The sequence below is a fragment of the Micromonospora sp. NPDC005194 genome (assembly GCF_040608335.1).
Taxonomy (GTDB): Bacteria; Actinomycetota; Actinomycetes; order Mycobacteriales; family Micromonosporaceae; genus Micromonospora.
Genome location: NZ_JBEXIA010000002.1, coordinates 54,826 through 112,077, shown reverse-complemented (window position 1 = coordinate 112,077; position 57,252 = coordinate 54,826). Strand labels below are relative to the sequence as shown.

Annotated in this window: 49 protein-coding genes, 2 tRNA genes and 1 pseudogene (2 of these 52 cut by a window edge); 32 read left to right on the top strand and 20 right to left on the bottom strand. The window is 71.1% G+C overall.

The window, feature by feature from the left end; all coding sequences use genetic code 11:
• From gyrB to ABZU53_RS02080, 7 genes are all read left to right on the top strand, one after another.
• On the top strand, positions 1-179 hold the 3' portion of the coding sequence (gene gyrB / locus ABZU53_RS02110; protein ID WP_354854851.1) for a DNA topoisomerase (ATP-hydrolyzing) subunit B. The gene continues 1,768 nt to the left of window position 1, outside the view; only the last 179 of its 1,947 coding nucleotides appear in the window; the start codon falls outside the window, past its left edge; the stop codon is at positions 177-179.
• A gap of 193 nt (positions 180-372) precedes the next feature.
• The gene (gene gyrA, locus ABZU53_RS02105; protein ID WP_355063525.1) at positions 373-4,092 is read left to right on the top strand and encodes an intein-containing DNA gyrase subunit A; all 3,720 of its coding nucleotides are present in this window, start codon (positions 373-375) and stop codon (positions 4,090-4,092) included.
• Positions 4,093-4,096: 4 nt separating this feature from the next.
• Entirely contained in the window at positions 4,097-5,002 is a 906-nt protein-coding gene (locus ABZU53_RS02100) for a DUF3566 domain-containing protein (protein ID WP_355063342.1), read from the top strand.
• Positions 5,003-5,154: 152 nt separating this feature from the next.
• Positions 5,155-5,228 (top strand) — tRNA-Ile (locus tag ABZU53_RS02095).
• A 42-nt stretch (positions 5,229-5,270) separates the two neighbouring features.
• Positions 5,271-5,399 carry a DLW-39 family protein gene (locus ABZU53_RS02090; RefSeq protein ID WP_007453934.1) on the top strand — a complete coding sequence of 43 codons (129 nt, stop codon included), beginning with the start codon at positions 5,271-5,273 and terminating at the stop codon, positions 5,397-5,399.
• 45 nt (positions 5,400-5,444) lie between these two features.
• A tRNA-Ala gene (locus tag ABZU53_RS02085) sits at positions 5,445-5,520 on the top strand.
• A 469-nt stretch (positions 5,521-5,989) separates the two neighbouring features.
• The gene (locus ABZU53_RS02080) at positions 5,990-6,232 is read left to right on the top strand and encodes a DUF2188 domain-containing protein (protein WP_355063340.1); all 243 of its coding nucleotides are present in this window, start codon (positions 5,990-5,992) and stop codon (positions 6,230-6,232) included.
• A gap of 56 nt (positions 6,233-6,288) precedes the next feature.
• Here ABZU53_RS02080 and ABZU53_RS02075 read toward each other — a convergent pair whose 3' ends face one another.
• The 4 genes and pseudogenes from ABZU53_RS02075 to ABZU53_RS02060 all read right to left on the bottom strand — a co-directional run bounded on the left by ABZU53_RS02075 (position 6,289) and on the right by ABZU53_RS02060 (position 10,322).
• Positions 6,289-7,434, bottom strand: coding sequence for a tyrosine-type recombinase/integrase (locus ABZU53_RS02075; protein ID WP_355063338.1), 1,146 nt, complete (start codon positions 7,432-7,434; stop codon positions 6,289-6,291).
• Positions 7,431-7,628: a helix-turn-helix domain-containing protein gene (locus tag ABZU53_RS02070; RefSeq protein ID WP_355063336.1), complete on the bottom strand. Its 198-nt coding sequence runs from the start codon at positions 7,626-7,628 to the stop codon at positions 7,431-7,433. Before ABZU53_RS02070 ends, ABZU53_RS02075 begins: the two co-directional genes overlap by 4 nt.
• A pseudogene (locus tag ABZU53_RS02065) lies at positions 7,628-8,962 on the bottom strand (replication initiator); the annotation flags it as partial. The gene ABZU53_RS02070 and the pseudogene ABZU53_RS02065, both read right to left, overlap by 1 nt.
• A gap of 577 nt (positions 8,963-9,539) precedes the next feature.
• Entirely contained in the window at positions 9,540-10,322 is a 783-nt protein-coding gene (locus tag ABZU53_RS02060) for an HAD family hydrolase (protein ID WP_355063523.1), read from the bottom strand.
• A gap of 927 nt (positions 10,323-11,249) precedes the next feature.
• Here ABZU53_RS02060 and ABZU53_RS02055 point away from each other — a divergent pair.
• From ABZU53_RS02055 to ABZU53_RS02045, 3 genes are all read left to right on the top strand, one after another.
• Entirely contained in the window at positions 11,250-12,773 is a 1,524-nt protein-coding gene (locus ABZU53_RS02055; RefSeq protein WP_355063335.1) for an AAA family ATPase, read from the top strand.
• 253 nt (positions 12,774-13,026) lie between these two features.
• Positions 13,027-13,575: a hypothetical protein gene (locus ABZU53_RS02050; RefSeq protein ID WP_355063333.1), complete on the top strand. Its 549-nt coding sequence runs from the start codon at positions 13,027-13,029 to the stop codon at positions 13,573-13,575.
• Between the two features lie 171 nt (positions 13,576-13,746).
• Positions 13,747-13,941, top strand: coding sequence for a hypothetical protein (locus ABZU53_RS02045; RefSeq protein WP_355063331.1), 195 nt, complete (start codon positions 13,747-13,749; stop codon positions 13,939-13,941).
• Positions 13,942-14,220: 279 nt separating this feature from the next.
• Here ABZU53_RS02045 and ABZU53_RS02040 read toward each other — a convergent pair whose 3' ends face one another.
• Entirely contained in the window at positions 14,221-14,949 is a 729-nt protein-coding gene (locus ABZU53_RS02040) for an LPXTG cell wall anchor domain-containing protein (protein WP_355063329.1), read from the bottom strand.
• Positions 14,950-15,090: 141 nt separating this feature from the next.
• Between ABZU53_RS02040 and ABZU53_RS02035 the strand changes: the two genes are divergently transcribed.
• Positions 15,091-15,399 carry a hypothetical protein gene (locus ABZU53_RS02035; protein WP_355063327.1) on the top strand — a complete coding sequence of 103 codons (309 nt, stop codon included), beginning with the start codon at positions 15,091-15,093 and terminating at the stop codon, positions 15,397-15,399.
• 9 nt (positions 15,400-15,408) lie between these two features.
• Here the strand turns inward: ABZU53_RS02035 and ABZU53_RS02030 are convergent, their stop codons facing one another.
• Complete coding sequence (locus tag ABZU53_RS02030; RefSeq protein WP_355063325.1) at positions 15,409-15,867, bottom strand: hypothetical protein; 459 nt, start codon at positions 15,865-15,867, stop codon at positions 15,409-15,411.
• A 183-nt stretch (positions 15,868-16,050) separates the two neighbouring features.
• Complete coding sequence (locus ABZU53_RS02025; protein ID WP_355063323.1) at positions 16,051-20,520, bottom strand: HAD-IC family P-type ATPase; 4,470 nt, start codon at positions 20,518-20,520, stop codon at positions 16,051-16,053.
• A gap of 215 nt (positions 20,521-20,735) precedes the next feature.
• Between ABZU53_RS02025 and ABZU53_RS02020 the strand changes: the two genes are divergently transcribed.
• The 6 genes from ABZU53_RS02020 (at position 20,736) to ABZU53_RS01995 (ending at position 24,875) form a co-directional block, all read left to right on the top strand.
• Positions 20,736-20,996, top strand: coding sequence for a hypothetical protein (locus ABZU53_RS02020; protein WP_354854862.1), 261 nt, complete (start codon positions 20,736-20,738; stop codon positions 20,994-20,996).
• A gap of 58 nt (positions 20,997-21,054) precedes the next feature.
• Positions 21,055-22,452 carry an MFS transporter gene (locus tag ABZU53_RS02015; RefSeq protein WP_355063321.1) on the top strand — a complete coding sequence of 466 codons (1,398 nt, stop codon included), beginning with the start codon at positions 21,055-21,057 and terminating at the stop codon, positions 22,450-22,452.
• A 44-nt stretch (positions 22,453-22,496) separates the two neighbouring features.
• Complete coding sequence (locus tag ABZU53_RS02010; RefSeq protein WP_355063319.1) at positions 22,497-23,150, top strand: GAP family protein; 654 nt, start codon at positions 22,497-22,499, stop codon at positions 23,148-23,150.
• A gap of 81 nt (positions 23,151-23,231) precedes the next feature.
• Positions 23,232-24,011 carry an NAD(P)H-binding protein gene (locus ABZU53_RS02005; protein ID WP_354854868.1) on the top strand — a complete coding sequence of 260 codons (780 nt, stop codon included), beginning with the start codon at positions 23,232-23,234 and terminating at the stop codon, positions 24,009-24,011.
• Positions 24,012-24,048: 37 nt separating this feature from the next.
• Positions 24,049-24,243 (top strand): hypothetical protein, encoded by a 195-nt coding sequence (locus ABZU53_RS02000; RefSeq protein ID WP_354854870.1) that lies wholly within the window; start codon positions 24,049-24,051, stop codon positions 24,241-24,243.
• Between the two features lie 83 nt (positions 24,244-24,326).
• Positions 24,327-24,875 (top strand): YbaK/EbsC family protein, encoded by a 549-nt coding sequence (locus ABZU53_RS01995; protein ID WP_354855012.1) that lies wholly within the window; start codon positions 24,327-24,329, stop codon positions 24,873-24,875.
• 52 nt (positions 24,876-24,927) lie between these two features.
• Here ABZU53_RS01995 and ABZU53_RS01990 read toward each other — a convergent pair whose 3' ends face one another.
• Genes ABZU53_RS01990 through ABZU53_RS01965 form a run of 6 tightly spaced genes read right to left on the bottom strand, consistent with a single transcriptional unit; the run spans position 24,928 to position 30,478 of the window.
• Positions 24,928-25,563 carry a DsbA family oxidoreductase gene (locus ABZU53_RS01990; RefSeq protein ID WP_355063317.1) on the bottom strand — a complete coding sequence of 212 codons (636 nt, stop codon included), beginning with the start codon at positions 25,561-25,563 and terminating at the stop codon, positions 24,928-24,930.
• Between the two features lie 20 nt (positions 25,564-25,583).
• The gene (locus tag ABZU53_RS01985; RefSeq protein WP_234584468.1) at positions 25,584-26,012 is read right to left on the bottom strand and encodes a SufE family protein; all 429 of its coding nucleotides are present in this window, start codon (positions 26,010-26,012) and stop codon (positions 25,584-25,586) included.
• Positions 26,013-26,041: 29 nt separating this feature from the next.
• Positions 26,042-26,467: a CBS domain-containing protein gene (locus ABZU53_RS01980; RefSeq protein WP_354854874.1), complete on the bottom strand. Its 426-nt coding sequence runs from the start codon at positions 26,465-26,467 to the stop codon at positions 26,042-26,044.
• A gap of 56 nt (positions 26,468-26,523) precedes the next feature.
• Positions 26,524-28,290: a proline--tRNA ligase gene (locus ABZU53_RS01975; protein ID WP_355063315.1), complete on the bottom strand. Its 1,767-nt coding sequence runs from the start codon at positions 28,288-28,290 to the stop codon at positions 26,524-26,526.
• Between the two features lie 53 nt (positions 28,291-28,343).
• A complete protein-coding gene (locus ABZU53_RS01970) occupies positions 28,344-29,543 on the bottom strand; it encodes a hypothetical protein (RefSeq protein WP_354854878.1) in 1,200 nt (399 codons plus the stop codon).
• Positions 29,429-30,478, bottom strand: coding sequence for a transporter substrate-binding domain-containing protein (locus tag ABZU53_RS01965; protein ID WP_355063313.1), 1,050 nt, complete (start codon positions 30,476-30,478; stop codon positions 29,429-29,431). Before ABZU53_RS01965 ends, ABZU53_RS01970 begins: the two co-directional genes overlap by 115 nt.
• Positions 30,479-31,058: 580 nt before the next feature.
• Here ABZU53_RS01965 and ABZU53_RS01960 point away from each other — a divergent pair.
• From ABZU53_RS01960 to ABZU53_RS01945, 4 genes are all read left to right on the top strand, one after another.
• Positions 31,059-31,289 carry a winged helix-turn-helix domain-containing protein gene (locus ABZU53_RS01960; protein ID WP_355063311.1) on the top strand — a complete coding sequence of 77 codons (231 nt, stop codon included), beginning with the start codon at positions 31,059-31,061 and terminating at the stop codon, positions 31,287-31,289.
• 249 nt (positions 31,290-31,538) lie between these two features.
• Positions 31,539-32,306: an SGNH/GDSL hydrolase family protein gene (locus ABZU53_RS01955; protein WP_354854882.1), complete on the top strand. Its 768-nt coding sequence runs from the start codon at positions 31,539-31,541 to the stop codon at positions 32,304-32,306.
• Between the two features lie 2 nt (positions 32,307-32,308).
• Positions 32,309-32,755 (top strand): hypothetical protein, encoded by a 447-nt coding sequence (locus ABZU53_RS01950; protein WP_354854884.1) that lies wholly within the window; start codon positions 32,309-32,311, stop codon positions 32,753-32,755.
• A gap of 72 nt (positions 32,756-32,827) precedes the next feature.
• Entirely contained in the window at positions 32,828-33,730 is a 903-nt protein-coding gene (locus tag ABZU53_RS01945) for a sulfurtransferase (protein ID WP_355063310.1), read from the top strand.
• 40 nt (positions 33,731-33,770) lie between these two features.
• Here ABZU53_RS01945 and ABZU53_RS01940 read toward each other — a convergent pair whose 3' ends face one another.
• The 3 genes from ABZU53_RS01940 to ABZU53_RS01930 all read right to left on the bottom strand — a co-directional run bounded on the left by ABZU53_RS01940 (position 33,771) and on the right by ABZU53_RS01930 (position 36,156).
• Complete coding sequence (locus ABZU53_RS01940) at positions 33,771-34,952, bottom strand: hypothetical protein (RefSeq protein ID WP_354854886.1); 1,182 nt, start codon at positions 34,950-34,952, stop codon at positions 33,771-33,773.
• Positions 34,949-35,506: a SigE family RNA polymerase sigma factor gene (locus ABZU53_RS01935; RefSeq protein ID WP_355063308.1), complete on the bottom strand. Its 558-nt coding sequence runs from the start codon at positions 35,504-35,506 to the stop codon at positions 34,949-34,951. Before ABZU53_RS01935 ends, ABZU53_RS01940 begins: the two co-directional genes overlap by 4 nt.
• 68 nt (positions 35,507-35,574) lie before the next feature.
• Entirely contained in the window at positions 35,575-36,156 is a 582-nt protein-coding gene (locus tag ABZU53_RS01930) for a TetR family transcriptional regulator (protein WP_354854890.1), read from the bottom strand.
• Between the two features lie 107 nt (positions 36,157-36,263).
• Here ABZU53_RS01930 and ABZU53_RS01925 point away from each other — a divergent pair, with 107 nt between their 5' ends.
• Positions 36,264-37,421 carry an FAD-dependent oxidoreductase gene (locus tag ABZU53_RS01925; protein WP_355063306.1) on the top strand — a complete coding sequence of 386 codons (1,158 nt, stop codon included), beginning with the start codon at positions 36,264-36,266 and terminating at the stop codon, positions 37,419-37,421.
• Positions 37,422-37,438: 17 nt separating this feature from the next.
• On the opposite strand, the gene ABZU53_RS01920 is transcribed toward ABZU53_RS01925, so the two are convergent.
• Positions 37,439-38,695, bottom strand: coding sequence for an MFS transporter (locus ABZU53_RS01920; protein ID WP_355063304.1), 1,257 nt, complete (start codon positions 38,693-38,695; stop codon positions 37,439-37,441).
• 121 nt (positions 38,696-38,816) lie between these two features.
• On the opposite strand from ABZU53_RS01920, the gene ABZU53_RS01915 reads away from it, so the two are divergent.
• From ABZU53_RS01915 to ABZU53_RS01895, 5 genes are all read left to right on the top strand, one after another.
• Positions 38,817-40,604: an HSP90 family protein gene (locus ABZU53_RS01915; protein ID WP_355063302.1), complete on the top strand. Its 1,788-nt coding sequence runs from the start codon at positions 38,817-38,819 to the stop codon at positions 40,602-40,604.
• Between the two features lie 2 nt (positions 40,605-40,606).
• Positions 40,607-43,477, top strand: a complete 2,871-nt coding sequence (locus tag ABZU53_RS01910) for a hypothetical protein (protein ID WP_355063300.1) — start codon at positions 40,607-40,609, stop codon at positions 43,475-43,477.
• A gap of 117 nt (positions 43,478-43,594) precedes the next feature.
• A complete protein-coding gene (locus ABZU53_RS01905) occupies positions 43,595-44,194 on the top strand; it encodes a TetR/AcrR family transcriptional regulator (RefSeq protein WP_355063298.1) in 600 nt (199 codons plus the stop codon).
• Positions 44,195-44,291: 97 nt separating this feature from the next.
• Positions 44,292-45,629, top strand: coding sequence for a biotin carboxylase N-terminal domain-containing protein (locus ABZU53_RS01900; RefSeq protein WP_355063296.1), 1,338 nt, complete (start codon positions 44,292-44,294; stop codon positions 45,627-45,629).
• A gap of 132 nt (positions 45,630-45,761) precedes the next feature.
• Positions 45,762-46,682, top strand: a complete 921-nt coding sequence (locus tag ABZU53_RS01895; protein ID WP_355063294.1) for a hydroxymethylglutaryl-CoA lyase — start codon at positions 45,762-45,764, stop codon at positions 46,680-46,682.
• A gap of 55 nt (positions 46,683-46,737) precedes the next feature.
• Here ABZU53_RS01895 and ABZU53_RS01890 read toward each other — a convergent pair whose 3' ends face one another.
• Entirely contained in the window at positions 46,738-47,310 is a 573-nt protein-coding gene (locus ABZU53_RS01890) for a snapalysin family zinc-dependent metalloprotease (RefSeq protein WP_355063292.1), read from the bottom strand.
• Positions 47,311-47,472: 162 nt separating this feature from the next.
• Here ABZU53_RS01890 and ABZU53_RS01885 point away from each other — a divergent pair, with 162 nt between their 5' ends.
• From ABZU53_RS01885 to ABZU53_RS01875, 3 genes are all read left to right on the top strand, one after another.
• Complete coding sequence (locus ABZU53_RS01885) at positions 47,473-49,005, top strand: acyl-CoA carboxylase subunit beta (RefSeq protein WP_355063290.1); 1,533 nt, start codon at positions 47,473-47,475, stop codon at positions 49,003-49,005.
• Between the two features lie 75 nt (positions 49,006-49,080).
• Positions 49,081-50,229, top strand: coding sequence for an acyl-CoA dehydrogenase family protein (locus ABZU53_RS01880; RefSeq protein WP_355063288.1), 1,149 nt, complete (start codon positions 49,081-49,083; stop codon positions 50,227-50,229).
• A gap of 228 nt (positions 50,230-50,457) precedes the next feature.
• Positions 50,458-53,151 carry a helix-turn-helix domain-containing protein gene (locus ABZU53_RS01875; protein WP_355063286.1) on the top strand — a complete coding sequence of 898 codons (2,694 nt, stop codon included), beginning with the start codon at positions 50,458-50,460 and terminating at the stop codon, positions 53,149-53,151.
• A gap of 339 nt (positions 53,152-53,490) precedes the next feature.
• Here ABZU53_RS01875 and ABZU53_RS01870 read toward each other — a convergent pair whose 3' ends face one another.
• Entirely contained in the window at positions 53,491-53,991 is a 501-nt protein-coding gene (locus tag ABZU53_RS01870) for a MarR family transcriptional regulator (RefSeq protein WP_354854913.1), read from the bottom strand.
• 99 nt (positions 53,992-54,090) lie between these two features.
• Between ABZU53_RS01870 and ABZU53_RS01865 the strand changes: the two genes are divergently transcribed.
• The gene (locus tag ABZU53_RS01865; RefSeq protein ID WP_354854915.1) at positions 54,091-54,672 is read left to right on the top strand and encodes a YceI family protein; all 582 of its coding nucleotides are present in this window, start codon (positions 54,091-54,093) and stop codon (positions 54,670-54,672) included.
• A 285-nt stretch (positions 54,673-54,957) separates the two neighbouring features.
• Complete coding sequence (locus ABZU53_RS01860) at positions 54,958-56,436, top strand: glutamate--cysteine ligase (RefSeq protein WP_354854917.1); 1,479 nt, start codon at positions 54,958-54,960, stop codon at positions 56,434-56,436.
• 31 nt (positions 56,437-56,467) lie between these two features.
• Here ABZU53_RS01860 and ABZU53_RS01855 read toward each other — a convergent pair whose 3' ends face one another.
• Positions 56,468-57,252, bottom strand: the 3' portion of a protein-coding gene (locus ABZU53_RS01855) for a hypothetical protein (protein ID WP_354854919.1). Its footprint extends 685 nt past the window's final position; 785 of the gene's 1,470 nt are visible here — the last part of the coding sequence; its start codon lies beyond the right edge, outside the window; the stop codon is at positions 56,468-56,470.

Below are 57,252 nucleotides of genomic sequence, written 5' to 3'. Positions count from 1 at the left end.
ACTATCCCGAGCTGTGGGAAACCACGATGAATCCGGCGACGCGTACCCTGCGTCAGGTCACGCTCGACGACGCCGCAACCGCGGACGAGTTGTTCAGCGTCCTGATGGGTGAGGACGTCGAGGCGCGCCGGTCGTTCATCCAGCGCAACGCCAAGGACGTGCGGTTCCTGGATATCTGACGGACCTCGGCGGGCCGGTCGGGCACCAACCGGCCGGTTCGCCGGTCCACAGAGTTATCCACAGCTTGGTCGGTATCCACAGCCGTTATCCACAGCACGAAAACGACTCTGAGTCTGATAAGGGTATACAGTGACCGATTCCCCCGAGTCCACACCGAACGAGCCCGAGGTTCCCGCCGAGGCACTCGCCGCCGTGGTCGCGCACGACCGGATCGAGCCGGTCGGCCTCGAGGTGGAGATGCAGCGCTCCTACCTCGACTACGCGATGAGCGTGATCGTCGGGCGCGCGCTGCCGGACGTCCGGGACGGGCTCAAGCCGGTCCACCGCAAGATCCTCTACGCGATGTTCGACTCCGGCTACCGGCCGGACCGCGGCTACGTGAAGTGCTCCCGGGTCGTCGGCGACGTGATGGGTCAGTTCCACCCGCACGGCGACTCGGCGATCTACGACGCGCTGGTCCGGATGGCGCAGCCCTGGTCGCTGCGCTACCCCCTGGTCGACGGCAACGGCAACTTCGGCTCGCCGGGTAATGATCCGGCTGCGGCGATGCGTTACTGTATTTCGGGAAATGTCCGTATTCGTACTGCCGATGGTAGCGTGCGGATCGCGGACATGGTGGCGGACGCCGCGCCGTCCAGCGAGACCGACATCGACCTGAAGGTCCGCGACCGCAACGGCGACCTGGTCCGCGCCTCGAAGTTCTTCCACTCCGGCGAGCACCCCACCCTGCGGCTGCGGACCCGCGAGGGGTACGAGCTGACTGGCACCCACAACCACCCGGTGCTCTGCCTGGTGGACGTCGCCGGCGTGCCGACCCTGCTGTGGAAGCTGCTCGCCGAGATCGCTCCCGGCGACCGGGTCGTCCTCCAGCGCAGCGTGCCGGACGAGATCGGCTACCCGATGCTGGAGCACGTCGAGGCTGCTGTCCTCGCCGGTGCTTTCGTCAGCGAGGGCTGGGTCTCCCCGAACCGGGCCGGGTTCAACAACGTCGACCGGGAGTTCTTCGTCCGGGTTCTCGCGGCCTACGACCTTGCGGTGGGCGGTCCGCGTTACGCCAGCGAGCGGGTCATCGCCTCCGGCAGCACTCTGCACGAACTCGACGTGCAGGACCTCAGCGCGCTGCGGACGAGCCTTCTCGGCGACCTTGTGGGCGCTCGTAGCGCCGCGAAGTTCGTTCCCGAGTTCGTCTGGCAGGGGCCGGCCGCGGTCAAGCGGGCGTTCCTCCAGGCGCTGTTCGAGGGTGACGGCTCGTCGTCGCTGCTGCCGCGCAACACCATGCAGATCTCGTACTCGACCCGCAGCGAGCGCCTGGCGGCCGAGGTCCAGCAGCTGCTGCTGGAGTTCGGTGTGATCAGCCGGCAGACCCGCTACGACAATGGCGAGATCAAGGTCGTGGTGACCAACCGTCGCGACGCCCGAATCTTCGCCGCGCACGTCGGGTTCCTCGGTCGGAAGCAGGCCAAGTTGGAGGCCGAGCTGGCCCAGGTGCCGGCGAGCAGCACGGCGCTCTCCAGCGACCACGTGCCGTTGGTCGCCGACTTCATCCGTGAGCACGGCGCGCAGCGCTGGACGGAGCGGGACTGGCTGCGCCGGCACAACGTGGACCGGGTCGAGCGGTGGGAACGCGACCGCGACGAGATCGCGGCCCGGATCACCAACTCCGAGGTGCTCGACGTGGTCGAGCCGTTGGTCGACGGGCGGTTCTACTACGCCGAGGTGGCGCAGATCACGGACGCCGGCGTGCAGCCGGTCTACAGCGTCCGGGTGGACACCGACGACCACTCGTTCGTCTCGGACGGGTTCGTCAGCCACAACACCGAGTGCAAGCTCGACCCCCTCGCGATGGAGATGCTGCGGGACATCGACGAGGACACCGTCGACCTGCAGGACAACTACGACGGCCGGGCCAAGGAGCCCACGATCCTGCCGTCGCGGATCCCCAACCTGCTGGTGAACGGCTCCGAGGGCATCGCGGTCGGCATGGCCACCAAGATCCCGCCGCACAACCTGCGGGAGATCGGCGCGGCGGTGCAGTGGTGCCTGGAGCACCCTGAGGAGGACGAGGAGACCACCCTCGAAGCCCTGCTCGGCATCGTCAAGGGCCCGGACTTCCCGACCCACGGCCTGATCGTCGGCACTACCGCCATCCAGGACGCGTACCGCACGGGTCGTGGTTCGATCCGGATGCGGGCCGTGGTGGAGGTCGAGGAGGACAAGCGGGGTCGGCCCTGCCTGGTCGTCAGCGAGCTGCCCTACCAGGTCAACCCGGACAACCTGGCCGAGCGGATCGCTGAGCTGATCAAGGAGGGCAAGCTCGCCGGCATCGCCGACATCCGCGACGAGTCCTCCGGGCGTACGGGCATGCGGATCGTGCTGGTGCTCAAGCGCGACGCGGTCGCCAAGGTGGTGCTGAACAACCTCTACAAGCACACCCAGCTCCAGGAGACCTTCGGCGCCAACATGCTGGCGCTGGTCGACGGGGTGCCGCGCACGCTCAACCTGGCCCAGTTCATCCGCTACTACGTCGAGCACCAGATCGACGTGATCCGCCGGCGGACCGCGTTCCGGCTGCGCAAGGCCGAGGAGCGGGCGCACATCCTGCGCGGTCTGGGCAAGGCGCTGGACGCGCTGGACGAGGTGATCGCCCTGATCCGGCGCTCGCCGACCGTGGACGACGCCCGGCAGGGCCTGATCCGGCTGCTGGAGATCGACGAGATCCAGGCGACCGCGATCCTGGACATGCAGCTGCGCCGCCTCGCCGCCCTGGAGCGGCAGCGGATCGTCGACGACCTGGCCAAGCTCGAAATCGAGATCGCCGACCTCAAGGACATCCTCGCCAAGCCGGAGCGGCAGCGCCGGATCGTCTCGGAGGAGCTGGGCGAGATCGTCGCCAAGTGGGGCGACGAGCGGCGTACGCAGATCATTCCGTTCGACGGCGAGGTCTCGATGGAGGACCTCATCGCCCGGGAGGACGTGGTCGTCACGATCACCCGGACGGGGTACGCCAAGCGGACCAAGGTCGATCTGTACCGCTCGCAGCGGCGCGGCGGCAAGGGCGTCAGTGGCGCCACGCTGCGGCAGGACGACATAGTGAGCCACTTCTTCGTATGCTCGACGCACGACTGGATCCTGTTCTTCACGAACAAGGGTCGGGTGTACCGGGCCAAGGCGTACGAGTTGCCGGAGGCCAGTAGGGTAGCCAAGGGCCAACACGTGGCCAATCTGCTCGCCTTCCTACCTGACGAGCAGATCGCGCAGATCATCGAAATCCCGAACTACCAGGTAGCCCCCTATCTGGTACTGGCCACGAAGAACGGCCTGGTGAAGAAGACGCGGCTCGAGGAGTTCGACTCCAACCGTTCCGGCGGAATCATCGCGATCAACCTGCGCGATGAGGACGAGCTGGTCGGTGCTGCGCTGGTGGCGCCGGAGAACGACCTGCTGCTGGTCTCCAAGAAGGCGCAGGCGATCCGGTTCAACGCCTCCGACGAGGCGCTGCGGCCGATGGGCCGGGCCACCTCGGGCGTGATCGGCATGCGCTTCACGGACGACGACGTCCTGCTCGCCATGGAGGTCGTTCGGGACGGTCTGGACGTCCTGGTGGCCACGAACGGGGGATACGCGAAACGTACCCCGATCGAGGAATACCCGGTGCAGGGCCGGGGAGGTAAGGGCGTGCTGACTGCGAAGATCACCGAACGGCGCGGTGGTCTGGTCGGTGCCGTGGTGATCGACCCAGACGACGAGTTGTTCGCGATCACCAGCAACGGTGGTGTCATCCGGACTCCGGTGAAGCCTGTACGCCGTACGCGTGACCGGAACACAATGGGGGTCAAGCTGATGGACCTCCCGGACGGCGTGACTATCGTGGCGATTGCTCGCAATGCCGACGAGCCTGACGAACAGGACTAGTTGAATGACGGAGACACAGGCGAAGTCGGGGAACACGGGGACCTCGGCCAACCCGGTCGACGAGGAGGCCGCCAAGGGCGGCACACCAGCGACCGGCCGCGCGGCCGTGGGCCGGGCCACGGTTCCCGCCGACGCGCCTGCCCCGAAATTCACCCGGGCTCCCGGCATGACACCTCCGCCGGAGCAGCCCGGCGAGGACGGGGGATCGGGCGACGCCAAGGCCGAGACGTCGGCTGTCGAGGCACCGACGTCCGCCGGGGTGGCCCCCGCGGCGGCCGCCCCGACCCCGGCTCGGCCGACGACCACCCAGCCGATCAACACCCGGCCCGGTCAGGCGGCATCGACCGGGGCCACCGGCACCCAGCCGCGGATCACGCCGGGCATGACCCAGCCCGACTCGGGGCGTACGGCCGCTGGCGGTCGCCCCGCGAGCGGTGGTGGCCTGCCGCCGGGGATCGGCAACGCATCGGCCGTCGGGGCCGCTCGCGTGGGTGAGGCGGTACGCGCCGCGCGTACCTCGGTCAGCTCGGCGGCGTCCCGCGGACCGCGCCGGGCCCGGCTGAACCTCAAGCGGATCGACCCCTGGTCCGTGATGAAGTTCGCGTTCGCCGTCTCGGTGGTGCTGTTCATCGTCGTGGTGGTCGCCACGTCGGTGCTCTACCTGGCGCTGGACGCGATGGGCGTGTTCCAGAGCGTCAACGACAGCCTCAGCGACCTGGTCAACGCGGGCGGTGGGCAGAGCACCAACGGGTTCCAGATCACCGCCAAGGGCGTGATCCTCAGCTCGGCGCTGATCGGCCTGGTCAACGTGGTGCTGTTCACCGCGCTGGCCACGCTGGGAGCATTCGTCTACAACGTCTGCGCCGACCTGGTCGGCGGGATCGAGCTGACGCTCGCCGAGCGCGACTGAGTGTGACCGGGGCGCCGGGGCACCGCGGAATGCGGTCGCTCCGGCGCCCCGTACTCGGTTAGGTTTTGCAGACGGCGACGGCCCGGCTCGCAGGTTCGGACCCCGATTTGGGGCCGGCAGAGCGGATGGGTTAATCTTGCTCGTCGCAACGCGGGGCTATAGCTCAGTCGGTTAGAGCGCAGAGCTGATAACTCTGAGGTCGATGGTTCGATTCCATCTAGCCCCACCGCACATCGTCCGACGCTAGTCGAGCGCGAGGGGTCGCCCCATGTTCAAGAAGCTGCTGATCCTGGCCGGCGTCGTCGGCGTGGCTGCCGTCGTCTTCAACAAGGTCAAGGCCGCCAACGACGAGCGTGCCCTGTGGCACGAGGCGACCACCGCGCCCGACCTGCGCTGACGTCCGGCCGGCGGCGAGCGACGCACCGCCGCCGCAGCCGCTCACGGGGCCCTAGCTCAACTGGCAGAGCACTGCCTTTGCAAGGCAGGGGTTAGGGGTTCGAGTCCCCTGGGCTCCACCAGCACAAACACCGGTTGATCTCAGTCCCGAGTACAGCCAACCGTACAGCCAACCCGGGCATTCGCGCGTCACCCGGCTCCTTCGTGGGGGCCGGGCCTCCATGCATTGGGCGCCGTGAGTCGAACCCGGATCGGCAACGCGAGTGATCGTCACCTTCAGTGCTCATGGCGCGGGATGTGGTTCGCTCTTGTGGACGAACCTGTGTACGAACAACCCCAACCTGTGGGGTTCCAGTGGACGACACACCACAACCTGTGGATAAACTACATGGCTGGAGTTTGTCGTACGGCACCGCTACGCTATGCAGCGAGCACGAAAGACCCCGGTTGAAGTTGACCGAGGTCGACACTTCAGCCGGGGTCCGTTGCGTTGGTCGCGCAGACCGGAACCCTACACTCTCCCGATCCTCGGAGCGAGTGCCCACTTGTCGGGGCTGGAAGTGTCCAGCTCATGACAGGAGGTGACAGCAGGTGACTCGTAACGAGCGACACGTCCAGCAAAACCCGGACGGCGGATGGGACATCACCAAGCCGGGTGCCGCGCGACGGAGCGGACACGAAGGTACTCAGGCAGAGGCGATCGACCGTGCTCGCCAGATCGTCGGCAATTCCGGTGGCGGCGAGGTGGTGATCCATGGCCGCGACGGACGGATCCGCGACTCGGACACGGTGTACCCGGGCAACGATCCGAACCCGCCGCGCGACCGCCGCTAATGTAGTGGTGTAAGCGAGAGACCGGCTTGCCTTCGTCAGATGGCAAGCCGGTCTTCTCATTTCTGTTCCATGCCCAAGATCCGATCAATGGCCGAGGCAGCCTGACGCGCCCGCGCCGGCAGAACGTGCCCGTAGGTGTCGGCCGTCATCCGGATCGTGGAGTGCCCGAGAAGCTCCATCACCGTGCGCAGCTCCTCGCCCTGGTCGAGCAGGAACGTGGCGAATGCGTGCCGCAGGTCGTGCAGGTGCAGCCAGTCCAAGCCGGCCACGGCCCGGAGCTGCTCGAAGCGGCGATTGACATTCCGCGGCTCCATCGGGGTGCCGATCGTGCTGGCGAAGACCAGCCCGAAGTCTGACCACAGCTCCCCCGCCGCGAGCCGTTCCCTGGCCTGCCGGACCCGTTGAGACTCCAACGCCCGGACCGCCAGGGCGGACAGCGGCAGGGGCCGGCGCGACCGATGCGTTTTCGGCGGCACGAACTCCAACCCGCGGTCTGTGCGCTGGACCGTCTGGCGTACGAACAGCGCCTTACCTGGCAGGTCGACGTCCGACCAGCGCAGGCCCAGCAGTTCCGCCCGGCGAAGCCCGGTGGCCAGCGCCAGCACGAACAGGGACTCCAACCGGTCCCCAGTGAGCACCGACAGCAGCTCCTTGGCCTCTTCGGGACTCAGTGCCCGCCGTTCGATCCGACCGAGGGCCGGTGGCTTGGCCGCCTTGGCGACGTTGCGTGCGACGAGGTCCATCCGCTCAGCGTCGGCCAGGGCGACGCGCAGCACGGCGTGCACCTTGATGATGCTGGCCGGTGCCAGCTTGCCGCGGAGCCCGGTGAGGAACCGCTGTACCTCCCGAGGCGTCAGCCGGTCGAGCTTCACCCGGCCCAGCCCCGGCACCAGGTGCTTGGTCACGGCCAGGCGGTAGCGGACGAGCGTCGACGGGCGGGTGCCGTCGTGGGCCTTCACGTCTCGCAGCCACTCGGTTAGCCACGCTTCCACGGTCCGCGGCTGCGCGGTGAGGTCGACACCGAGCTGGAGTTGCCGCCGCAGTTCGTCGCGCTTCCGGACCGCATCCGCCTCGGTCTTGGCGTAGACGTACTTCCGCTTGCGCTTCCCATCGATCCACCCGAGGTCGATCACCGCCGCCCACACGCCCGGCCGCTGCTCGTACACCGAGCCTTCCCCGTGAGCCCGACGACGGCCGGTCATGCCGCAAACTCCTCATCAGCCGACAGGAACTCATCGATGGCCGACAGCGGAATCAGCCGAGCCCGGCCAGCCTTGATCGATCGGAGCCGACCTGAGCGCATCAACACGTAGACGGTGTCCCGGCAGACGCCCAGGAGGGCGGCAGCTTCGGCGGGGCGGACGCTCTTGGGAGCCACCGCGCGGGGCTGGATCATCACGCACGTCCTTCCGGGGAGTCGAGGTCGGGTCGGCTCGGCACCGAGGCACCCTGCGCGGCCTTGTCTCTCGCCGCGAGGAGTGCTGCCTTCCACTGGGCACGTTGGGACAGGGCTTTGAGGAGTCGGTGTTGCAGGGGTGGTAGGTCGGGGTCGTCTGGTCGGGCGAGTTCCCAGGCGTACGCGGGTGGGTCGTCCTGCTCGACGGACCCGGCGTCGGTGGCGCCGACGGTGACGCCGAGGAGGTTGCGGACCCAGGCGCGGGCGTCGGCGCGGTGGTCGGCGAGGGTCTTTCCGGACCAGTCGCGGGAGACGAGGATGCGTCGGCCGCCGATGCCGAGGGTGGCCCGCTGGTGGACCTTGCCTTTGCAGCGGCCGGCTTGCAGGCGTCCGTGTGCCTTCTTGGGTTGGATGCCGTAGAGCAGCCAGTTGGCGCACCGCTCGTTGCATGGGGTCATCCGCAGTTCATGCCAGAGCCGGTCGAGGTGGTCCCGCTGCCGCTCGGTGTCGGGCTTGTGGCAGTCGGCCGCGGACTTGGTGATGTACTTCGTGATGTAGCCGATCGTGCGGTTGGCGTGCACGGTGCCCGGGGTGACGCCTTCGGCGTGGACCTGCGGACCGAACCGCACTACGTGCGCGGGTTCGGCGTCAGGGTCGGAGTCGATGAGGTCCAGGGCTTCAGCCCACGCGGTCAGCGGCTCGCGGGTGTCGGGGTCGATCCACTCGGCGCGGTCGGCGTCCCAGACAGGTGGCCGGTCGAGGGTGTAGACCGGTTCGTCGGCGGCGGGCCACCAGACTTGGTGGTAGGTGGCGGCGGCGACCTGCCGCAGCACGGTGCGCGGGATGGTGCCCCGGATGGCGAAGTGGGCGTGGGGCGCGAGGCGTCGTTGGGGCTCGACGCAGCCGGCGTACTGGACGTTCCAGCCGGCGCAGCGGCGCAGGTTCTGCCAGAACCGGTCGAGGAGTCGGGCGAAGTGCACCGCGTCCCACGCCGCCCGGCGGTAGTCGTAGGTGCCTGGGTCGACCGGGGTGCCGTCGGGTAGGACCCGGCCGTAGGTGTCGAGGGTGAGTGACAGCCACATGGACGGGCGGTGTTCGGTGCCGTCGGGGGCGGTGTAGACCTTCCCGACCGTGCGCGGCTCCACCTTCTTGCGAGGCAGGTCCGGCGCATCCTGCCGGCGGCGGGTGGAGCGCTTCCGGCGACCGTGGTTGTCGTCGTCGTCCTGATCGTGGGAGGGGGCGACGGCGCCGCGGAGACCTTCGGCGGCGATGGCTTCCTCTACCTCGCCGATCGCGTCGTCGATGTCGGGGAGCTGGTCGAACTGGGCGGCGCGTCGAGTTCGCCTTTGCAGGAGCAGGCCAAGGAGCTGGTGAAGGGAATCCTCGCGGACGAGGGCCAGTGATGCGGGGCGTGATTCTCTACGGTCCGCCAGCGGCGGGCAAGGACACGATCACTACCGCTCTGCGCGACCTCGACGAGAGATACCAGCTCTACTCGCGGTTGAAGGTCGGACCGGGACGGACGAGCGGCTACCGGATGTCCGACGAGTCGACCCTTGAAGGGCTACGCCGCAGTGGCGATGTGGTGTGGGAAAACCAGCGGTACGGCGCCCGGTACGTAGTCGACCGCCCGTCGCTGTTGACGACTCTGTCGGCGGGTATACCCGTCGTGCATCTGGGTCAGCGGCCGGCCGTTGCCGCTGTCACTGCGGCTGTCGCCGGTGCTCGATGGTGCATGGTCTACCTCTGGTGCCCACGAGAGGTAGCGGAGCAGCGGATCATTGCCCGACGGACCGGAGACACCGAGGCGCGCCTGCGGGCGTGGGATGCGACCGAGCCGCTACCCGAGGCGGACCTGATTCTGAACACGGCCGAGTTGTCTCCCCACGAGGCCGCCGAGCGGATACACCGTCACGTCCTGGCCGATGATGCTGCGGAAGCTCCCCAGGTCCGGCGTAGCAGTGCAAGCAACTCGTAGCCGTCCTCAACCCGGGCGTCCGGTCTCAGGTCATCGTGCGATGGCTCCCGGTCCGTGCGGGGTGAGCGCATGAGGATCGCTGCCTGGGCGCCGGCACGCCGAGCGCAGGCAACGTCGCGGCCGAGAGTGTCACCGATGAACCAGCAGGCGCCGATCGGTACGCCGATCGCGTCGGCCGCGAGGAGCGCGAGTTGCGGGTTCGGCTTACGAGGGCCGGCTTCATCGCTGTAGAACTCGGCGGCGAAGAGAGCCGAGAATCCGACGCTGGCGAGGAAGTCACGGTGTGCCGCGCCGCAGAGAGTGTTGCTGACGACGGCGAGAGGTAGGCCAGCGTCGGAGGCTTCCTGTAGCGCTTCCGGGATTCCGGGTCTCACTTCCCATTCGGCGCGCCATGTCCACGCGTACGCCAGAGGGGTGGCTTCCCGCTCGACGGCGTCACGGGCCGGCTGAGGCCAGGTGCGGGTGACAAAGTCGGCCCACACCCGAGAGTGCGGCAGCTCGACCGGATCCCCTGTTCTGCCGATGTCATCACGCCACCGCGCGTACGCCCGAGCGCCCTCGCGGAGATCAGTGGCGATCTGCTGGCCGGGCACCGTACCCGCGACAAGGTAGGAGAGCCGGTCGACCAAGTCCGGCGGCGCCAGATGTTGTGGGGACGGGGCGTCAACCAGGACGCCACCGAAGTCCAGCAGGAGCGCACCCGGCGACCGAAGCATGTTGACCATCCTCCATGACGTGGGAGGTGGCGTGGGTGAAGAGGCCAGGCAGAGGGGCCGAGAGGGAACCGTGGAGCCGATGATGAGGAGGAGGAAAGGCGACCACGAGCGGAGCGGGTAGAGGCAGCCGGCGTCACGCGAGGATGAGCCCCACGCTTCCCGAGGCCGCACAGGATGACGGCGGCCGGGTGGTGTTGTAGTCGGCCTGACTGAGGTCGACTCGGCGCGCTGTCCGTGATCTGTTGCCGAATTGGCCTGTACTAGATCAAGCGCGTTCCGCGCGGCGCGGGCCGGGGCGCGGCAAACGGCTCCTGCGGAGCCGCCGCCCCGGCGCAAGGGCGCCGGGGCGGAAAATCAGCCGGCCCGAACCCCACGCCCCGCCCCGCGCGTCACCACTGGGTCAGCGAGGTGACCCGGTGACGAGTCCCGAAGGACGACCAGGGCCAGGCGGGACACAATTCCACCCGATGCCGACGATCCCGAAGCAGCACGAGATCCGGCAGGCCAACCGCGGCGGACGAAGTTGCCGAACGGTTCCACACAGTCGCTCAGGCCCAGGGTGGGGAAGGGGTAGAGGTGGTGTTGGGGTGGAGTGGTGAGGGAGAGGGCGAGGTTAGAGCTGTGCCTCCGGCGGGGGCCAGACGACTCCGAGATGGAGTTGCCGAACGGTTCCGGTCGGAGAGTGGTTGAGGTGGGATGCCATCCCGCCAGCCACCGACCCAGGCAAGCCGAGCAGACCAGGGCCAGGGTGACAAGGTCGTACGTCCGGTAGGGCGCTCCACCTTGTCACCCTGGCCCTGGCCCGCTCCACGGTGTGTGGGTCGGCGGCAGACGGGATGGCAGATGAGGGCTTAAGCTGCGTCGATGCGACGAGATCCTTGGTTAACGGTCGCAGGCTGAGTTAGGAGAGAAGTGCACTATACCTCGGTGTCGATTAAGAATTTCCGTTCAATCGTAGATTCCGGCGAGATTCCCCTTGGCCCCGTTACCTTGCTTGTTGGTCGAAATAACTCAGGAAAGTCGACCATCGTCCGCGCCCTGTATCTTTCTCAAGAAGGGGCGCCGCAGGAGGATAGTGACGTCCGCGTTGGGGCTGAGGAATTTGAGATTGATTTAAAGCTCGGCGAATGGAGCAGGCTTGCGCGGTTAGTGGGGGGTGAAGCCCCGATCGACCCTGGATCTACTGTCCGCCTGTTAGGGTACGGCGGGTCACAAGTCCGAGCTCGACTCCTTGACGGAGACAAATTCCAGCATGCGCGGCTAGCGGGGAATGTTGAACCCAACAATGCCATCTATCCCGTGCTAGCGACGCGCCGTCAACCGCGCTACGAAGAGCAGGTTCGGCGCGACTCTGCAATAACTGTCAGTCCGACAGACTCGAACCTTGTTTCGAGGGTGATGGCCCTCGCCACCTCGGAGATACCTGAGGCGCGGGCGTTCCGTACGGCATGTCGAGATGTTCTCGGCGTCAATCTGAATATCTTGACGAACGAGCACGGACAGCAGCGACTTGGTGTGCAGATTGATCGGTTTACCGAGATTCCACTGAGCGCGATGGGTGCGGGCATTACCTCGGCGCTCAACCTGCTTCTTAGTCTGAGTTCTAGTCAGAACAAGCTTTTCTTAATTGAGGAACCGGAGAATGACCTTCATCCGCAGGCGTTGAAAGCGCTTTTAGACCTGGTTGTTAGCGCTGCACGCACCAATCAGTTCGTAATATCGACGCATAGCAGCATTGTTATGGCCAAGCTCGGCTCTGTCCCTGGTGCTGTGGTTGTCCACAGCAAGAGCGACGGCAAGGTTCCACCAGTCAGTACCTACGATGTAGTTAGCTCGCCAGCGGACCGGCTATCGGTGATGCAGGACCTTGGTTACGAGTTGGCGGATCTCGACCTTGGAGAAGGGTGGCTGATCTTCGAGGAGTCCAGCGCCGAACGCTTGGCGAGGGAATTCCTCATTCCGTGGTTCGCTCCGCGACTGCTTCGTCTAAGGACGCTAGCGGCCAGTGGCACCTCACGCCTTGAGCCCATCATGCAAGATTACTTGGAACTTTTCTTGTTTGCTCACCTTGAACCGATGTATAGAGGTCGAGCCTGGGTGATTGCAGATGGCGATGAGTCCGGCGTCTCCGTTATCGAAAATCTGAAGCTTAAATTCTCTGGGTGGCCAGCGGATCGCTTTATTAATTTTGACCGTGCCGACTTCGAGCTTTACTATCCACCCTTATTCAAGGAGGAGGCTGAACGTGCACTTTCAGGGACGGACAAGAGAATGCGCCGGGAAGCGAAGCGCCTGCTCCTTAATAAGGTTCTAGGCTGGATCGCTGAAGATGAAGTTGCGGCAAGAGAGGCGTTTTCTCAATCCGCGGCTGAAGTGATCGATAAGCTTCAAGCAATCGAAGAAGATCTGCTCGCTCTTGGTCGCGTGTCCGGTGGTGTGGCTAACCCTTAACTCGTTAGGAAGGGGGCATCACGGGACGACTTCCGCTGAGCTAAAGTTGTGCGCGGGCAACTCCTGTTCAGGGTATTCCCCTCGAAGTTGCTCTTATCGTATGCTCCCTCGACGATGACGGCGAGGAGGAGCGGTGAGCGGCAATAGGAGAGGGATACCCGCGTCAGTGGAGGCCGCCCTTTGGGCTATTAGCAACGGCCGATGCTATGGCCCGGGTTGCCCTATGCCAGTTATGTTCGAGGTGCGTCCAGGCGTGTACCGCAAGAATGTGCAGATTGCCCATATCTACGGCGTGCGACCGAGTGCGCCTAGGTACATGTCGGGGATGCCTGACTCGGAACGCGATGCCTTCAGGCACCTATTGCTGCTCTGCCTACCCCATCACGCGGAAGTCGATGACAGGAGGACCGGGGAGAGGCTATATCCGGCGGAGGTCTTGCTTGAGTGGAAGCGGAAGCACGAGGGTGACAATAACGCTGAACTGAGCCGCATAGGCCCAGTCGATGAAGATGCATTTATGGAGTACGTTGCCGAGATTTTTGAACCCCCGTTGAAGCGGTTGGAGTCGATAGCGGACCGGCTGGAACAGACCGGAACTCTTAACGCGAGCACGGCAGTAGAGCTTCGCGGAATCGTTTCTGCATTGGCGGACAATCCAGTTGGCTTAGATGCACGATCGGTTCGAATTCTTGCAGATGCGGTGGACCGGCTCGGCGGTACGAGCTTCTCGCGAACGGTGGCTCATTTCTCCGAGGCGGCAGCCGTGATGGCGAGGGCGGTGCGACGGTTGCCCGAGCGATGACCGGAGCACGTGGGGCTGCCTCCGGTGCGAGGTGAGATGACCCGGCTGACGACGTGAGGTCCGGTTACGGCTAGGAGGGGTAGGCCAAGGCGAACCTGTAGCCTCGCCAGCAGGAAATCAGCAAGAGGCGCGACGTGGTCCGCCATTGGACGATTGCCGACAGTGGCCGGGGTGATCGAGACGACATTGGACATTATCGACCAGTCCGCGACCGTAGGCGAGATCATCGTTCACACCGAAGAGGTCGGCGGCTGTACAGCCATCCGTACAGCCAAGCCGGCCGACATACCCGACCGGAGACCGACCACAGTCGACAAGGCAAGCAGGTCAGCAGCAGTCACCGACGGCAGCCGACAGCAGGCTTGATCTTTGCAAGGCAGGGGTTAGGGGTTCGAGTCCCCTGGGCTCCACCATCACTTCCCCCTCGGCCCCGCGCCCCGAGTCTCGTGGTCGTGGACCGAGCGGTGCTGATCGTTGACGCATGAGCGGCATGACACGCCGAGCGTCGAGCTGCTGCGCTGTCAACGATCTGAGCCGGCGACTCCCGCGTCACCGCGGAACGGACTCCTGACCAACCAGCATGACGTCGTTGAACGCCAACGCGCCCGGCCCGACGAAGTGTCGGACCGGGCGCGTCAGATCGAGCTACGCCACGAAGCGGGAGCGGCGTCGCCGTGCGAGCACGAAGCTCGCGCCACCGACGAGCAGGAGCGCACCGCCGATGCCGGCCACGGTCGCGGTGTCGGCACCGGTCAGCGGCAGTCCGCCGCCCTCGCCGCCGGCAGCGACCGGGCTCGTGGAGGTGGCCGCGGTCGGAGCGACGGTCGTCGTGGCGCTCGGAGTCGGAGTGGGCTGCGACGAGGCCGTCGTCGTCGGCGTCGGGGTGGGCTGCGACGCGCAGTCGAGCGCACGCGCGGCGTACAGGCCCTCGTTCAGGTAGGCCAGGTAGCCATCGGTGGTCGCGTCGTCGAGCGTCGTCTGCGCGGCCTTCTTCACCTTGGGGCCGGCGCCGGTCAACGTCTGGTCCACCTTGACCCGCAGATTCACCGACCAGACGGTCTGCACGTCCTTCTTGAGGAATGCGCGGAGATCGTCCGAGCTGCCATCGAGTTTCTTCTGAATGACGTCAGGCAGGGTGGGCAGGGACTCGGTGTTCGCGGCGTACAGGATCTGGGCCGTCAGCACCCGGAGCTGGGTGGTGGTGGCGGTGTCCAGGTCGATGGTGAAGAGCTCGCGGATGTCCTTGTACGTCTTGCGCTCGACCGTCTGGCAGGTTTCGTTGAGCCCGGGCGACCCGGTCTGCGCCACCGCCGGTGCCGCCGGAACCATAAAGGCCAGCGCTATTGCCACGCCGGCCGGGATCTTCCATCGCATGTGGATCTTCCTCCCCGTTGTAGATCAAAGACTGGGGATATTACCGTCGTCTGGGGATTGGCGAGGCCCCGGAAGGCTCGCTCACTGACCGCTTCGGTAATTGCCTGTCGGGTCGGGCAGCGCACTTGTCATGATCCGCGGATGGATGAGCAACCAACCCCCGTCACCGTGCACATCTACTGTCGGGTCGAGGTCGTCGTGACCGACCCCGCAGCGGTCACCGGCCACGCGATCGCCGACCTGCGTGCGGCCGACATCGACTGGTCCGAAGAGGCGGACGATCTCGAGACGGCCGTCGAGGAACTACGGTCGGACGTCGCCACCTCCCTGGCGGCTGTGGTGGACATCAGCCAGCTCGGTGACGGCATTCCGGGCGTGGAGTTTCGCGGTGGTCTGTGTTGGGCCGAACAGGGTCCGGCCCGGGACCCGTTCCGTGCCGAAGAGCGGTGACGGAAGGCGTCAGAAGCGGGAGCGCCGCCGGCGGTCCAAGCGCTGAAAGCGCGGACCGGCCCAGAGCCAGAAGAGCGACGCCGTCAATCCAGTGGCCCCCATGGCGACGATCACGCCTCGGGGCAGCTCGGTGTTGACCGGCATCGGCATGCAGCTGGCCGGGGTGTAGTCGACTGTCAGTCGCTGGTACAGCGGGGGTAGCCGCCGCTCGGGGAACGACCGCTCGTAGATGCCGCAGGTGGTCGGCCCGTCGGCCGTGTCGACGCGTACCAGCACGTAGGGGCCTTGGGCGGTCTGGGCCGGTTCCACCGCGACCACCGTCGCCGGCATCAGCACGCCGACCGGTGGGGGCGGCTCGCGGTCGTCGGTGACACCGATCAGTACCAGCAGGCTGCACGGCACCAGCAGCGCCAGCGGTAGGGCCGGCCAGGCCTTCGGACGAGTTCCATTGGCCAAGAACGACGGCATGGCGTCAGGCTAGTCAGCGAGATCAATGATGTTGCCCGGCCCACTGCCAATCCGCCGCTCATCCGCAGCGCCGGGTCCGTGCGTCGGCGCGACTACAGACCCTTTCCGAGGTACGCCCGCTGGCCGCGGTGCAGGAAGTTCACCTCTCCCGGCTCCGGTACCCCAGCCGGTCCCGCTCAAGCGTCAGCCGTCCGTGGCCGTCCCCTCGGTCCCGGGAGTGGGCTGCGCGAGGTCGGGTCGTGCCGACGGAAGGTGCTCCACCAGTTTGGTGAGCGCGCCGTTGGCGAAGGTGGCACCGAGCGCCGATCCGGCGCCGATGGTCCAGCCCACCGGGCCGAGCGGCGTGCACCCGAAGAACTGGCTCACCCCCGGCGTCTGCACCACCACGACCAGCACTCCCAGCGACGCCGCCGTGGACGCCAGCACGGCCGGGCTGGTGCCGCCGGCCAGGATGGTCTGGCCGAGCTGGGTGCCGACGAGCGAGACGAGGGCGACCGTTCCGGCCCGCCGCTGGCGGCCGGTGTACCGGGCCAACGTCCAGCCGACGGTCGCGCCCAGCGTGGTGGACGCCGCACGGAGCCCGATCTCCCTGCTGAGGGTCTCACCGAGCGACGCGTCGGGGCCCTCCCGGAGCAGACTGTCGGTGCGGTCCGAGGCGGGTGGGCGGACCGCGATGGCCAGCGCCGGCGCCAGGTCGGTGAGCAGGTTGACCAGCAGCAGTTGCCGCCCGGTGAGGGCGGAACGGCCGGTCACCGCGGCGGTGAGCACGCTGAACGCGATCTCGCCGAGGTTGCCGCCGACGAGGATGCTCAGCGCGTGGCGGACCGACGACCACATCGCGCGACCCTCGACCAGGGTGGCGATGATGGTCTCCAACCGGTCGTCGGTGACCACCAGGTCGGCGGCGGCGCGGGCCGCCGGCGTGCCGCGTTGGCCGAGGGCGATGCCGACGTCGGCCAGCCGGATCGCCGGGGCGTCGTTGGCGCCGTCGCCGGTCATCGCCACGGTCCGCCCGCACTTCTGCAACGCCTGGATGATGCGCACCTTGTGCGCCGGGGTGCAGCGGGCCACCACGTCGGTGTTGGCCAGCCGCTCGGCGAGCGCGTCGTCGTCCAACTGGTCGAGTTCGGTGGCGGTGACCACCCGCTGCTCGTCGTGCTCGCTGATGGTGGCGGCGATCGCCTCGGCGGTGGCCGGGTGGTCGCCGGTGATCATGATGGTGTGCACCCCGGCCTGCCGGATCCGGCGTACCGCCGGGGCTGCGCTCTCCCGGACCCCGTCCGCGAGGGCCAGGAACCCCACGAAGGTCAGACCTCGGACGTCGGCGTCGGTGATGTGCGCGGCGTCCACCTCGCACTCCGCGACGGCCAGGATCCGGTGCCCCGCCCCGGCCCGGTCGGCCAGCAGACGGTGCAGTTCCGCGCGGCCGGCGTCGTCCAGCGGCTCCTGCCGGCCGTCGGCACGCCGCGTCGCGCAGCGTGGCAACACCGTCTCCGGGGCGCCCTTGACGCTCAGCAGCAGGCGGCCCTCGGTCTCGCCGATGCTCGCGTGGTAGCCGCGGGACGGTTCGAACGGCAGCCCGCCGGCCGCCCGCCAGCCGGCGGCGCCGGTCTGCTCCACCACCTGAGCCGTGGCGGCGCCCCGCCAGACCGCCCGGTCGGTCTGCAACGCCAACTCCTCCGGCTTGGCCGCGGCGGGGGTGGCCCGCAGCGCCGTGGCGAGGGTCAGTCGGAGTCGGTCGTCGAGCCGGTCCACCGCGGCGTACCGGTCGCCGACGCCGTCGCCGACCCCGGCGAGCAGCAACTGGCCCTCGGTGAGGGTGCCGGTCTTGTCGAAGCAGAGCACGTCCACCCGGCCCAACGCCTCGATCGTGCGGGGGTTGCGGACCAACGCGCCGTGCTCGGCCAGCCGCCGGGCGGCGGCCAGCTGCGCGGCGCTGACCAGGAACGGCAGCCCCTCCGGCACCGACGCGACGGCGAGGTTCGCGGCGGTCGCCGCCGTTTCGGCAAGCGGTACGCCCCGGAGCAGCCCCGCCCCGGCCACGGCGATCGCCGAACCCGCGGCCAACGGAATGGCGGCGCTGGTCAACGAGCCGAGCCGGGCCTCCACCCCGCTGGTCGGGGGCGCCTGCCGGACCAGCGCCAGGCTGCGTCCGGACTCGGTGTCGACGCCGGTCGCCACCACCACGGCGGTTCCTTGGCCGGCGGCGACGGTGGTGCCCTCGTACAGCATCGAGTGCCGGTCGGCGATGGCCGCGGCGACGACCGCCCGGTTGCTCTTGGCGACCGGCAGCGACTCGCCGGTCAGCGACGACTCGTCCGCCTCCAGCCCCACCGATTCGAGCACCCGGCAGTCGGCCGGCACCGAGTCTCCCGATTCGAGGGTGATGACGTCTCCGCGGACGAGGTCCTCGGCCGCGACGATTCGCTCGACGCCGTCCCGGCGGACCCGGGCCGTCACCGCCGAACGCGACAGCAGCTCCGCCAGCGACCGTTCGGTGTTGCGTTCGTGCACCGCCCCGATCAGGGCCGACCCACCGACGACGCTGCCCACCAGCGCGGCGTCGACAAGCGAGCCGAACGACGCGGAGAGCACCGCCCCGGCGGCCAGTACGGGGGTGAGCGGGTTGGACAGCTCGTCCAGGAACGCCCGCAGCAGGCCACCACCGGCGGGTGTGTCGCCGCCGCCCGCCCCCTGGCCATCGTGTCGGCGCTGTGCCTCCGCGGTGGCCAGCCCTTCCGGCGTGGTGCCCAGCTGGTCGAGCACGGTCCGGACCGGCATCAGGTGCCAGGCGGTCGCCACCGGCACCGGCGTGTCCGACCGGTCGGGCAACCGGCTGGCCCGCCAGACCCCGTTCGCGAAGGCGAGGCCGGCCGCGCCGTTGACCGCGACGAGCGACTTGTGGGGCAGCTGGGTCGGTGGGGCGGTGAACGCGCCCAGCGCCCCGAGGCCGGTGCCCGCCATGGCGAGCCGGATGTTCTGCCGCGTCATCCGCCGGGCCGCCCCGGTCGCCTCGATGACCAGGGCCACCACTCGCAGGTCGGTGCCGACCAGCAGGTGCGCTCCCCACGGCGGCAGCTCGTCCGGAGCGGACATCCCGAGGCCGCAGTCGGACGCGCCGAGCGCCGCCCGGTCCCCGGAGACCAGCATCACGACCGCCCCGTCGCGCTGCAACGCACGTACCGTGTCGGCCAGGTGGTCCCCGCCGGGCAGCAGCGCGTCGGCGAAGCCGTACCGCTGCTCGTCGCCGCCGGCCACGATCAGCTTCAGGCCGGCGTGGCGGGCAGCGGCCGGCAGGCCGTCGACACCCGGCGCGGGTTCGGGTTCGACCCGCAGCAGCGCCGTGAGCCGACCCGAGTGGGTGAGCCCGAGCAGTTGCCCGCCGGCCGCGCGCAGCCGCTCGCCGTCCGGCACGTCGCCGGGATCGCCCGCCGGGAATTGGTCCAGGGGTGCCAGCCGCCAGCCGTCCAGCTCCGGTGAACCGGTCGGGTCGCTCGGGTCGAACAGCGCGAACGCCCGCTCCGCCACCTCGTCGACGTCCACCTCGGCTGCCGGAGCCAGGTCGGCGAGTACGCCCCGCTCCGATCCGAGCACCGCCGCGTCCAGCACCAGCGTGTCGATCCGGTCCAGCTCCCGCAGCACGCCACGGTCCATCGCGATCACCCCGCGCCGGGCGAGGATCCGGCCGAGCTGTGCCGCGTACCCCTCTCGTCCGCTGCCCGGGGCCTTGGGCAGCGCGGACAGGCCCAGTGCGGCGGCTCGCTTGCGCCCGGCGATCGGTGTCGCCGCCGCGGCGGCTGCCACGCCGGCGGTCAACATCCGGTTGATGTAGTGCTCGACCGGGCCGTCCGGTTTCGGGCGGGGACGGTCGACCGCAGGCCACCGCGCGGTGGCGCGCTCGGGGTCGCCGGTCAGCCGCGGCTCGGCCTTCTCCCACGCGGCGAGTTGGGCCCGCGCCTCCCCCCACTGCACCATCCGTTGGGCGCCGTCGAGCACTATCCCCGTCCACCGGCCGGTCAGACCCTGCACCACCGCCTCGGCCAGCGGAAAGATGACGTCGGCGCGCGGGTCGGAGCGCAGCCGCCTGCCGACGAAGGCGTGCAGCTTCGGTTGCAGGTCCGCAGCGGCCAGCAGGCCGGCGACCTCGCCGGGCAGCGGCGCGAACGGCAGGAGCCGGGTGGCCGCCGTGATGGTCAGGCCCAGTGCGTCCGAGGCGAGGGCGCCCAGGGTGCGCGGCGTACGCGGCCCCTCCTCCGGCGGATGCGGGGGCGGGATCTCCGGATCCGGTTCGTGGTCGCAGGTTCCCTCGATCCGCCCGATCGTGGCGATGAGGTCCCGCAGCCGCGGCTCGGGCGCCTGCACGGCCACCACCACCCGGCCGGACGGGGCGTTCACCCGGGCCCAGGCCACCCCGGGCAACCGCTCCAGCCCGGCCTCCACCTGCCGGGCCAACCGGTCGCCACCGTCCTGGCAGACGCCGTGCACCTCGATGTGGTGCCGGCCGGGGCGCGACCAGACCCGACGCCGGGTCAGCCCGACCGTCCGGGCCAGTCGGGTCGCCGCCGACCCGACGGTCCGGGACGCCTCCCCGACCAGGTGCGGCACGCCGATGGACGGCAGGAGGCGGCCGGCGGCGCGACCCGCCGCCGTCATCGAGGCGTACGGCCGGACGGACGCCGACCCGACTCCCCGTTGTCGCTTGTGCCGTCGGTCATCTCGCCCTCCCACCGCCTCACGTCCGGCGGCCTGGCTTCCCGACCTGGCGTCCGTTATGCCCCTCGGACCACCGGAACTTTGCGGGGCTGGCCGCGCATGGACGGGGTGGACGGTGGAATCCGACGACCATCACCGGACACGGGGAGGCCGGAATGAGCACGCTGACACGACACCTCAACGGTTCACACGAGAACGTTCGGATGTACAGCCGACGGGTGGAGCTGCCGATGGTGGGCGAGGTGGCGGTGCCACCACCGGACAAGATCGCCTACTACGCCGGGCTCGGCGTGCTGGCCGCGTTGCAGGTGATCGAATGGCCGCTCGCCCTGGTGATCACCGCCGGGCATCTCCTGGCGGACCAGCACTTCTCGGGACTGGTACGCGGCGTCGGGGAGGCGCTCCAGGAAGCCTGACGAGAGCCGGGTCACCCCCGGTTGACATGAATCCGGGTTGAGGTCGCAGGCTCGGTGCATGTCGAGCCGAACCGCCACCCCCGTTCCGGTCCCCGCCGGGTTGTTCGCCCCCCGGCTGCGGGCGATGACGGTGGGCAGCGTCGCGCTGGTGTCGCTGCTGGCGTTCGAGGCGTTGGCGGTCGGCACGGCCATGCCGACCGTCGCGCGGAGCCTGGACGGGCTGGCGCTGTACGGGATCGCGTTCGGTGGCCCGTTCGCCGCCGGTGTGGTGGCCATGGTCGTTTCCGGGATCTGGTGTGACGCACGGGGGCCACGAGGACCGATGTGGCACGGCGTCGGCTGGTTCGTGGTCGGGCTGCTGGTCGCCGGGACCGCGCCGACGATGACCGCGTTGGTGGTCGGACGGGTCGTGCAGGGGTTCGGCTCGGGGTTGCTCTCGGTGGCGCTCTACGTGATCGTCGGGCAGGCGTACCCCGAGGAGTTGCATCGGCGCATCTTCGCCGCGTTCGCTGCGGCGTGGGTCGTACCGTCGCTGGTCGGGCCGGCGCTGGCCGGCCTGATTGTCGAGTACCTGGGCTGGCGGTGGGTCTTTCTCGTGGTGCCGGCGGTGGCCGTCCCGGCGGTGCTGCTGATCCATCCGGGCCTGCGGTCGCTCGACGCAACCGTGCCGAGCCGGCCACCGGCCGGCGCGATGGCCCGCATCGGCTGGGCCTGTGGGGCGGGCGTGAGCGCCGCACTGCTGCACATCGGGGGACAGCAGCGCGGCGTGACGGCCCTGGCGGTGATCGCGCTCGCCCTGGCCGGCCTGCTGGTCTGCGCTCCGCGCCTGCTGCCGCCGGGGTTCCTCCGGGCGGCCCGCGGACTGCCCACCGTGATCGGTCTGCGCGGTCTGGCGTCGGCGGCGTTCGTCGGCGCGGAGGTGGTCATCCCGCTGATGCTCTCCCGGGAGCGAGGGCTGTCGCCGACCGCCGCCGGGCTTGTACTCACGGTGGGCGCGTTGGCCTGGTCGGTGGGCTCCTGGGTGCAGGGCCGTTTTCCCGTGCCGGCCTCCCGGGCCAGCTTCCCCCGCGTCGGGTTGTGCTGCATCACGGCCGGCACCGCGACGGTGGCGTTGGCCGTCCGACCCGAGCTGCCGGTGGCCGTCGCCGTGCTGGGCTGGGCGGTGGCGGGGCTCGGTATGGGACTGCTGTACCCGTCGTTGTCGGTGCTCACCCTGGAGCTGTCCGCGCCCGGCGAGCAGGGGCGCAACAGCTCGTCGCTGCAACTGGGCGACTCGCTCTTCGCGGCGACCGTGCTGGCGCTCACCGGTGCCGTACTGGCTGCCGGGAGCGCGCCCGGCCCCGCCAGCTACGTGGTGACCCTGGCGGTGGCGGCCGGTCTGGCACTGGTCGGCGCGCTGCTGGCCGGCCGGGTGGTGATGGACGGGGACCACACGGCCGGGCGGGTGATCGGCTGAGGATTCGACGTGTCCGCACCGGGCGGGCGCGAGGATGGCAGGCGATGAACCTCCTGACCGTCCTGCCGCTGGCCGTGGTGATGGTCGCCGGGACGCAACTGGTCGTGGCGGTCTTCCTCGCCTCGTCCGACCGGCCCCGGGCCGCGTCGCTGGGCTTCCTCGCCGGCGCCGGCCTGGTGGTCGCCGTCGGGGTGACCGTGAGCTGGTTGTTGACCCGGTTGCTGGGCGGGTTGGCGACCGACGCCAGCGCGGCCGCCAGCAGGATCGATCGCGGCCCGGTCATCGACCTGGTGGTGCTCGCGCTGCTGGTGTGCCTGGCCCTGGTGGTCTGGCTGCGCCGCAACCGGTCCGGGCCGCCGCGCTGGTTGGGCAGCGTGAGCCACGCCGATCCGCGCTGGGCCGCACGGATGGGCGCCCTGCTCTTCGCGGTGACACCCACCGACGACCTCACCATGGCGACGGTCGGCGCGACAGTGGCCCGACACAACCTCCCCTGGTGGCACCTGGTGCCGTTCGTGCTGCTCACCGTGCTCCTGCTCGCGGTGCCGCTGCTGGCGTTGGTGCTGCTCGGGCAGAGGGCGGCGCGGGTGCTGGCCCGGATGCGGGAGTGGGCCGAGGGGCACTCCTGGATCGTCAACGAGATCGTGATCGCGTTCTTCGCGCTCCTGACCGTGCTGGACCTGATCCGTTCGGGGTGAGGCAGCCGGTCACGTGTCCGGTCGCGGTGTCGTCATCAGCCCGACGGCGCGGTACGTGCGAGGGCGGAACAGGAGGAGACGATGAGGGTTCTGGTCACCGGGGCGGGTGGTCGACTGGGGAGCCACGTGCTGGCGCGGCTGCGCGACGACGGGATGAGCGTCCGGGCCAGCAGCCGCCGGCCGCGTACCGGCTCGGACGTCGAGTGGGTCGTGGCCGACCTGGCCACCGGCGACGGGCTGGCCGAGGCGGTGACCGGGGTGGACGCGGTGGTGCACCTGGCGTCCTCGCCCCGGGGGCGTACCCACCAGGTGGACGTGCTGGGCACCCGTCGGCTGGTGGTCGCCGCCGGCGCGGCCGGCGTCCAGCACCTGGTCTACATCTCGATCGTCGGGGTGGACCGGGTGCCGATCCCGTACTACCGGTACAAGCTGGCAGCCGAGCAGGTGGTCGCGGCCGGCCCGGTGCCGTGGTCGGTGCTGCGCGCCACCCAGTTCCCCGAGTTCCTCGACGATCTGCTGGCGACCAGCGCGCGGCTGGGCCCGGTGGTCGGCGACCGGGCGGTGCTCGCCCAGCCGGTCGACCCGGGTGAGGTGGCCGCCCGGCTCGCGGCCCGGGTGGCCGCCGGCCCGCTCGGGGGCATCGAGGAGTTCGGTGGGCCGCAGGTGCTCCGCTTCGACGAGGCGGTCCGTGCCTGGCGGGAGGCGCGCGGGTCACGCCGGCCGCTGCTGCCGGTACGAATCCCCGGCCGCCTCGGGCGCGAACTGCGCGCCGGTGGGTTGGTCACCGAGGCGCTGCCTCGCGGTGTGCGTACCTGGGCCGACCACCTCGCGGACACGTACGGGGGAACCGCACGGAGATGAGACGGATAGCGGTTCACGTTCGCCTTACGGTGACGCCATGTTCGTTGTCGTCACCACGGTGATCCTCTACGTTTTCGGTTTCGTCTTCCTCTACGGCGTGATCCGGCTGGGTGTCCGGCACGCGATGGAGGACCTGGAGCTGCAGCGGGCCAAAGCCCGACGCGAGGAGGAGTTGGCGGCCGCCCGCGACCGTTCCTTCCTGCGCGACAACGCGTTCCTCGCCGGCAGTTGAGCCGCGACGTGGAGGTGGTGTCGCGAGACGGCTCGGGAGTCGGCGGGCGATCCGGCGGCGCGGGTGCGAGGATCGCACCCGTGATGGGAACGCTGAAGACCGAACCGGCCCGTGCCCGCCTCGATCTGCTCGCCGCGCCGGTGGCGGAGGCCATCGCCCAGTGGCCGGCCAACGCGCCGGTGGACGTCGACGACGTCCTGGTCGCGCCGATCGACGCCGATCTCGCCGACACGGCGGCGTTCTGCGAGGCGTACGAGGTGGGGCTGGACGTGTCGGCCAACTGCGTCGTGGTGGCCGGAAAGCGCGAGGGTGTGGTCCGCTACGCGGCCTGCATCGTGCTGGCCACCACCCGGGCCGACGTGAACGGCGTGGCCCGGCGGGCGCTGGACGTGCGCAAGGCGAGCTTCGCCCCGATGACCGACGCGGTCGAGTTGACCGGCATGGAGTACGGCGGCATCACCCCGATCGGGCTGCCGGCCCAGTGGCCGATCCTGGTGGACGCGCGGGTGATCGCCACCCCGCACGTGATCATCGGGTCCGGCGTACGGCACAGCAAGATCGCGCTGCCGGGGCCGGCGCTGGGCGCGCTGCCCGGCGCGCAGGTGGTCGAAGGGCTGGCCAGGCCGGCCTGACCAGCCACCAACATCGATACCGTTGCACGTGAAACATCGACCTGGTCGATGTCTAGCGTGCTGCGGCCTCCCGCTGCTCGACCTCGGCCAGCGCGGCGAGGAGCGTGGACGTCTCCTGGGCGCCGCTGACCGCGTACTTCCCGGCCAGTACGAACGTCGGGACGCTCGTGATGCCCAGGTCGCGGGCGGCGGCGAGTTCGGCGGCGAGTTCGGCGGTCCGCTCGTCGGAGTCGAGGAACCGGCGGGCATCGGCGGCGTCCAGGCCGATCGAGCCGGCGATCGTCGCCAGCACCTCCCGGGAACCGATGTCGAGGCCCTTCGTGAAGTGTGCCTGGTACAGGGCGTCCACCATCTCGGCCGCCCGGTCGCGCTCGGCGGCGTAGCCGACCAGCCGGTGCGCGTCGAAGGTGTTGGCGGCCACCGCGTGGTCGTAGTCCAGCCGAAGCCCGTCACCCGCCGCGGCCTGGGTCACCCGCGCGACCATCTGCCGCGCGCGCTCCGGGCCGCCGAACTTGTCGGCCAGCGCGTCGATGATCGGGCGGGGCTCGGGCACCGGCGACGGGTCGAGTTGGAACGGCCGGTACCGGACGGTCACCTCGCCGTCGTAGCGGGCGAGCGCCTCGTCCAGGCGACGCTTGCCCAGGTAGCACCACGGGCAGACGACGTCGGCGTAGATCTCAATCTCCATGATCGGTGCCAACTGCCGGCTCAGTCGAGTTGTTCCCGGACCTGCCGCTTGAGCCGGCCCAGGATCGCCGTGCCGCCGCGCACCCGCAGCGGGCTGATCGCCTGGGCCAGGCCCATCCGCTGGTACAGGTCGTCCGGCACGGCCAGCACCTCCTCGGCGCTCGCGCCGGCCAGACCCTCGGCGAGGATCCCGGCGAACGCCCGGGTGGTGGGCGCCTCCGGCGGGCAGTCGAACAGGGTCTCGACGGTCCCGTCCGGCGTCACCCGGGCGCGCAGGAAGAACGCGGTCTGGCACTCGGGCACCTGCTCCATGCCCTCGTGCCCGGCGGCGTCGGCGGGCAGCGGCGGGATGACGTCGGCGTACTCCAGCAGCATCTCCAGCACCAGGTCGCGTGGCGCGGCGGCGAACTCGTCGACGATCTCGGCCAGTCGGGCCGGCATGTCAGCCATGTGTCGAGGCTACCGCTGGCGCCGACGGCTCACGTGGTCGGAGACTGTTCGCTGATCTCGCTCAACGCGCTGGTCGGGTCGAGCTGCATGGCCAGGTCACCGAGCGAGACGATCCCCACCAACTTGCGGTCGCTGTCGCAGACCAGCACGCGGCGGATGCCCCGGTCCCGCATGAGCGCCGCAGCCTCACCCGCCGTGCAGTGCTGCTCGATCATGACCACCTCGCGGGTGACGATCGAGCCGATGGTGGTGGCCGCCGGTGAGCTGTTCTCGGCCACCGCCCGCACCACGATGTCCCGGTCGGTGAGCATGCCGGCGAGGGTGGCGCCGTCGGTGACCACCACGTCGCCGATGTCCGCCTCCTTCATCACCCTGGCCGCCTCGTCCAGGGTGGTCTCGGCCGACAGGTACACGACCTGTTTGGTCATCACGTCGCTGACCCGGTAACCGGTCATGAGATCCTCCGAAGACGTATCACCCGATCCGACTGCACTACCCCGTGACGCGGTGGCTACACCAGGTTCGCACGCTCCCGGGCCTCGTCGACGATCCGCTCCACCACACCGTTCACCGGCAGCTCCGCGCGCCCGTCGCCGGCCCGCTCGCGCAACTCCACGTACCCGTCGGCCAGTCGGCGGCCGACCACGACGGTGCGGGGGATGCCGATCAGCTCCGCGTCGGTGAACTTCACCCCGGCCGAGACGTGCGTCCGGTCGTCGACCAGCACCCGCAGGCCGGCGGCGGCCAGGCGCCCGCCGAGGTCCAGCGCCGCGTCGAGCTGCGGGCCCTTGCCGGCGACCACCAGGTGTACGTCACACGGCGCGATTGCCGCCGGCCAGATGAGTCCCCGGTCGTCGTGGTGCTGCTCGGCGATGGCCGCGACCGCCCGGGAGATCCCAATGCCGTAGCAGCCCATGGTGGGCCGGACCGGCTTGCCGGCGGGCCCGAGCACGTCGACCGCGAACGCGTCGGTGTAGCGGCGACCGAGCTGGAAGATGTGCCCGATCTCGATGCCCCGCCGGATGGCCAGCTCGCCGTCGCCGCAGTCGGGGCACGGGTCGCCGGCGCGCACCTCGGCTGCCTCGACCGTGCCGTCGGGCGTGAAGTCCCGCCCGCAGACCACGCCCGTCGCGTGGCGACCCGGCTCGTTCGCCCCGGTCAGCCACGCGGAGCCGGTCACCACGCGAGGGTCGACCAGATAACGGATGCCCAGCTTGCCGAGCATCTGCGGACCGATGTAGCCGCGCACCAGCTCCGGATGCCCGGCCCATTCGTCGAAGACGGCCACCTGGGCGGGCTCCAGCGCGGCGGCGAGCCGCTTCAGGTCGACCTCCCGGTCACCGGGCAGCCCGATCACCAGGAGTTCGGCCCGCTCGGCGCCCGGCTGACGCACGGTCAACACGACGTTCTTCAGGGTGTCGGCGGCGGTCCAGTCGTCCCGGTCCCCGAGCCGGCGGGCGTTCGCCACCTCGACCAGGCTGGCGATCGTCGCGGTTTCGGGGGTGTCGTGCACCTGCGTCGCGGGTGCGGTGGCGAGGTCGCTGGCGGCGGGTGCCCGGGTGACGACGGCCTCGGTGTTGGCCGCGTAGCCGCACGCGGTGCAGCCGACGAACGTGTCCTCGCCGACCGGGGTCGCGGCCAGGAACTCCTCCGACGCCGAGCCGCCCATCGCGCCGGACATTGCGTGCACCACCGTGTGCTCCAGGCCCAGCCGGTCGAAGATCCGCTGGTACGCCGCCCGGTGCCGCGCGTACGCGTCCCGCAGCCCCGCCTCGTCCAGGTCGAAGGAGTACGCGTCCTTCATCAGGAACTCCCGGCCGCGCAGCACACCGGCGCGGGGCCGCGCCTCGTCGCGGAACTTCGTCTGCACCTGGAACAGCGTCACCGGGAAATCCCGGTACGAGGTGAACACGTCCTTGACCAGCAGCGCCGCCATCTCCTCGTGGGTGGGCGCCAACAGGTGCTCGGCGCCGCGCCGGTCGGCGAGGGTGAAGAGGAGGTCGCCGTACTCCGTCCACCGGCCGCTCGTCCGGTACGGCTCGGCGGGCAGCAGCGCCGGGAAGTGCACCTCCTGGTCGCCGATCGCGACCAGCTCGGCACGCACCACCTCGGTGATCCGGTCCAGCACCAGCTTGCCCAGCGGCAGCCACGTGTAGCCGCCCGGTGCGGCGCGACGGATGTAACCGGCGCGCAGCAGCAGCCGATGGCTCGGCACCTCCGCGTCGGCCGGATCCTCGCGCAGGGTCCGCAGCAACAGGGTCGACATGCGTAGCAGCATTCGGGCAGCCTAAGACCGCCGGTCCCGGTGCGGCGATCCAATTCGGTCCCGGGTCACGTGTCGCCGGGAAGGCGGCCCTCGCAGCGGACGTCCGGGTCGGCCACCGGCCGCCGGGGCATCATCCAGTTGAGCGCGGTCTCCTCCACCGGCCAGCCCCGCACCGACACCAGGCTGTACGGAACCGCCGCCGGCTGGGGGCAGAGGACCTGCGACTCGACCCACCCGTTCGGCAGGAACCGCACGGTGGCGGTCCGGTCCAGCATGATCGTCGACGTGTCGGTAACCGTGATGAGCGCGCCGAGCACCACCTCCGGGCCGCCGTTGGCCGTCGGCGGGCCGTCCCCACCGTCCAGGCCTGCCGTGCCGCCGTTCGTCGGAGCAGCCGACGCGCTCGAGGCCGGGCCGCCCGGGGCTGCCGAGGCCGTGACGTCCGGGGCCGGCGAGGCCGATTGCTTCGGGACCACCTCGACCGCGGCGGTGGGCAGCAGCGGCACCCGGAGGAAGACCGCGCCCATCACCACCGGGAGCACGGCGGCGACCGTGAACGCCAGACCGTGGGTCAGCGTCGGGGCGATCCAGCCGGGGATCGGGCCGGTGAGCAGCACGGTGGCGGCGGGCGGCACCGCCAGCAGCGCGGCCGTGGCCACCTCGCCATCCTGATACGCCGTCCAGATGGCCGGGCCCAGCACCGTGTACGCCAGGACCGCCGCGGCCAGCGGCAGGGCCACGCTGACCAGCAGGATCCGGGTCGGCTGGTCAGGATGCAGGTAGCGGGTGCGCAGCGCGAGCAGCCAGAGGCCGAGCATCAGCAGCGACGGCAGGAAGCGGAGCTGCCAGGTGAGGGCCCCCAGCGCGACCGCCGCGCTGATCACCCAACCGGGGGTACGTGCCGTCCCGGAGGCCAGTAGTGACCGTTCCGGGTCGAACCGGTCCGGAGCGCTGAGCCGGAGCAGTCGACCGAGGACGCCGAAGGTGAGCACGACCACGGGGAACGCCCACACCAGGGCGATCAGCAGCGCGCTGAGCAGGCCGAGCGGACTGACGTACTGGACCAGCAGCAGCATCGTGGACATGTCCTGTTGGCTGAGCTGCCACAGTCGCAGCACCAGGAGCAGGACGGGGAAGGTGGGAAGGAGGGTCAGCAGCCACTGCTGCGCCTGCCGCGCCCCCGCCATCCGGCGCGGGCGGACCGCCTTGGCGGAGCTGGTGGTGATCCGGGGTACGCCGGGGGCGGTAGCGCGATCCTCTCCCACGGCCACTGTCGCACCTCCACCTTCCTCGGATCGGGTTGCTGCTGTTCCGCGACCGGCTGCGGGAGGTTGTATCCCTGCTGCCAACGGAGGTTGGCGTTGTACGCGTTCTCCCAGGCCGAGTCGTTCTCGTCCTTGGCCGACTTGTAGAGCGCCAGGTCGACCAGGTCGAGCAGGGCCTGGTTGGGGCCGGTGTTGACGCCCCAGCGCTCCTGGGGCGACGAGCCGATGTCCCAGTGCCGCAGCGGTTTCACGTTCTTGAGGGTCACCGGGAAGTGTTGACCGTCGCCGTCCGGCTGGTCGCCGGTGACGAAGCCGGCGAGGATCGCCGCGTCGGTGGTGACGGCCTGCACCTTGCCGTCGTACAGCTCCTGGATGCACTCGCTGATCCTGTTTCGACCCACCGGCGAGGCGCCGGCCTCGGCGAGGCGCTGGATGGACGTCGAGGTGGTCAGCGAGCAGACCGTCAGCCCACGCAGATCCTCCAGGCTGCTCACCTGCTTCTGGTAGCTCTTCAACGTCACCACCGACTGCTCGGTGTTCAGGTACGCGGCCGAGAAGACGGCACCCTCCTCCCTGCGCTTGTCGTTGATGCTGTACGACGCGATGACCAGGTCGACGATGACGAACCCCTCGCCGTCCTGGGCCTGTCGACGGGCCCGGTCCTCGCTCTCGATCGGCACGAAACGCACCTGGGAGTGGTCGAACCCGAGGTAGCTCGCGATCATGTACGCGATGTCGACGTCGAAGCCCTTCCAGACGTTGTTCGGGAGGCGCTGCGAGATGCCCGGCTGGTCGTCCTTCACGCCGATGACGAGCTGCTGCTTGCCCTTGAGGCCGGCGTCCTCCAGCAACTCGTCCCGGGTCGGCGGGCCCATCGCGAGGACGATCGGGACCAGGGCGGCGGCCAGGACGGCCAGCGCGACGATGAGCCCCACGAGTCGGATCTGGCGGGTCCGCGTGGTGCGCGACGATGGGGGCACCGCCGGGGCCGGCCCGGTGGGGGGGCTCGGCTCGCTTGCCTGACTCAACTGGGCCCTCCCCACTGCGCGGTCCGGTGACCGGCCCCTCATTGTGCGGCCTCAATGCGAGCCACGGCACTCCACCACCAGCCGGATTGGCGACAGCGTTCAGTGGGTCTCTAGGTCCGGTCCGAACGATTGCCGGTGAGGCGGTACGCCTTGATCCGATCCCGGGCCCAACCGAGCGCCCCGCAGGTCTCGGCCCGCCCGTGGCACCGTTCGCAAGAGCCCAAATTCCAATGCCGCCGGATGATCTGCTTGGCCAGCATCGGCACCCACTCTGACCGGGGTAGTTCGCGCTCGATCACGGCACCCTCCCGCAAGATGGGCAGGCCCGGCCACCGATCTCAGATCTGGTGACCGGACCGCTATCCGGCACCCCGTCAGTTGCCGACCGATAGGGGCGCTACGGGAAACCTGCCATGGCTAACCATTGCTAGTCAGCACTCGCCATGGGTGATTGAGTGGGAGGTGCCGACCGATAGGGGAACCGCCAGTGCCGCCGCAGTACGCCTACCAGCGCGTTGCCGAAGACTTGATCAAGCGGATCCAGTCCGGGGAGTTTCCGCCGGGTTCGCGCCTGCCGAGCCGGGCTGAGCTGTGTGAACAGTACGAAGTCTCCAGTTTTGTCGCGGACCGGGTCTTCCTCATCTTGAAGATGCAAGGCCTCACGGAGTCGCTGCCCGGCGCCGGCGTGTACGTCAAGGAGAACGCGCCGGGCCAGTGATGTCAGAGGCCCGACGTTGCGTTTGATCGACACGAGTTCGCCGAAGTCGGGGTATTAACTCGACTCCGATGCCGCCATATCAGCGACCCCGTGTCGATCAAGGCGCTCGAGCCCGGCGCTCGGCTCGATCACGGCGCTCGATCATGCGCGCGCATGACCTCCGCCACGTCGGCCCGTCGGGGCACCGGCCGTGGTGCCTCCGGTGAAAGACTGGTCGCCGCAGGCAACGGGTGGCGTGAGGGGGCGCGGGTGCGCTGGCGCAGTTTCGTCGCGGTCGGGGACAGCTTCACCGAGGGTATGGACGACGCGTACCCGGACGGCACCTACCGGGGCTGGGCCGACCTGGTGGCCACCCGGCTCGCCGCCGAGGCGGGCCCCGACTTCCGGTACGCGAACCTGGCCATCCGGGGCCGGCTCTTTCCCGGTGTCGTCGCCGAGCAGGTGCCCTCCGCGGTGGCGATGAAGCCCGATCTGATCAGCTTCGCGGCCGGCGGCAACGACGTGCTGCGGCGCACCTTCGACCCGGACACGTTGGTCTCCCGCTTCGACGAGGTCGTTCGGCAGCTGCGCTCGGGCGGCGCGGACGTGCTGCTCTTCCGATTCGCGGACGTGATGGCACGGCTGCCCGGTCAACGTCTCGTCGCTCCCCGGGTGCAACTGCTCAACCAGGCGGTCGGTGAGACCGCCGAGCGGCACGGCGCCATCCTGGTCGACCTGTACGCCGACGACACGTTCCTCAACCCGATGCTCTGGAGCACCGACCGGCTGCACCTCTCCCCGGCCGGGCACCGGCGGGTCGCCGGGCAGGTGCTGAACGCGCTCGGCGTGGGCTGCGACGAGGAGTGGCTGATGGTCCCGCCGCACCCGGCGCCGTCGCCGTGGCTGGCCGCCCGCGCGGCCGACCTGCGCTGGGCCGGGCAGTACCTGGCCCCGTGGATCAGGCGGCGGCTCACCGGCCGGTCGTCCGGTGACACGGTGACCGCGAAGCGTCCGCTGCTCGGCCCGCTCGTCGACTGACCGTGCGCACCCTGCACACCGCGCCGCTGCTGCGCCGTGAACGGGACGGCGAGCCGGTTCCGGAGCACGCCGTGCTGGTGGACGGCGACCGGGTCGAGGCCGTGGGTCCGCTGGCCGAGCTGAGCGAGACGTACGCGGGGGTGCGGGTCCGCCGGTGGGACGGCGTGCTGGGTCCGGGCCTGCTGCACGACGGCCCGCTGCCGGCGGCACCCACCCCGCGCGAGCGGGTGCACGCGCTGCTGCGTAGCGGAGTGACGGCGGTGCTGGCGGAACACCTGGCCGAGCCGGCGCTGCGGGCCGCCGTCGACCGGAGCGACCTGCTGGTGCTGCCGGCGCCCGTGGTGCCGAGCCTGCATCCGGGTGGACGCGCCGACCTGTCGGCGCACGACGCCGACGGCGCCTGCATCGCGACCGTGGCCGCCGGCCGGATCGTCCACCGGCGGGCGTGAGCACGCCTCACGTGGGCCGCGTCGCATCTGATGGCCGACCGTCGGGCGGTGTTGCGGCGTAACTTGGGGATCATGTCTGTGCCGAACGATCCTGATCCCCGCCTCCAGTCGTACGCCGACCCGCAGCGGCTGGTCACCACCGACTGGTTGGCCGAGCACCTGGGCGACGAGGGCCTCGTCGTGGTCGAGTCCGACGAGGACGTCCTGCTCTACGAATCCGGTCACATCCCCGGTGCCGTCAAGGTCGACTGGCACCTCGACCTGAACGACCAGGTCACCCGGGACTACCTCGACGCGACGAGCTTCGCCGAGATGTGTGCCGCGAAGGGCATCGGCCGGGGCGACACCGTGGTCTTCTACGGCGACAACTTCAACTGGTGGGCCGCGTACGCCCTCTGGGTGTTCTCGCTCTTCGGCCACGCCGACGTGCGCCTGCTCGACGGCGGCCGGCAGAAGTGGATCACCGAGGGGCGCGAGGTGACCCGCGACAAGCCGGCCCGGCCCCGCGCCGACTACCCCGTGCCGCTGCGGGACGACGCGCCGCTGCGGGCGTTCCGTGAGCAGGTGATGGCGCACATCGCCGTGGGCCGGCCGCTGGTCGACGTCCGGTCCCCGGGCGAGTACACGGGCGAGATGCTGCACATGCCCGACTACCCGCAGGAGGGCGCGCTGCGCGGCGGGCACATCCCGGGCGCGGTCAGCAAGCCCTGGAAGTCGGCGGCGAATGAGGACGGCACGTTCAAGTCCGCCGACGAGCTGAAGGCCATCTACGCCGACCAGCTCGGGTTGAGCCCGGACGACGACGTGATCGCGTACTGCCGGATCGGTGAGCGGTCCAGCCACACCTGGTTCGTGCTGCGGCACCTGCTGGGCTACCCGCAGGTGCGCAACTACGACGGCTCGTGGACGGAGTGGGGCAACCTGGTCCGGGCGCCCGTGGTGAAGGGCGACCAGCCCGGCGGCATCGCCGCCTGACCGGTTCTGCGGAGCTAACCGGCTGAGGGCTCGACGACTCTCAGCCGGCCAGCGCCAGCACGCCGGGTAGGTCCCGGATGATCCCGGTGATCTCGCCGGTCTCCGGGTCCCAGCGAGCCAGGGCGGCCGGTTCCAGGCTGAGCAGCACCGCTCCCTTGTTGTCCCAGCCCAACACCGGGCAGCAGCCCTTGGCGCGATCCCGACCGAGGTCGAGCAGGTGGGTCACCGCGCCGGTACGGGAGTCCAGCACGGCCACCCCCTCGGCGCCGTCGATGTCGTTGTTGGTGATCATGGCGGCCCTCGCCAGGCGACCGCCGTGCAGCCAACCCCGGCCGTAGAACTCATTCACCTCGTACGGTGACGGCAGCACGCCGTCGGTTATCCGCTGCTCGGAGCGGATCGTGGCCTCGCGGGCGGACCGGTTGCGCAGCGTCAGGCTGCCCCGTTCGCCGATCATCTCGATCAGCGCCGCCTCGCGGCCGGCTTCCGGGTCGGGTGCCACCACGTTCCAGGCCGACACGTCGATGGTGCCTGCCGCCTCGGTGTCGCGCTCCACCGCGTACGTCCGGTTGCCGCCGCCGACCAGGACCCGGTCGTGCGCCCACACCACCAGCTCCAGGTAGCCGTCGAGCGGGATCCGGCGTACGCCCGCCGCGGTGAGGTCAACCATGATCAGCTCGTTGGTCTGCGGGAAGGCCGCCCAACGCCCGTCCGGCGACAACACTCCCGGCTGTACGGCGGTCGCCTCGTTGCCGTCCGCGTCCCGGGTCGGCGCCAGCGTCACCACGTCGAGACCGCGCACGACGCCGTCGTCGCCGAGGATCCGGACCGGGCCGTCCGCGCGGTTCTCCTCGTCGACGGGCTGAAACAGCGCCAACGCCCGCTGGACCGGTCGCTCGGACAGCGGCACGGTCGCCGGGCCGCTCAGCCTGTTCAGCGGATCGGGTGGGTACGTCAGCTCGGTCGGCGGACGCTGCACGGGATCGGCGTGGGTGGGCTCGACGGTCGGCGCCACCGTGTGGTTCAGGGGCGGACCGGGGGACGGCCGGCGGACGGCGACCGTGCCACCGCCGACCAGCACCACGGCCAGGACTGCCGCGCCGAGCACCCGTCGGGTACGACGCGTGCGCCGCGCCCGGTCCCAGCCGGCCGTCGCGGGCTTGCTGGGCAGCACGTCCTCCACGCTGACGGCGAACAGTTGGCGCAGATCCCGCTCGTTCACTGGTTCACCTCCAGGTCGGCGGTCGGGTCGCCGGAGCGGGTCGCGCCCCGGCTCGATCGGCCATCTCCGGTGAGATCGGGGGCCACCTCGCGAAGCCGGCGCAGCGCCATGTGGCACTGGCTCTTCACGGTGCCGACGGTCACCCCGAGCGCCTCCGCCGTGGCGACCTCGGTCAGGTCCTCGTAGTAGCGCAGCACCAGCACGGCCCGCTGCCGGGGCGGCAGCAGCCCCAGCGCGTCGTGCAGGGTCAGCCGCAGCGCGCCGTCACGGTCGGGGGCCACCTGTTCCGGCGGTGCGGGGCTGAGCCACTCCCGGCGTCGACGCCGCCACCACGACACCGCGTCCCGGTAGAGGATGGCCCGCACGTAGGCGGCGGGATCGCCGTCGCGGACGGAGGTCCAGCGCAGCGCCAGCTTCAGCAGGGCGTCCTGGAGAAGGTCCTCGGCCTGGTGCCGGTTGCCGCAGATCAGGAAGGCCGCACGCAGCAGGCGGTGCTGGTTGCTCTCCACGAAGGCGAGGTAGCCGTCGCGGCCGTCGTTCGCCGTCGATCCCATCCGCACCCCTTCCGGCCGCCACGGTGCGCGTCACCCGACAGACGCATGGGGAGGGGAAAAAGGTTGGGTCAGGTCTGCGGCAGCCCGGTCAGGTAGCGCTGGAGGGTCGGCGCGACCCAGGAGACCAGCTCCTCCGGGTCGACGTCCACCATCGGTGGGAGCCGGACGACGTAGCGGGTGAAGGCGAGGCCCAGGATCTGGCTGGCCACCAGGCCGGCACGCCGGGCGGTCAGCGCCGGGTCGGTGCCGAACGTGGCCACGGCCGCGGTGAGCTGGTCGGCGAAGATGCCGCGCATCCGTTCGGCCGCGCCCGGGTTGGTGCTGGCGGCCCGCAGCAGCGCCACAAGCGTCTCGTCGCCCTCCCACCGGGCGAGGAAGTGCCGGACCAGCACCTCGCCGAGCTGCTCGGACGACACGGCGGCCAGGTCGGGCAGGCGGAGGTCGAACTCGGCCGCCGCCGCGAACAGACCCTCCTTGCTGCCGTAGTACCGCATGACCATCGACGGGTCGATCCGGGCGTCGGCGGCGATGGCCCGGATCGTGGCGCGCTCGTATCCGTCGGCGGCGAACCGCTCGCGGGCTGCTCGCAGGATCGCCGCGCGGGTGGCGTCCGATCGGCGGGGGTGGGTCGGGTGGGCGGGCGCGGTCATGTCAACGACCGTATGCCAACGGTTGTTGACACACAACGACCGCCGTCCTAGCGTTGCCAACAACCGTTTGCCAACACCCGTTGGCAACAGTCGTTCCGGAGGTGGCCATGCTGCCCACGAGCACCGACGTCCTGGTGGTGGGTGCCGGCCCCACCGGCCTCGCCACCGCACTGACGCTGGCCCGTCGCGGGATCGACGTGACAGTGCTGGACCAGCAGGCCGAACCGCCACAGACGTCCCGCGCGGCCGTCGTGCACGCGTACACCCTGGAGGTGCTGGACCGGATCGGCGTCGCGGCGCCACTGGTGGCCCAGGGGGTGCGTGCGCCGCGCTTCACGGTCCGCGACCGGGACCGGACGCTGCTGTCGGTTCCGTTCCACCGGTTGCCGTCCCGTTTCCCCTACGCCCTGCTGGTCTCCCAGGCGGTCACCGAGGCCGTGCTCGTCGGGCAGTTGGCCGACCTCGGCGTCCGGGCACGACGGCCGTGCCGGCTGACCGACCTGAGCCCGACCGCCGCCGGGGTGCTCGCGCGGGTCGACGGTGTGGACCTGCGCGCCCGGTACGTGGTCGGCGCGGACGGCCTGCACAGCACCGTCCGGCAGGCGGCCGGCATCGGCTTCGCCGGCCCCAGCGACGAGGAGTCCTTCGTGCTCGCCGACGTGCGGGTCGACAGCGCGCTGCCCCGCGACGAGGCCGCGCTGTTCCTCGCCCGCCCCGGGCCGCTGGTCTGGGCGCCACTGCCGAACGGCGTGGTCCGGCTGGTCGCCGCCGTGCCGACGGCGCCGCCCGAGCCGGATCGGGCGTACCTTCAGGCGCTGCTCGACGAGCGCGGCCCGACCCGCCGACCCGACCGGGTGACCGAGGTGCTGTGGGGTTCCCGGTTCCGGGTGCACCACCGGATCGCCGACACCTTCCGGGCCGGGCCGGTGCTGCTGGCCGGGGACGCCGGGCACGTGCACAGCCCCGCCGGCGGGCAGGGCATGAACCTCGGCATCTGCGACGCGGTGGCCCTCGGCACCGCCCTGGCCGAGGTGCTCGCCGGCAGCCCGGAGACGCTGCTCGACGACTACACCGCCCGGCAGCGCCCGATGGCCGAGGACGTGATGAGCTTCGCCGCCGGGCTGACCCGGCTGGCCACCACCTCCCCGGCCCGCCGACCGGCCCGGGACGCGCTGCTCCGGCTGCTCGGGGCCGTACCCCCGGTCCGGCAGCGGATCGCGCTGCGCCTGTCCGGGCTGTCCCACGCGGAACGCGGCGCGGGCTGAGGTGCACGACGTGCTGCTCAGCGCGACGGCTGGGGTGCTGTGCTGTCGTCGGTGGGGGCGACCACCGGCGACACCGACGCGACCGGCCGCAGCGTTCGCCACGCCGCCAGCGTGACCAGCGCGAACGTGCCGGCCGCGGCGCCCGCCACCGGCACCGTCCCGTACGCGGCGGCGGCCAGCCCGGCGACCGCCGCGCCGACGGGTGCGGTGAGCAGCCCGACCATCCGCTGCGCGGCACCCACCCGACCGAGCAGCCCGCCCGGCACGTGCCGCTGCCCGTACGACGCCGACAGGCTGTTCCACACGACGGTGCCGGCGGCGAAGACGGCCAGCGCGATCCCGCCCGGCACCGGTTGCCGGGCCAGCGCGAACACGACCAGCGCGACGGTCTGCACGGCGAGCACCGCCCGCAGCGCGGGCACCGTGCCGAGCCGGGCGGCGAGCCGGCCCGCCCCGAGCGCCCCGCCCACGCCGCCGACAATGGCGCCCGCCGCGAACAGTCCGTATCCGGCCGGCGGCACGCGCAGCACGTCCAGCGCGTAGAGCACCATCACCGCCATCAGACCGCTGATCGCCAGGTTGCTCGCGGCGGCCAGCAGGGTGACCCGCCACAGTGTCCGGTCGCCGCGCAGCCAGCGCATCCCCTCGGTGATCTCGCTCCACACCGACAGGCGTCCAACGGTCGGCCCGGTGACCACGGCGGGCGTCGGAGTGAGGGCCAGCACGAGCAGGGCCGCCACCGCGAAGGTGACGGCGTCCAGGGCGAACGGCAGCGCGGGGGCGGTGGCGAAGAGGACACCGGCGGCCGGCGCACCGAGGAAGCCGCCGGCCACCGCGCTCCCCGCCTGGAGCCTTCCGTTCGCCCGGGGCAGCGCGGCCGGCGACACGACCGTGGGCAGCAGCGCGAACGAGGCCGAGTCGAAGAGGGTGCCCAACGCGGCGAGGAGGAAAGCGGCCGCCAGCAGCGTCACGACGGCAGCCCGGTCGAGGACGACCGCCACGGCCAGCGCCGCCACCACCGCCGCGCGTACGCCGTCGATGCAGGCCATCGTCCGTCGGCGGTCCCAGCGGTCCGCGTACACGCCGCCGAGCAGGCCGAAGAGCAGCGGCGGAAGCTGCCCGGCCACGGTGACCGCCGCGATGATCCGAGGGTCGCGGGTCAGTGTCGCGGCCAGCAGGGCCAGCGCCGGCGTGCGCAGCGCGTCCCCGAGCCGGGACGAGACGGCGGCGGACCAGAGCAGCCGGAAATCCCGGCCCAGAGCGGAGGAGGTCATGCCGCCGAACGTGCCCTCTCGACCGGGTCGAGGGTCAAGCCGCCGGGCGAAAGGGGGACGCGGGCCGTCGGTGATCATCGGTACGGTGGGCGCCGGCATCGGGACCGGGGAGAACTCAGGCGTGGACCACACTTTCCAGGTCGACCTGCGTGGCGTGGTCGACCTGCTCAGCCATCACCTCTACGGCAGCCCACGGGTCTACGTCCGTGAGCTGCTCCAGAACGCCGTGGACGCGATCACCGCCCGGCGTACGACCGAGCCGGACGCACCGGCGCTGGTCCGCATCGAGCCGCCGGAGATCACCGGCGACGGCACCCTGCGGGTGCACGACACCGGCGTCGGCCTGACCGAGGCGCAGGTGCACGAGCTGTTGGCCACCATCGGCCGCAGCTCCAAACGCGACGAGCTGGGCTTCTCCCGGCACGAGTTCCTCGGCCAGTTCGGCATCGGCCTGCTCTCCTGCTTCCTGGTCGCCGACGAGATCCAGGTGCTCACCCGGCACGGCGACAACCCCACGGTCCGGTGGACCGGGTACGCCGACGGCCGCTACGCCGTGACCGTGGCACCGCCGGAGGCCGCCCGCGTCGAGCCGGGCACCACTGTCACGCTGGTGCCCCGCCGCGACGCCGACCAGTGGTTCGCCACCCCGACCGTCACCGACCTGGCGCGGCTCTTCGGCTCGCTGCTGCCGGTCACCGTCCGGGTCGGCGACACGGTCACCACCACCGGCGAACCCCCGTGGGCGACCGCGCCGGGGGCACCGCTCGACCGCGCGGCGCTGATCAGGTACGCCCGGGAGACGCTCGGCGTGGAGCCGTTCGACGTGCTGCCGCTGGCCGTGCCGGAGGCCGGGCTGACCGGTGTCGCCGTCATCCTGCCCACCCCGGTGAACCCGGCGGCCCGGGCCGGGCACCGCGTCTACCTCAAGCGGATGCTGCTCACCGAGAACGCCGACAGCCTGCTGCCGGACTGGGCGTTCTTCGCGCACTGCGTGGTCGACGCGACCGAGCTGCGCCCGACGGCCAGCCGCGAGGCCCTCTACGAGGACACCCTGCTCACCGCGACCCGGGAGGCGCTCGGCGACCAGGTACGCGGCTGGCTGGTCCGGCTGGCGCGACACGACCCGCACCGGCTGGCCGAGTTCCTCCAGGTGCACCACCTCGGCGTGAAGGCGCTGGCGCTGCACGACGACGAGATGCTCCGGCTGGTCGACAGGTGGTGGCCGATGGACACCAACGTCGGCACGCTCACGCTCGCCGAGTTCCGCGAACGCCACGGGGTGCTCCGCTACGCGGCCAGCCTCGACGAGTTCCGCCAACTCGCCGCCGTGGCCGCCGCACAGGACCTGGCGGTGGTGAACGCCGGCTACACGTACGACACCGAGCTGATCGAGCGGCTGCCGGCGGTGGACCGGTCGGTGCTGATCGAACGGCTGGAGCCGAGCGACCTCACCACCCGGTTCGAGGCTCTCGACCCGCAGGTCGAACTGGCGCTGCGGCCGTTCCTCACCGCCGCGCAGCGGGCCGTCGAACGGTCCGGCTGCGAGGTGGTCATCCGGGCGTACGACCCGGTCTCGCTGCCCGCGCTCTACCTGGTCAGCCGGTCGGCGGCGTTCAACGACCAGCTCGCCGCCAGCCGCGACCGCGCCGACGAGCTGTGGGGCGGAGTGCTCGACGCGCTCGCCGCCACCGCCCCACCGGACCGCCCGCAACTGGTGCTCAACCACCGCAACCCGCTGGTCCGGCGGGTCACGATGCTTGGCGACCCGGAGCTGGTCGGCCTCGCCATCGAGGCGCTGTACGGGCAGGCGCTGCTGCTCGGCCACCATCCGATCCGCGCTGCCGACGCCGCGCTGCTGAACGATTCCTTCCTCGGCCTGCTCGGCCGGGCCGTGCCGGGACGGGAGTGACCATGAGCGACGAGGACCTGTGGCGGGTGCTGCGTGGCATCGCCGACATGCCGTACGGGGCGGGGCAGATCGCCGCGCTGGAGCAACTGCTGCGCCGGGTCGACGCCGCCGACGACCGGCACCTCGCCTTCGTCACCCGGATGCAGGCCACCACCGGGTACGTCTACGGCGGTGAGCCGGCGAAGTCGTTCGTGACCTTCTCCTGGTGCCTGTCCGAGTTCGACCGCGACCCGCAGCCCTACCACCAGCGCCACCTGCACCAGTTGCTGTGGCACTTCAAGTACATGGTGTCCGGCCTGCTGAAGTTCCCCGAGGTGCCGCTGGACCGCACGTACGCGGTGCTCGACGACATGGAGCGGCGTTACCGGGCCGGCGGGCACAGCCTGCAGACCGTCCACAAGCACCGGTTCCGGGTCGCCGACCACGTGGGCGACGCCGAGGCCGCCGCGCACTGGTACCGGCTCTGGCAGACCACACCCCGCGACGAGCTGTCCGACTGCGCCGGCTGTGACCCGACGAGTCAGGTGGGCTACCTCGCCGACACCGGGCGGGACGCCGAGGCGGTGGCACTTGCCGAGCCGGTGCTCGCCGGCAGACTGACCTGCACCGAGCAGCCGCAGGCGATCCTCACGGCGCTCCTTCTGCCCTATCTGCGTACCGGCCGAGGTGAGTCGGCGCGCGACGCGCACCGGGAGGCGTACCGCAAGCTGCGCGGCAACCTCGCCGACCTGTGGGACATCGGCGACCACATCGAGTTCTGCACGCTGACCGGCAACGAGGCGCGGGCGGTCGAGCTGGTCGAGCGGCACCTGGACTGGCTGGACCGGCCGCCGTCGCCGGCCGCCGCCATGCACTTCGCGGCGACCGCCGCGGCCGCGCTGCGTCAGGCTGGTGCGGCGACGGTGTACCGCCGGGCCGCCGAGGGCCGGCCGGCCGCCGAGGTGCCCGCGCCGACGCTGGCCGACGAGCTGGCCGGGACCGCGACCGCGCTGGCCGCCCGCTTCGACGCCCGCAACGGCACCACGCACCAGTCGGAGTGGATCGCCCGCCGGCTCGCCGTCCGGCCCAGTGGCGAGCACCTGCCGCTCTCCGCGAGCGTCCGCCGCCGTCCGGCCGATCCAACCGTCGCGCTCGGTGCGGGCATGCCCGCGTCCGTCGACCGAGGTGGCCGGGATCGGGCCGAGGCGCCCGCCGTCACCCTGCCCGCCGAGGCCGACGCGGACGAGCTGCTGACCCTCGCCGAGGAGAGCTGGGGCCGACACGACCGGGCCACGTTCCAGGCGGCGCTGGCCGCGTGCGACGACCGGTTCGGCTCCGCCGACCTGCCGGCGCGTACGGTCGCGCACCGGCTGGCGCTGCGGGCCGCCGAGCGCGGCGACGAGGACGACATCGAGGGCGCGGTCGAGTTGAACCGGGCGGCGCTGGACCTGTACCGCTCGGCGGGCGAGGAGGTGCCCGCCCAGGTGGTCGCCGGGCGGCTCGGCGTGCTGCTGACCAGGGACGACGAGCACGCCGAGGAGGGGCTCGCGCTGGTTCGGGAGGCCGCCGAGGTGCTGGACCGGCTCGGTGACGCCCGGCAGCGGGCCGCGGGGCACGACCGGCTGGCGTTGGCGCTGCTGCACCAGCAACGATGGGCGGACGCCCTCGCGGCGCTGGACCGGGCACCGGCCGACGCGGGTGGCGACCGGCACCTGGCGGCTCGGATCGCGCTGCACCGGGCACACCTGCTGGAGCAGTCCGACCGCGTCGACGAGGCCCGCGCCGCCGCCGAGGAGGCTCGCGGCATTGGTCGTGAGCTGGGCATCGGTGAACTGCTCACGGCGGCCTGCCTGGCCTGGGCGCGGACGGTCGACGACCCGGCGGAGGCGGTGGCCGCCTGCGACGAGGCGCTGCGGGTGGCGCCGGCGGACGCGGAGCTGCCCGTCCGGGTCGCCCGCGCGCGGGCGCTGCTCTCCGCCGGTCGGCCCGCCGACGCGGTGGACGATTTCGTCGAGGCGGTGACGCTCTGCGTGGAGCGCGGCGCCGAGGGGGACGCGTTCCTGCGCTGGGAGCTGGCGAACGCGTACCGGATGGTGGGCCGGCTCGCCGAGGCGGCCGAGGTCGCCGAGGAGGCCGTGCTCGGCCTGGACCGGCTGGGCGCCCAGGCGGAGGCCGACCGCTGTCGGCACCTGCTGGCCGGCGTGTACGCCGGGCTCGGCGAGATCGATCCGGCGCTGGCCCTGCTGGAGCAGTTGTCCACCAACCTGGACGGCCCGGACAACCTCCCGCACCGGGCGCAGGTGCTGGAGGAGGCCGGCGGGATCCTCTACGACGCCGACCGGGACGCGGTTGCCGCCGAGCGGTTCGCCGCCGCCGCCACGGCGTACCGGCTGGCCGACCTGCCGTTGGACGAGCTGCGTGCCCGCCGGAGGGAGGCGTACGCCTGGTTCTGGTCCGACGACCGACCGGCGGCGGTCCGGACCATCGAGCTGGTGGACGGGTTGGCGGCCGCGTTGGCCGGGCAGCCGGAGCCGGAGCCGCCGGTGACGTACGAGCTGGCGATGGCGGCCGAGGCCGGTGCGCGGGTGTTGGTCGGGGAGGGGCGGCCGGACGAGGCGCTGAACCGGCTCGCCGGGGTGCCGGACCGGCTCCGGTCGATCGAGGCGTTCGGCGAGGCGGCCCAGGTCGAGATTCTCGTCGGTGAGCTGCTGCTGCGCCTGGACCGGCCGGCCGAGGCGGAGCCGCTGCTGCGCCGCGTACTCGGTGGGCTCCCGGCCGGCTCGCGGCCGGTCCGCCAGACGGCCTGGCTGCTGGCCCGCGCCCTGGACCTGCTGGATCGACCCACGGAGGCCGCCGCGCTGCGCGCGGAGCACGACCTCGACCCGGACGAGTAGACCTCTTCCCCGACCGGTCGGCCCCCGCCCGAGCGGGGGCCGACCGGTGGCGTGGCGCACGCAACCGACCGGTAACCGCCGCCCCACCGCGGTCGGCTCGCGGTCTACGCTTGCCCCGTGACGGTGGAACAGCAGGCACGGGGTGCGGCGGGTGCGGGCCGGCGCCGGTCCCGCAAGGACGAGATCCTGGAGATCGCGGTCGGTCTGTTCGCCGCCCGTGGCTATCACGGCGTGTCGATGGACGACATCGGTGCGGCAGCCGGGGTGACCGGCCCCGCGCTCTACCACCACTTCGCCGGCAAGGAGGCCATGCTGGCCGCCGCGCTGATCCCGGTCAGCGAGGGGCTGTTGGCCGGCGGCCGGGAACGCGCCGCCGGGCATCCGGACGACCCGCGCAGCGCGCTGGAGTCGCTGATCGACTTCCACGTCGAGTTCGCGCTGGCCAACCCGGCGGTGATCGCACTGCACCTGCACGAGCTGGACCGCCTGCCGGAGGAGCCGCGACGACGGATCCGCCGCCTGCAGCGGATGTACGTCGAGGAGTGGGTGACGGTGCTGACCGCGCTGCACCCGGGCATGCCCGACGGTGAGGCGCGGGTGCTGGCGCACGCCGCGTTCGGCCTGATGAACTCGACCCCGTTCCTGGGCGGCGAGGTGGACCGTCGGCGTCGCGCCGAGCTGCTGCGCGGCGCCACCCTGGCCGCGCTGCTCGCCTGAGCCCTGGCCGCGCTGCTCGCCTGAGCCCCGGCTCGTCAGGAGTGGGCCGGTCGTGGTTCCCTGGCATCGTCCCACCATCCGGACGCCGGGAGGAAACATGATCGAGTCACTGCTGGTCGCCAATCGGGGCGAGATCGCCCGCCGGGTCATCCGGACCGCCAAGCGGCTCGGCATCCGCGCGATCGCGGTGTACTCGGAGGCCGACGCCGACCTGCCCTTCGTCGCCGAGGCGGACGAGGCCGTTCTCATCGGCCCGCCGAACCCGGCCCAGAGCTACCGCAACGTCGAGGCGATCCTCGCCGCCGCGAAGTCGACCGGCGCACAGGCCATCCACCCCGGCTACGGGTTCCTGTCGGAGAACGCCGAGTTCGCCCGTACCGTCGAGGCGAGCGGGCTGATCTGGGTCGGGCCCGGCGCGGACGCGATCACCGCGATGGGCGACAAGATCAATGCCCGGAACCTGATGGCGGCGGCCGGCGTCCCGGTCGCGCCCGGCACCACCGACCCGGCCGCCGACCTGGACGCGGCGGTCGCCGCCGCTGCGGAGATCGGCTACCCGGTGATGGTCAAGGCCGCCGCGGGTGGCGGGGGCATGGGCATGGGCGTGGCCGTCGACGAGGCAGCGCTGCGCTCCGAGTACGACAAGGTGCGCGCGTTCGCCGAGCGGATGTTCGGTGACGGCTCGGTGTTGATCGAGCGGTACTTCCCCCGGGTGCGCCACGTGGAGGTGCAGATCCTCGGCCTGGCCGACGGTCGGGTGGTGGCGCTCGGCGAACGGGAGTGCTCGGTGCAGCGGCGCAACCAGAAGCTGGTCGAGGAGTCGCCGTCCCCGGCGGTCTCGCCGGAGCTGCGGCAGCGTTTCCTGGCCGCGGCGGTGCGCGCCGGTGAGGCCGTGGGTTACCGCAACGCGGGAACTGTCGAGTGTCTGCTCGACCCGACCACGAACGAGTTCTTCTTCCTGGAGATGAACACGCGGTTGCAGGTGGAGCACCCGGTGACCGAGTACGTCTACGGGATCGACCTGGTGGAGGAGCAGTTGCGGGTGGCGTCCGGGCTGGCGCCGACGTTCGACCCGGACGCGTTGACGCCGAGCGGGCACGCGATCGAGATGCGGATCAACGCGGAGGATCCGAAGCGCTTCCTGCCCGGCCCCGGCGTGGTGAAGACCTGGGTGGAGCCCACGGGTGCGGGCGTCCGGGTGGATTCCGGCTACACCGGCGGCAACACGGTCACCCCGTTCTACGACAGCCTGATGGCCAAGCTGATCGTCAGCGGCGACACCCGCGAAGAGGCGTTGGAGCGCGCGAAGGCGGCGGTGGCCGCCTTCCAGATCGAAGGCCCGAAGAACAACCTCCCCTTCTTCGCCGAGCTGCTGGAGAACGAGGAGTTCCTCAGCGGCGCGTACGACACCGGCATCGTCTCCCGCATGCGCTGACCCCGACGTCATCGTTGATCAAGAGGTTCGCGTCAGGATTTCGGTCCCGGATGACGCGAACCTCTTGATCGACACTGGGGGGTGGCATGCTGGGAGAACCCCAGCACAGCTCTGTCACAGTGAGGTGACCCCTTGGCTGAACTGCCAGATTTCGTGTCGATTCGTGAGGTCGGGCCGCGGGACGGGCTGCAGAACGAGGAGCCGATTCCCGTCGACGCGAAGGTGCGGCTGCTCGACGCGCTCTCCGGCACCGGCGTACGCCGGATCGAGGCGGTGTCGTTCGTGCACCCGTTGGCGATCCCGCAGATGGCCGACGCCGACGAGGTGTGGCGGCGGGCCACGAAGGCCGACGGGGTGCGCTACTCGGCGCTGGTGCCGAACACCCGGGGCGCGCAGCGGGCCCTGGCCGCCGGGTTCACCGAGATCGAGGTGGTGGTGTCGGCCAGCGACACGCACAACCGGCGCAACGTCAACCGCTCGACCGACGAGTCGTTGGACGACATCGCCGAGCTGATCGACCTCCTGCACGGGGCGTCCGCGCGGGTCGAGGTGATCGTGGCGACCAGCTTCGGGTGCCCGTACGAGGGGGACATCGACCCGTGGCGGGTCGCCGGCATCGTCGACCGCGTGGTCCGCGACGGCGCGGACCGGGTGGCGTTCGGCGACACGACCGGCATGGCCACTCCGCGTCGGGTCCGTGACCTGCTGACCGCGGTACGCGACCGCAACGCGCACGTGCCGGTGCTGCTGCACTTCCACAACACCCGGGGTACGGCGCTGGCCAACCTGCTGACCGCGCTGGAGCTGGGGGTGACCGAGTTCGACGCCAGCGTCGGCGGCCTGGGCGGCTGCCCGTACGCCCCGGGGGCCAGTGGCAACCTCGCCACCGAGGAGGCCGTGCACATGCTGCACGACATGGGCGTCGACACCGGCATCGACCTGGCTGCCCTGATCGAGGTGGCCGAGCTGGCCGAGGAGCTGCTCGGCAAGAAGCTTCCGTCCGGTGTGCTGCGGGCGGGCCCGCGTACCCGGCTGACGCCGACGCCGAGCTGAGGACGCGACGAAGGGGCCGGCGAACACGCCGGCCCCTTCGTTCGTGCCAGGTCGGTCAGCTCACCGGGGTGAGCACGCTCGGCCAGCTGTCCCGGAAGATGTCCGCGCTGCGGCCGGTGCTGCGCTCGGTGGCGCTGAGGGTGCCGGCGAAGAGGCTGCTCACCCGGTTCGCCTCGGCGGTGCTCGGGTACGGGTTGGTGCAGCTGGTGCCGGCGCTGCCGCCGGACATCAGGATCGCGCAGTTGCCGTTGTAGTTGTCCGGCAGGCCGAGGATGTGCCCGATCTCGTGGGTCATGATCCGCAGCGGGCTGTACTGCGCCGCCTGCTGGGTGTCGATGTAGACCCGGCCGTTGCCGAGGCTGGTCCGCACGGCGTAGGAGCCGCCGCCGGTGATCTGGTAGATCCGCAGGTTGGAGCCGCAGTTCGCGGTAAGCGTCAGGTTCGTGGTGGCGTTGTTCCAGATCGAGGCGGCCTGGTTGGCGGTGCCGGCGTAGGCGCCTGCCTGGCTGGTGTTGTAGCAGATGGTCATTGCGGCGGACGCGGGCGCGGGGTTGGCGACCGTGACGCCGAGCGTGGCAACTGCCGTCGCGACAAACGCGACGGCGAGCCGACCGAGTCGTGAGGTCATCGCTGACTCCTATCCGGGAGGGGGTGCCAGGAGCCTATCCACAGAGATTAATAGATTTCAATGTTTCGTTCGAAGAAGCGTCGGTCGGTCGTGGGTCGCCGGGAGGTGCGCGAATGCGATAGCCTAACGATCGTTCAGGTCAGTACGGGCGAGGGAGTCGGCGTGACGCTCGACGGTGAGGCGCTGGAGCAACTGCGCAAGCGGGCCCGGTCCGGCGGCGCGGACAAGTACCACGCGGCCAACGAGGCCAAGGGCAAGCTCTTCGCCCGCGAACGCGTCGCGCTGCTGGTCGACGAGGGTTCGTTCGTCGAGGACGGCCTCTACGCCAACGCGCTCGCCGACGGGCTGCCCGCCGACGGCGTGGTCACCGGCACCGCCACGATCGACGGGCGGCAGGTCTGCCTGATGGCCAACGACTCCACCGTCAAGGCCGGCAGTTGGGGCGCCCGGACCGTCGAGAAGATCATCCGGATCATCGAGCGGGCGTACGGCGCCGGCGTGCCGATGGTCTACCTGGTCGACTCCGCCGGCGCCCGGATCACCGACCAGGTCGACCTCTTCCCCGGCCGGCGTGGCGCCGGCAAGATCTTCTGGAACCAGGTCCGCGCCTCGGGTTCGATCCCGCAGGTCTGCGCGCTGTTCGGCCCGAGCGCCGCCGGTGGGGCGTACATTCCGGCGTTCTGCGACGTGGTCGCCATGGTCGACGGCAACGCGAGCATGTATCTCGGCTCCGACCGGATGGTCGAGATGGTCACCGGGGAGAAGACCACCCTGGAGGCGATGGGCGGCGCCAAGGTGCACACCGCCGAGTCCGGCGTCGGGCACTTCCTCTGCAAGACCGAGGCCGACGCGCTCGACGTGGTGAAGACCTACCTGTCGTACCTGCCCGCGAACTGGACCCAGGCGCCGCCGGCCGCGCCGGCGGTCGCCGCGCCCGCGAAGGCCGACCTGGCCGCGCTCGTGCCGGCCAGCGAGCGGCAGGCGTTCGACATGCGGCGGTACGTCAAGGGCCTGCTCGACGAGGGTTCCTTCTTCGAGATCCAGGCGCTGTGGGCCAAGGAGCTGACCATCGGGTTCGGCCGCCTCGACGGCCAGGTCGTCGGCGTGCTCGGCAACAACTCGATGTTCAAGGGCGGCGTGCTCTTCGTCGACTCGGCCGACAAGGCGACCCGGTTCGTGCAGCTCTGCGACGCGTTCAACGTGCCGCTGCTCTTCCTCAGCGACGTACCCGGCTTCATGGTCGGCAGCGCCGTGGAGAAGCAGGGCATCATCCGGCACGGCGCCAAGATGATCACCGCCATCTCCGAGGCGACCGTCCCGAAGATCTGCGTGGTGGTCCGCAAGGCGTACGGCGCCGGCCTGTACGCGATGGCCGGCCCCGGCTTCGAGCCGGACGCGACAATCGCGCTGCCCAGCGCGAAGATCGCGGTGATGGGCGCCGAGGCCGCCGTGAACGCCGTCTACGCCAACAAGATCGCGGCGATCGAGGACGCGGACGAGCGGGCCGCCTTCGTGGCCGCCAAGCGGGCCGAGTACGAGCAGGACATCGACGTCGTCCGGCTCGCCAGCGAGCTGGTGGTGGATGCCATCGTCGAGCCGCACGACCTGCGTGGCGAGCTGGTCCGCCGCTTCGCCGCCGCGCGTACCAAGGACCGGCACTTCTCCCGGCGTCGGCACGGCGTGACCCCGGTCTGACCCTCGCCCCACCCCCACAGCGATCCGCCCGCGGCGTCACGAGCGCCGGGGCGGCCGTCCACACAGGAGGATGAGATGGACTTCCGGCTCACCGACGAACAAACGGCGCTGCGGGAGAGCGTGCGGGACTTCGCCCGCGAGGTGGTCGCCCCGGTCATCGCCGAGCACTACGAGCAGCACACCTTCCCGTACGAGGTGATCCGGCAGATGGGCAAGATGGGCCTGTTCGGCCTGCCCTTCGGCGAGGAGCACGGCGGGATGGGCGGCAACTACTTCGCGCTGTGTCTGGCCCTGGAGGAGCTGGCCCGGGTCGACTCCAGCGTCGCGATCACGCTGGAGGCGGCGGTCTCGCTCGGCGCGATGCCGATCTACCGCTTCGGCACCGAGGAGCAGAAGGCCACCTGGCTGCCGAAGCTGCTCAGCGGCGAGGCGCTGGCGGGCTTCGGGCTCACCGAGCCGGGCACCGGATCCGACGCCGCCGGCACCCAGACGCGCGCCGTGCTGGACGGCGACGAGTGGGTGATCAACGGGTCGAAGGCGTTCATCACCAACTCGGGGACCGACATCACGGCCCTGGTCACCGTCACCGCCGTGACCGGCACCAACGCGGACGGCTCCAAGGAGCTGTCGACGATCATCGTGCCGACCGGTACGCCCGGATTCACGGTGGCCCCTGGTTACTCCAAGGTCGGGTGGACCGCCTCGGACACCCACGAGTTGACCTTCGACGACTGTCGGGTGCCCGCGGCCAACCTCCTCGGTGCCCGCGGCCGAGGGTTCGCCCAGTTCCTGCGGATCCTCGACGAGGGCCGGATCGCGATCGCCGCACTGGCCGTCGGCCTCGCCCAGGGCTGCGTCGACGAGTCGATCAAGTACGCGCAGGAGCGGGAGGCGTTCGGCCGCCCGATCGGCGCCAACCAGGCCATCCAGTTCAAGATCGCCGACATGGAGCTGAAGGCGCACACCGCCCGGCTGGCCTACTACGACGCCGCCGCCCGGATGCTGGCCGGTGAGCCGTTCAAGCGACAGGCCGCCATCGCGAAGCTGCACGCGAGCACCATCGCGGTGGACAACGCCCGCGAGGCGACCCAGATCCACGGCGGGTACGGCTTCATGAACGAGTACCCGGTCGCCCGGTTCTGGCGGGACTCCAAGATCCTGGAAATCGGCGAGGGCACCAGCGAGGTGCAGCGCATGATCATCGCCCGCGACCTGGGTCTCTGAACCACCCACACCACACCTGGACGCGGCCCGGTCCCGCTCCGCCTCTCCCTGCCCGCCACCGGCCGGCCGTCTGCCGTCGGCCGGCCGTTCGACGCCGGCTTGCTGTCTGACGCCGGCTTGCCGTCGTGGGCCGGCCAGCCGTTCGGCTGTCGGATTTTCGGCGAGCGGACGTCGGCAGACCGACGTTCGACTGCCGATGGTCGGAGTCGATCCGTACTCTTCGTGGCCATGACTCCGGAGCATGATCGGTCGCGGAGCCCGGCCGGTCGTAGCGGGCTGCCGGAACTGCTGCGTGCGCACCGGCGCGCGGCCGGCCTGACTCAGGCGGAGCTGGCGTCCCGTGCCGGGGTCGGCGTGCGGACGGTGCGGGACCTGGAGCGCGGCCGGTCGGTCCGGCCGCAGCGCACCACCGTCGAGTTGCTGGCCACGGCGTTGGAGTTGGCCGGCGCGACCCGGGCGGCGTTCCTGGCGACGGCCCGCGGCGCCGCCGGCGGTGAGTCGCCCCGGCCGGACGTCATCTCGGGCACGCTCGGGGTTGGCGCCGGTGTCACGTCGACAGCCGGAGCCGCCCGGGCCGCCGCTCGGGTGGCACTCCCCCCACCGGTAGCCCTGATCGGCCGCGACCGCGACGTCACCGAGCTGGCCGGAATGCTGACCGCGGAACGCGGCCCCCGACTGGTGAGCCTGGTCGGGCTGGCCGGGGTCGGCAAGACCGCGCTCGCGCTCGCCGTTGCCCACGCAGCCGCCCGCGCACATCCGGGCGGTGTGGCCGGCGTGCTGGTCGGCGAGGGCTCGGACGGACCGGACGTGCTCGCCGCCACGATGACCGTCCTCGGCGCGGCCCGGCTGCCGGAACTCGTCGCCCGGCTCGCCGGCCGGCCGGCACTCCTGGTCATGGACGCGGTCGAGCGCGCACCCGGCCCGGTGGCCGAGACCCTGCACCGGCTGGGCATCGTGCTGCCGTCGTTGCGGGTGCTGGTCACCGGACGGCACCCGGTCGGGCTGCCCGGTGAACGGGTCTGGCCGGTAGCCCCGCTCGAGGTGCCGCCGCCGGACGCCGAGCACTCCGGGCCGGCCACGCTCGGCTCGTGGCCGGCGGTCGCGCTGTTCACCGCGCGGCTCGCCCAGGTCCGTCGGGAGCCGCCGACTCCGGACGAGCTGCCGGCGTTGGCCGCCCTGATCCGTCGGCTGGGCGGCCTGCCGCTGGCCATCGAGCTGATGGCCGCCCGGGGCCGGCTGCTCGACCTCACCGAACTGCTCGATCGGTACGGCGATCGCGTGCTCGACCTGACCACCTCGGCCGACCCGGCGGCCCGTAACCGCTGGGACGGGCCGGAGGCGGCCACCCGCCGCCCGTATGCCACCGATGCCACCCGGGCGGCGGTGGCGGTGACCCTGCGGGACGCGGTGGCGACCAGCTACCGCCTGCTCGCGCCGGATGAGCGCGACGCGCTGCGGCGGCTTGCCATGTTCGGCAACCGGTGGTCGGTGGAGCTGGCCGAGGAGATGCTCGCCGACGAGGCCGACCGGGACGGTACGGTCGCCATCGATCCGGTCCCGCTGCTGGACCGCCTCGTCGAGCTCGGCCTGCTGAGCGTTCGCGGCACCGGGCCGTTCCGGTTCCGCCTGCTCGACGCGGTTCGTGACTTCGCCATCGAGCAGGCCGTGGGCAGTGGTGAGCTGACCTGCGTACGGCGTCGGCATGCGGAGGTGGTCGCCCGCCTCGTGGCGCGGACCGCCTCCGACCTGGCCGGCCCCCGGATGCTCGACGCGGTGCACCGGCTCGACGAGGTGAGCAGCGACATCAGCACGGCGCTGGCCCACGCGGCCACCGACGACCCGCTGACCGCGCTCCGTCTGGCGGCCTGCCTGCCCCGTTGGTGGCGCTTCCGGGGGCGCGATGTCGCCGGGCGGCAGTGGCTGCGGCGGTTGCTGGCCGACCCCCGAACCGCGGACGCGGACCCGATCCTTCGCGGCTGGGCCAGCCTCGGGGTGGCCCGGCTCGCCGCCGAGCACGGTGCCGAGGTCGACGAGTTGCCGACGGCGCGGGCCGCGTTGGAGGCGTTCCGACAGGCCGGCGACGTGACCGGCGAGCTGGAGGCGCGCAGCGTGCTCGGCGCGCTGCTGACCACCGTCGGCGGGCACGACGAGGCCCGGGAGCAGGCCGAGGCGGTGCTCCGGCTCGCCGCCCGCAACGGGCGGACCCGGGAGCTGGCGGTGGCGCAGAACAGCCTCGCCTGGCACGAGATCCGCATCGGTGACCTGGGCGCGGCACGCCGTCGGCTGGCTGCCGTGGACCGGCTCGCCGCCGAGGGCGGTGAGCAGCGGTTGCGGGTGTTGGCCTGGGCCAACCGGGCCGAGGTGTCCCGCCTGGAGGGCCGGTACGCCGATGCCGTCGACCAGGGCCGGCGCGCGGCGTCGGCACTGTTCGAGTTGGGTGACCCGGGGCATCGACGGCGGGTGCTCGGGACGGTCGGATTGGCGCTCGCGCAGGACGGGCGTGCCACGGAGGCGACCGAGGTGCTGACCGAGCTGCGCGCGGGGGGCGCCGAGGCGACAGTTGTCGTGCCGGGCCAGCAGTGGGTGGAGCGGGTCGGACTCCCGCGACCGCGCTCGGACGACACGGTGTTGTCCTGGGGCGGGCCGGAGGCGGGTATCTGTGCGCTGATCGAGGGGAACCTGGCACTGCACCGGGGTGACCGGGAACTGGCGGCCGAGTGGTTCGCCGCCGCTGCCGAGGCCGGTCACGATCGGCGGGACGTGGTGGAGGCGCTGGTGGGCCTCGCCGCGAGCACGTCGGACCCGGCGGTTCTCGATCGTCTCGACCGGGTCTGCGAGGAGAGTGGCATCCGGTTGCTGCCGCAGGAGTCCGGGCTGCTCTATGCGCTGATGGCCGCGCGGGGCGGGTCCGTCGAGCGCTAGTTGGGCGCCCGTCGGTGGCCGGCCCGATGGAGAGTGGCGCGAGCGAAGAGCCCCCTTGGTGCTACCCCTCGCTGTTCGCCCGCGCCGTCACCCCCCGGTGATTCCCCGGTGGACGAAAGCCTGCCACCGCTGCCGGGGTGGAAGGTGCTCTTCAAGAGGTTTGTCCGGTCTGCAAAGTCAGTTCTGCCGGTCTTTCTGCCGGTGCTGCCGGCACCCGCCGCACGCCTCGGTCGACCGCCCGGACGTCGCCCCGACACGGCTCGACCGCCGCCGGTGACCCGGGTGGCCGCCGTCGGTGAGGTCGGGCGGCCACGGTCGGTCAGGCCCGGGTGTCAGCGGTCAGGCCGGGTCGCAGTCGTCGGCCACTTCCTGGTCGGTGCTGCCGGCGGTGGCACCGGGATGGACGGCGTCCCGCACTCGGCGCAGGCCGTCGAGCAGTGCCGCCAGAGCCTCGGGGTCGAGCTGGCCGGTGAACCACTGCTCGATGATCCGCAGATGGCCGGGCAGCGTCTCGTCGAGCCGCTGCATGCCGGCCGCGGTGACCACCGCGTACGAGCTGCGGCGATCGTTCGGGCAGGCTCGGCGGGTGAGCAGCCCGTCGCGTTCCATCCGGTCCACCACACGGGTCACCCCGCTGGTGGACAGTGACGTCTGCGCGGCGAGGTCGGTCATCCGCAGCTGGTTACCGGGTGAGCGGGCCAGTCGAGTGATCACCTCGAACTCGACCGTGGAGAGGTCGTGCTCCTCGAGTTGGGCGGCGAACCGGGCCGAGAGCCCGGCGTGGACCTCGTAGAGGAGGCCAACCGCGGTGATCCGGGGGTCGTCGAACACGTTGGTCACTCGTTAACCCTACCAGTCCTTGACAGAGGGAATGTTGTTGCGGTTATATTTGCTCAAGCAGTCGTTGGGCTACTAAACAATCTTCTGGAGGACACCAGCATGACCAGCAGCATCGATGCGGTTACCCGCGACTGGGACGGCCTCACCATCCCGACGGCCGGCACCTACGTGCTGGACGCGGCGCACAAGCGGGTCGGCTTCGTCGCCCGGCACATGATGGTGAGCAAGGTCCGCGGTGAGTTCAAGGAGGCGACCGCCACCATCACCGTCGCCGAGGACCCGCTGCAGTCCTCGGTCGTCGCCACCATCCAGGGTGCCAGCATCGACACCACCCAGGGCGACCGGGACGCGCACCTGCGCAGCCCCGAGTTCCTGGACGTCGAGAAGTACCCGACCCTGGAGTTCCGCAGCACCGGCGTCAAGTCCCGCCGCGGCAACGAGTTCGTGCTCACCGGTGAGCTGACCATCAAGGACGTCACCCGTCCGGTGGAGCTGGAGGTCGAGTTCGAGGGCGTGGGTCGCAGCCCGTTCGGCCAGGACATCTTCGGCTTCTCCGCGAGCACCGAGATCGACCGCGAGGAGTTCGGCCTGACCTGGAACGTCACCCTGGAGACCGGTGGCGTGCTGGTCGGCAAGAAGATCAAGATCGAGATCGAGGGCGAGGCCGTCCGCCAGGCCTGATCCCACGGATCACCGGTACGCCGGGCCCGCGCCGCACGTCGGCGCGGGCCCGGCGTCGTCCGTACCGAGCGCGTGTGAATTGTCACGACTTGTTGGCACCGCCACGGGGTCCGGCGCGGCAGCGACGGGGTAGAGATGGCGCCGCGAGCGCATCCGCTCCGGCCAGCGTCGGATCACCGTCGTCGGCCTCTGGCCCTGGCCAGGCGAGCGCTCTTAACGTGGATGGTTCACAATGCGCTTTCCGGGACGGCAGGATCCCGACCGCGCCGGTTGTCGGGAGGACACATGGGCAGGGACGTCTCGCAGGGCGCCTTCACCCGGGAGGACCGCGTCCGCTACCGGCAGAAGGTCCGGCGGTGTCTGGACGTCTTCGCCCTGATGCTCGACGACTTCGGGTTCGACGCCGACCGGCCGATGACCGGCCTGGAGATCGAGCTGAACCTGGTCGACTCGCGGGCCGAGCCGGCGATGCGCAACGAGGAGATCCTCGCCGACATCGCCGATCCGCTGTTCCAGACCGAGCTGGGGCAGTTCAACCTGGAGTTGAACGCCGAACCCCGACTGATCGAGGGCGCCGGTCTCGCCGACTACGAACACGACCTGCGCAGCAGCCTCACCCGGGCCGACGAGCGCGCGGCCAAGTCCGACGCGAAGATCGTCCTGGTCGGCATTCTGCCCACCCTCACCGAGGGTCACCTGGTCGAGGACAATCTCTCCACCAACGAGCGCTACCGGGTGCTCAACGACCAGATCGTCGGCGCCCGGGGCGAGGCCATCGAACTCGACATCCGTGGCGTCGAGCAGTTGCAGACGCACACCGACTCGATCGCCCCCGAGGCGGCCTGCACGAGTCTCCAGTTCCACATCCAGGTCGCGCCGGACAGCTTCGCCGACTACTGGAACGCGTCCCAGGCCATCGCCGGTGTGCAGGTGGCGGTCGGAGCGAACTCGCCCTTCCTGTACGGCCGCCAACTCTGGGCCGAAACCCGGATCGCCCTGTTCAAGCAGGCCACCGACACCCGCCCGGAAGAACTCAAGGCTCAGGGCGTACGCCCCCGGGTCTGGTTCGGTGAGCGGTGGATCACCTCGATCTTCGACCTGTTCGAGGAGAACGTGCGGTACTTCCCGCCGCTGCTGCCGATCTGCGAGGACGAGGACCCGGTGGAGGTGCTGCACGCCGGCGGAGTGCCCCAACTGGGCGAGCTGCGGCTGCACAACGGCACCGTCTACCGCTGGAACCGCCCGGTCTACGACATCATGAACGGCCGCCCGCACCTGCGGGTGGAAAATCGCGTGTTGCCCGCCGGTCCGACGGTGGTGGACATGCTGGCCAACGCGGCCTTCTACTTCGGGCTGGTCCGTGGCCTGGCCGAGGCGGACCGGCCGATCTGGAGTCAGCTCACCTTCAGCTCGGCCGAGGAGAACTTCCACGCGGCGGCCCGACGTGGTCTGGACGCCGTGCTGCACTGGCCCCGGTTCGGTGACGTACCGGTCACCAAGCTGGTGCTGGAGCAGTTGCTGCCCGTCGCCGCGACCGGCCTGGACGGGTTCGGCGTCGACCCGGCGCAGCGGGACCGGCTGCTCGGCATCATCGAGCAACGCTGTCGTACCGGCCGCAACGGCGCCGTCTGGCAGACCGAGGCGGTCTGGGCGGCGGAGCGCCACCGGGGCATGGACCGCAGCGCCGCCCTGCACCACATGGTGCAGCGCTACGCGGAACTCCAGCGCTCCAACGAACCGGTCCACACCTGGCCCGTCGACTGAGCGCAACCCGCCGGCGGGGTCGGACCGGGAGTCAGTCGGTGGGGCGGGTGCTCCTCCGGGGCGGACGGGCACGCCGGGGTGCCGGGTCCTCGGTCGGCCCGGTGGTGGCGGGTTCGGCCAGAGCCGTGTCGTCCGGGGACGGCCGAGGCGTCGGTACCCGGGGTGCGGCGTTCGCGTCGCCCGACCGGGCCTCCGACCTGGTCACCGGCGACGTGGTCCTGCCGCGCCGAGGCGCCGTACCGGTCGAGGTGTCCGTCGCCGGCCCGTCGCCGTCCGGCCCAGCGCCGGTCGCCCGGCCACCGGGAGTCGGTACGGTCGCGCCGGCCGAGGTGCTGCCGATCCGAGCGCCCGGGCGGGTGGTCGGATCGGGCTCCATCGGGGCGGTCGGTGCGGGCTGCGTGCCGGCGGCGGCTGACCGTCGGTGGGCAACGCGCCTGCGGCCGGCCCGCTCGGCGAGGACGGCGGCCAGCACCGAGCCGCCGACACCGGCGATCACCGCGTACGGGGCGATGAGCTGGGTGGAGAACTGTGCGGGCCCCAGCGTGACCCAGCGCGGCACCGTGGTCAGGTAGGCGAGCGCGACGAGCAGCGGACCGGCCGCGCCGGAGGCCGCCGCGCCGATCCGGTGCCCGTCCGACCGCGCGGCGCCCCGAGCGGCGAGCGCACCGATCAGGAACGCGGGTACGAGCGCCAGCAGCGCGCCGGGCCAGTAGAGCTGGCCCCCGATCCAGTACCGCGCGTGGTCCGGGTCGAGCTGCCAGGTGCCGAGCTGAGCGCCGGTGAGCCCGCGCCCGACGCGTACCCCGTCGATGACCG

What these genes read in the sequence shown, in the direction of transcription:
- ABZU53_RS01875 (WP_355063286.1), top strand. Translation starts at nt 50,458, where the DNA reads ATGACTCCGGAGCATGATCGGTCGCGGAGCCCGGCCGGTCGTAGCGGG.
- ABZU53_RS02090 (WP_007453934.1), top strand. Translation starts at nt 5,271, where the DNA reads ATGTTCAAGAAGCTGCTGATCCTGGCCGGCGTCGTCGGCGTGGCTGCC.
- ABZU53_RS01935 (WP_355063308.1), bottom strand. Translation starts at nt 35,506, where the DNA reads ATGGGATCGACGGCGAACGACGGCCGCGACGGCTACCTCGCCTTCGTG.
- ABZU53_RS01910 (WP_355063300.1), top strand. Translation starts at nt 40,607, where the DNA reads ATGAGCGACGAGGACCTGTGGCGGGTGCTGCGTGGCATCGCCGACATG.
- ABZU53_RS01860 (WP_354854917.1), top strand. Translation starts at nt 54,958, where the DNA reads ATGGGCAGGGACGTCTCGCAGGGCGCCTTCACCCGGGAGGACCGCGTC.
- ABZU53_RS02015 (WP_355063321.1), top strand. Translation starts at nt 21,055, where the DNA reads ATGTCGAGCCGAACCGCCACCCCCGTTCCGGTCCCCGCCGGGTTGTTC.
- ABZU53_RS02010 (WP_355063319.1), top strand. Translation starts at nt 22,497, where the DNA reads ATGAACCTCCTGACCGTCCTGCCGCTGGCCGTGGTGATGGTCGCCGGG.
- ABZU53_RS01865 (WP_354854915.1), top strand. Translation starts at nt 54,091, where the DNA reads ATGACCAGCAGCATCGATGCGGTTACCCGCGACTGGGACGGCCTCACC.
- ABZU53_RS01900 (WP_355063296.1), top strand. Translation starts at nt 44,292, where the DNA reads ATGATCGAGTCACTGCTGGTCGCCAATCGGGGCGAGATCGCCCGCCGG.
- ABZU53_RS02025 (WP_355063323.1), bottom strand. Translation starts at nt 20,520, where the DNA reads ATGACGGCGGCGGGTCGCGCCGCCGGCCGCCTCCTGCCGTCCATCGGC.
- ABZU53_RS01880 (WP_355063288.1), top strand. Translation starts at nt 49,081, where the DNA reads ATGGACTTCCGGCTCACCGACGAACAAACGGCGCTGCGGGAGAGCGTG.
- ABZU53_RS02035 (WP_355063327.1), top strand. Translation starts at nt 15,091, where the DNA reads ATGGATGAGCAACCAACCCCCGTCACCGTGCACATCTACTGTCGGGTC.
- ABZU53_RS01945 (WP_355063310.1), top strand. Translation starts at nt 32,828, where the DNA reads ATGTCTGTGCCGAACGATCCTGATCCCCGCCTCCAGTCGTACGCCGAC.
- ABZU53_RS02000 (WP_354854870.1), top strand. Translation starts at nt 24,049, where the DNA reads ATGTTCGTTGTCGTCACCACGGTGATCCTCTACGTTTTCGGTTTCGTC.
- ABZU53_RS01975 (WP_355063315.1), bottom strand. Translation starts at nt 28,290, where the DNA reads ATGCTGCTACGCATGTCGACCCTGTTGCTGCGGACCCTGCGCGAGGAT.
- ABZU53_RS01990 (WP_355063317.1), bottom strand. Translation starts at nt 25,563, where the DNA reads ATGGAGATTGAGATCTACGCCGACGTCGTCTGCCCGTGGTGCTACCTG.
- ABZU53_RS02060 (WP_355063523.1), bottom strand. Translation starts at nt 10,322, where the DNA reads ATGCTTCGGTCGCCGGGTGCGCTCCTGCTGGACTTCGGTGGCGTCCTG.
- ABZU53_RS01985 (WP_234584468.1), bottom strand. Translation starts at nt 26,012, where the DNA reads ATGGCTGACATGCCGGCCCGACTGGCCGAGATCGTCGACGAGTTCGCC.
- ABZU53_RS02075 (WP_355063338.1), bottom strand. Translation starts at nt 7,434, where the DNA reads ATGACCGGCCGTCGTCGGGCTCACGGGGAAGGCTCGGTGTACGAGCAG.
- ABZU53_RS01980 (WP_354854874.1), bottom strand. Translation starts at nt 26,467, where the DNA reads ATGACCGGTTACCGGGTCAGCGACGTGATGACCAAACAGGTCGTGTAC.
- ABZU53_RS01925 (WP_355063306.1), top strand. Translation starts at nt 36,264, where the DNA reads ATGCTGCCCACGAGCACCGACGTCCTGGTGGTGGGTGCCGGCCCCACC.
- ABZU53_RS02070 (WP_355063336.1), bottom strand. Translation starts at nt 7,628, where the DNA reads ATGATCCAGCCCCGCGCGGTGGCTCCCAAGAGCGTCCGCCCCGCCGAA.
- ABZU53_RS02005 (WP_354854868.1), top strand. Translation starts at nt 23,232, where the DNA reads ATGAGGGTTCTGGTCACCGGGGCGGGTGGTCGACTGGGGAGCCACGTG.
- ABZU53_RS02020 (WP_354854862.1), top strand. Translation starts at nt 20,736, where the DNA reads ATGAGCACGCTGACACGACACCTCAACGGTTCACACGAGAACGTTCGG.
- ABZU53_RS02040 (WP_355063329.1), bottom strand. Translation starts at nt 14,949, where the DNA reads ATGCGATGGAAGATCCCGGCCGGCGTGGCAATAGCGCTGGCCTTTATG.
- ABZU53_RS02100 (WP_355063342.1), top strand. Translation starts at nt 4,097, where the DNA reads ATGACGGAGACACAGGCGAAGTCGGGGAACACGGGGACCTCGGCCAAC.
- ABZU53_RS01930 (WP_354854890.1), bottom strand. Translation starts at nt 36,156, where the DNA reads ATGACCGCGCCCGCCCACCCGACCCACCCCCGCCGATCGGACGCCACC.
- ABZU53_RS01920 (WP_355063304.1), bottom strand. Translation starts at nt 38,695, where the DNA reads ATGACCTCCTCCGCTCTGGGCCGGGATTTCCGGCTGCTCTGGTCCGCC.
- ABZU53_RS02030 (WP_355063325.1), bottom strand. Translation starts at nt 15,867, where the DNA reads ATGCCGTCGTTCTTGGCCAATGGAACTCGTCCGAAGGCCTGGCCGGCC.
- ABZU53_RS01995 (WP_354855012.1), top strand. Translation starts at nt 24,327, where the DNA reads ATGGGAACGCTGAAGACCGAACCGGCCCGTGCCCGCCTCGATCTGCTC.
- ABZU53_RS01890 (WP_355063292.1), bottom strand. Translation starts at nt 47,310, where the DNA reads ATGACCTCACGACTCGGTCGGCTCGCCGTCGCGTTTGTCGCGACGGCA.